The organism is Williamsia sp. 1138 (genome assembly GCF_002095435.2).
In the GTDB taxonomy this organism is placed as follows: Bacteria; Actinomycetota; Actinomycetes; order Mycobacteriales; family Mycobacteriaceae; genus Williamsia.
Genome location: NZ_MJEJ02000051.1, coordinates 113329 through 170999, shown reverse-complemented (window position 1 = coordinate 170999; position 57671 = coordinate 113329). Strand labels below are relative to the sequence as shown.

The window sequence follows — 57671 nt, the reverse complement described above, 5'->3', positions numbered from 1 at the left end:
GGCCGAGGTCGAGGGTGGTTCGCATGCGTGGTTCGCCGGGTACCGCGGTGATCTGGCCTTTGCGACCCTCGTCGTTCTCGGCGGCAGCTCCGACAATGCGGTCGCGGTCACCCACGAGATGCTGGCCGCGCTACCCGAGTGAGCCTGTGGACCGCCTGAGTGCCACTTTTCTGAACTCTGCGGTCAGCTGAGGGAACCGATTACCGAATTGCCACGTCAGATCACTACTCGGGTCGGCGGGGCACTGGAGGGGGGTACCCCGCCGACCCGGGTGTTCGATCAGGGAGCACGATGAACTGTCCGGTGTCGGGATGGATCCAGGTCATCACGGGGTGGTCGTAGATCTCTGAGAGCAATTCGGCGGTCATCACCTTGGTGGTCGGCCCGGAAGCGACCAGCCGGCCGTCCTTCATGACGAGTACCCGGTCGGCGTAGGCGGCGGCGAGCGACAGATCGTGGACGACGATCAGGATGGCTGCACCTGTGCGCTTACGCTCGGCGAGAATCGTCAACAACCGTTCTTGATGGTGGATGTCGAGGGCCGCGGTGGGTTCGTCGAGCATGAGGACCGGTGCCTGCTGGGCGAGTGCCCGTGCGAGTGAGACGCGGGCCTGTTGTCCACCGGACAGTTGACTGAACGGCCGATTCCGCACCTGTTGCAGGTCGCACTGGGTGAGCGCCTGTTCGACGAAATCGGCCGACTGGGCTGCCTCATGGGTCCGGGTCCAGGGAAACCTGCCCATCTCCACCACTTCGTGGACGAGGAAGGGCGTGTCCGCTCGGTTGAGCTGGGTGACCAGGGCGCGGCGTCGAGCAAGCTCGATGGGCGCGATGTCCGAGAGATCGAGGCCGGAGAAGCGGACGGCACCACCGGAGACCGGACGTACCCCCGCTAGTCCTGCGAGCAGGGTCGACTTGCCGCAGCCGTTCGGCCCGACGAGCGCCACGACCTCCCCGCTGTCGACCACGAGATCGACACCTGTGACGATGTCGCGCCCACCGATGGCCACGTGTACGTCGGTCGCGGACAGGGCGGGCCCGGTGGCCGTCACCAGCCGACTCCGCTGTGTCTGCTACTGCGCAGGAGCAGGAAGAACACCGGACCGCCGATGAGCGAGGTGAGCATCCCCAATGGCAGATCGGCATTGTCCATCAACGTCCTGGCGCCGAGATCGGCTGCGCAGACCACAATTGCTCCTCCGATGACACTGGCCGGCAACAGGATCGCGTGCTTGGGCCCCACGATCAGTCGCATCAGATGTGGTACGACCAGACCGACGAACATGACGATGCCGGTGAACGCCACCGCGGCCGCCGTGAGCACTGCAACCAGCAAGATGACGATCCGCCGGACGCTCTCGACGCGAACACCCAGAGCGGCAGCCTGAATCTCGCCGAGCGACAGCAGATCCAGGCGGCGCACCAACAGCATGCTGACCCCGATGGCGCCGGCGGCCAGGGGCAACACCACCCAGACCGGCTTCCACCCGATGCCCTGGAGTGATCCGAGCTGCCAGAACACGATCTGTTCCCGGTCGTTGGTGTCCGCGAGGAACGTCAGGAACGCGATGATCCCCGAGGCGAAGGCGTTGACCGCTATCCCGATCAGTATCAGCATGATCGGTGACGACGACCCGTCCCGCATGGACAAGGTGTAGACCAGCGCGACGGTGATCAGGGCGCTGATGAATGCGGCACCGGCCAGGCCCCAGACGCTCGCCCAGATCCCGCCGGACACGATCGCGATACAGGCGCCCACCGCCGCGCCTGCAGATACCCCGATGACGCCGGGCTCTGCCAGGGGATTGGCCAGCACGCCTTGGAGTAGACAGCCGGCGCAGGCAAGGGTGGCCCCGACGATCAGCCCCATGACGATCCGCGGGAACCGGACCGTCCAGAGCGTCTCCTCGCCGTTGGGCGAGCTCGGCATGGGCCCGATGTCGAGGCCGAGGTGGTGCAACACCGAGCCGAGGACCTCGGCAGGGGCGATGTAGACCTGGCCCACCGCGGCCGACCAGCCGACGAGCACCACCAGCAGCACGAGCATGGCGACGATGATCATGACGTTGCGCGGCAGTGAACGCCGGTCGCCGCCAACGCTGCCCTTGCGGACTGCTTCGCGCACGGAACTCACACGTAGATCGCTTCGGACAACGCGTTCAGAACACGCCCGGTGTCGGGCCCGAAGGTCAGGATCTCGGCCTGGTCCATCTGGACGACACGGTTGTTGCGGCCGGCGTCGGTCTGGGCGAGCCCGGGCAGCTTCAGAACCTGCTCGAGACCGCCCACGGAATCGGCGCCCTGGGTCATCACGAGGATGACAGCCGGGTTGGCGTTGATCATCGCCTCGGTGTTCACCGTGGTGAACGCGGAGGTGAGACCCGCGGCGGTGCCCGCGTCGACACCGCCGAGGGCAGCTATCAATTCGTCGGCCCCGGAGCCCGGACCGGCGAGTAGTTGCAGGCGCGGGCCGCGTAGGTAGAGGAACGCCATCGTGGCCCCGCGGGCGTCGGCCGGGACCTGGTTCTGGGCCGCGTCGATCTGCTGGGTGGTCCGCGCCGCCAGCGCCTCGCCCTCGCGAGGTACCCCGAGTGCGCCCGCCACGGCCTTGATGAGTGGCCCGGTACCCGAGATCGTGCGGTCCTTCGTGAACACGACCACGGTCAGGCCGGCGGCTCGCAGCTGTGCGACGGTCCCCGGCGGGTTCGTGGCCTCGTCGATCAGGACGACGCTGGGATCGGCGGCGAGCACGGCCTCGATGTTGACCGAGTGCCCGTTGTCGGTGATCACCGGGAGATTTTCGGCTTCGGGGATCACCGTCGACCGGTCCCGGGCCACGACGTTGTCGCCGAGACCCAGTGAATACACGATGTTTGCGAGGGTGCTGGAGCGGTCGATGGCGATGATGCGCCCGATGTCGGTGACCGTGACATCTCCACCGATGGACTTCGCGGTGGCGGGAAGCGTCGGGATCGGGTTCTGGGCCACCGGGTCGACGGCGGAACCGGTGAGTCGAGCGGTCTGCGGTCCGGTTCGCAGGGCGCCGTCGGAGGCGGGAGGGCTGGTCGCGGTGTCTTTGATCGGGGCCGTGGAGCATCCCGCGATCACGAATGCGAACGCGGTGAGCAACGTGGCGATGATCCGGGTCCGCCCGCGACCGGGCAACCTGGTGTCGATCATTCATCACTCCATCCCGCCGGCGCTGTGAGTGTCACCTTACTTGTCACCGACCCCGGGGTTCGGATCGTGTGGGTGAGACGGGCGGGATCAGTCCAGCGGAGAACAGATAGGCTGAAGACATGCCTGTTCGTGCCCCACTCGCCCCTGGCGAGATCTCGCCGACACTGCCGGTGCCGGCCACCATCGAGCGACCCGAGTACGTGTGGAAGTCCACTGCCGCCGAAGGTCACGAGCCCTGGGTGCAGACCCCCGAGACAATCGAGAAGATGCGATTGGCGAGCAAGATCGCCGCCAACGCCCTCGCCGAGGCCGGAAAGGCTGTCGCACCGGGAGTGACCACCGATCACCTCGACCGGGTGGCGCACGAGTACATGGTCGATCACGGCGCGTATCCGTCGACGCTGGGTTACAAAGGATTCCCGAAGTCGTGCTGCACGTCTCTCAACGAGGTGATCTGCCACGGTATCCCGGATTCGACGGTGATCGAGGACGGCGACATCGTCAACATCGATGTCACGGCGTACATCAACGGCGTCCATGGGGACACCAACGCAACGTTCCTCGCAGGCGATGTCGCACCTGAGGTTGTCGATCTCGTCGACCGCACGCGGGAGGCGACGAACCGTGCCATCAAGGCAGTGCGCCCCGGCCGTGAGCTCAACGTGATCGGCCGCGTCATCGAGTCGTACGCGAATCGTTTCGGCTACAACGTCGTTCGTGATTTCACCGGCCACGGCATCGGTGAGACCTTCCACAACGGCCTGGTCATCCTGCATTACGACCAACCGAACATCGACACCCTGATCGAACCCGGCATGGTGTTCACCATCGAACCGATGATCAACCTGGGCGCCCTCGACTACGAGATCTGGGACGACGGCTGGACGGTCGCGACCGCCGACCGCAAGTGGACCGCCCAGTTCGAGCACACCCTCGTGGTCACCGAGTCCGGGGCCGAGGTCCTCACCGTGCCGGACGCCTGACTTGTCTCCCCAACCGCGGGGGGCGTTGCTGGTCGCGGGAACGAGCTCTGACGCGGGTAAGAGTCTGATCGTCGCAGGGCTGTGTCGTGCGCTGCATCGTTCCGGGGTCTCGGTGGCCCCGTTCAAGGCGCAGAACATGTCGAACAACTCCGTCGTGACCCTCGACGGCGGCGAGATAGGTCGCGCGCAGGCGATGCAGGCCTCCGCGTGTGGGCTGGCGCCCTCGGTCCGGTTCAACCCGGTCCTCCTCAAGCCCGGCAGCGACCGCCGGTCGCAAGTCGTGGTGCGCGGGCAGGTCGACGGAACGGTCGGTGCGGCCGACTATCACGCCCGCAGGGCGGCACTGGCAAACGTCGTATCCGACGAGTTGGCCTCTCTGCGTGCAGATTTCGATGTGGTGATCTGTGAGGGTGCCGGTTCGCCCGCGGAGATCAACCTGCGGCGCAGCGATATCGCGAACATGGGTTTGGCCGCACTCGGTGACCTGCCGGTGATCGTGGTCGGGGACATCGATCGGGGAGGCGTCCTCGCGCACCTTCTGGGGACCCTGGCCTGTCTGGGGCCGGCGGACCAAGCCCGGATCGCCGGTTTCGTGATCAACAAGTTCCGCGGCGATCGCTCGATCCTCGAACCCGGTCTACGGCAACTGCTCGAGCTGACGGGCCGCCCCACGATCGGCGTCGTGCCCTATGCCGACGGGTTGTGGCTCGACGCCGAGGACTCTCTGGCCAGCGTGGTGGGTACACCGGTGGGAAGGGCCGCGCCCGCGGTCGGTTCGGCACGCTTGTCCGTCGTCGCCATCCGGTTGCCGAGGATCTCGAACTCGACCGACGTCGAGGCCCTGGCATGCGAGCCGGGGGTGGATGTGCGATGGGTCGACGACCCCGCGAGTGTCGCAGCTGCCGATCTCGTCGTGTTGCCGGGAAGCAAGGCGACCGTCTCCGATCTTGCCTGGCTGCGTAGCCGCGGTATCGATGACGTGCTCACCGAACGGGCCCGCCTCGGCCGGCCGATCCTGGGCATCTGCGGCGGTTACCAGATGCTCGGTACCACCATCGTCGACGATGTCGAAGCGCGTGCGGGAACAGTGTCGGGACTGGGAATCCTCACGGTGACAGTGCAGTTCGCCGCCCGCAAGATCCTCCGGCAATCGGTGGGGGTCGCATCGGGACATGCGGTGCGCGGGTATGAAATCCATCACGGTCGCGCGATCGGCGGTGATGACACGCCGTTGCTGCACGACGACGAGCTCGGACCAGAGGGAAGTGTCGCGGGCGCGGTCGCCGGGACCCACTGGCACGGGTTGCTGGCGAACGACGACTTCCGCCGCGACTACCTCCGTGAGGTCGCCCGGTGGGTGGGGTTGGGCGGCTTCGAGGTCGGCCGGGTCAGCTTCGAGGAGGCCCGGATGGCCCAGCTCGACCTCATCGCCGACCTGGTCGAGACCGAACTCGACATGAGGTTCGTCACAGACCTCCTCAGCTCAGGGGTACCCCACGGACTGCCGGTGATCACCACCTCGCTGAGTTGACCCGCCGCCGACGGGTCGACACGTAGGCTGGCCGGGTGAGCATCGAACATCGCACCATCGCCGTCGGTGACCTTGAGTTCGACGTCCGGATCGGGGGCCCCGAGACCGGACCGTCAGTGCTGCTGCTGCACGGATTCCCCAATACCGGAGCCTGTTTCGATTCGGTGGTCGGAAGACTGCACGACTCCGGACTTCGTACGATCGTCCCGGATCAGCGCGGATACTCGCCGGCTGCCCGGCCCGACGAGGTCGACGCATATCAGCTCCGACACCTCGCGTCCGACGCCGTAGGCATCCTGGACGCGCTCGGTATCGGATACACGATGGTCGTGGGGCACGACTTCGGATCGCTCGTCGCCTGGCATCTGGCAGGGCATCACCCGCACCGGGTGACCGGGTTGGTTGCCGTCAGCGTCGGACACCCCTCGTCCATCGCAGCATCACTGGCGAGCAGTGACCAGCGTGGCCGATCGTCCTACATCCTCGACTTCGTGAAGCCAGACGCCGAGGACACGCTGCTTGCCGACGACGCGAAGATCTTGCGAGAGTTGGTCCCCGACGACAGCGTGCTGCCGCTCACGAAGCGTCCGGCGCTGACCGCAGCACTCAACTGGTATCGCGGCAACTTCACCGGCGACATCAAGGCGAACCTCGCCTGTCCTCCGATCGAGGCACCGACGACGGTGCTGTGGGGTGACGGAGACGATGCGCTGGGCCGTGAGCAGGCGGAGGGGAGTAGCCGATTCGTGTACTCCGACTACCGATTCGCGGCATTGGAGGGCGTCGATCACTGGATCCCGCAGAACGCCCCCGCCGCTCTTGCGAGCGAGATCGCGTTGCGGTCAGCGGTGTGGTGATTTACTGACGTCCCTCAGATCTCGAGCCCCAGCAGTGCGTTCTCCAAGACCTCGGGCATACCTGGGTGAATCCAGTACTGACCGCGGGCCATCGTCGCGGCGTCGAGCCCGAAGGACATCGCCTGGATCACCGGTTGGATGATCGAGGGCGCTTGCGGGCCGATGAGGTGGGCGCCGAGGAGACGGCCCGTGCCCTTCTCTGCAATCAGCTTGCATAGGCCGGTCTTGTCCTCCATCGCCCAGCCGTATGCGACGTCGCCGTAGTTCTGCACCTTCACGGTGATGTCGAGGCCGGCGTCCCGCGCCTCGGTCTCGGTCATCCCGACCGAAGCGATCTGCGGATGGGTGAAGACGGCCGCAGGCACGAAGCGGAGATCGAACGGCTGCAGATCGGTGCTGTCCCAGCCCCGTAGCAGATTCGCCTGGACGACCCGGCCCTCGTGATTGGCCACGTGCTTGAGTTGGTACGGCGAGCTGACGTCTCCCAACGTCCATACGCCGCGGGCCGCGGTGCGGCCGTAGGAGTCCCGCTCGATGCGGCCGTCTTCATCCACCTCGAGGCCGATCGATTCGAGGCCGAGCTTGTCGGAGTTCGGTACCCGACCCACCGCGACGAGAAGCGCGTCCGCCTCGAGCACGGTGCCGTCGACGAACGTGATGCGGATCGCCCCATCGACGGTTTCGACAGCGGCCAACGCCGCATTGAAGTGCACATCCCATGCGGCCGAGGCGATCTCGGTGAAGCGTGTCGAGATGGCCGGGTCCTGGCCACGGAGCAGTGCGCCGCTGCGGGCGATGACGGAGACCTTGGACCCGAGCGCTCCGAAGACGTGTGCGAACTCGGCGGCGATATAGCCGCTACCGACGATGACCAGTCGTTCCGGCAGCTCCGGTAGTCGCATGACGTCTTCGTTCGTGTGGTATCTGACCCCACTGTCGGCGATGATGTCCGGGATGACCGGCCTGGAGCCGGAGGCGATGACGACCCGCGCCGCCAGCACCAGGTCGCCTGCGCCGGTCCGCAAACGGTAGCGGCCGTCGGAGTCGACCCCGTCGAAGGTGACGTGACTGGTGTAGACGGTGATGTTGTCGCAATCCTCGACCCGGTAGCGTTTGCCGCCCGCGGAGATCGGATCGATTCGGCCGAAGACCCGGTTCACGATGCCCGGCCAGTCGACCTTGTCGACGGAGCCGGTGACACCCAGCCGCTCGCCTTCGCGAATGGTCTCGGCGACCTCGGCGGCGTAGACGAACATTTTCGTCGGGATGCAACCCACGTTGAGGCAGGTCCCGCCGTAGATGCTCTCTTCGAAGATCGCGACCTTCTGATCGGCGAACCGTTCGTCGGGGATCGAGTTTCCCGTACCCGAGCCGATGATGGCCAGGTCAACCGATGTGGACTCACTCATGGAGGGCTCCTCGTATCCGATCGTCGTTGCTCAGCAACCAGTTGTCGAGCTCGGTGTATGCGGTGTCCCTGGCGCCCTGCCGGGACAGGAAGACGTCGTGGCGGGCGCCGGGGACGGGGACCGCACTGACCCGATTGCCCAGGCAGCCGGTCCATCGGGCGATCTGGCGGGTGTCCAGGACTCCGTCGGCGGTGTCGATGTGTGGGGTCCGGCCGTCGGCAGCCGGACCCTCCAGTGTTGTCGCGTCTGAATGCAGCACCAGGGACGGCACACCGATGTCGAGCCCCCGGTGCAGCGTCGCGTGTCCCCGGCGCACCGCACTCAAGAACCCGAACGTCACCGGATAGCCATGTAGCGGTTTGTAGTTCAGGTCGTACTCCCACTCGCCGTGCACGCTGTTGTGCAGACTCTCACCGTAGGCGCCTGCGATCTTGCGGGGGATCGTCGCCAGGGGCCGCACCCGCGCCACCGAGTTCACCACGGTGGTCCCCGCGCTTCGCAGGATCGGGGCACCTTGCAGGTCGAACCAGGGGGAGTTGAGGACCAGCCCGGTGGGGCCGGCCGCGCCCGGATCACGATGGAGTCGATCGAGCCCACGACGGAGTCGATCGAGCCCACGACGGAGTCGATCGAGCCACAGGGTGGTGATCAGGCCGCCGGTCGAATGCGCGGCGACCAGCAGGGGCCGGCCACCGGTGGCGGCGTTGATCTCTGCGGCCGCCAGGCCCAGTTCCGCGTCGTACATGGCCAGGTCCGTGATGTGGTGCGGCGTCTGTCCGGGGCGTTGCGAGCGCCCGCACTTGCGCAGATCCAGCGCATAGAACGCGTAACCGCGTTGCGCGAAGAACTCCGCGAGTGGTCGCTGGAAGAAATAGTCGGTGAAGCCGTGAACGTAGAGAACGGCGGCGGTGGCCGCGGCTCCCTGCTCGTGCCGGACCAGCGTCGCAGTGATCTGGCCCTCGCCGTCGGGGTCGTTGCCGAGGTCGAACGTCAATGCCGAGAAGTCTGGGCCGAGTACGTCGGGCTGCCAGCGGGAAGAGGCCACGATTTCACACTGTAGGCGCGCGGGCCGCGGCGCCGGAGATGATGCGGGGGTTCGGCCGACCGCATTACAGCCTTCCGTCGCCGATAAGGAACAATGAATGTCATCTGAAGGTTCGCCGAATGAGGAAGTTGAGCTGGAGTGTCTGAGTCTGCAACCCCGCGCGACGGCGGAGTCACCACAACCGACATCGTGCTGGTAGGCGCCGGAATCATGAGTGCCACCCTGGGTGCGCTTCTGCATCGTCTGCAGCCCGACTGGTCGATCACCGTCTTCGAGCGCCTCGATGCCGCCGCCGCTGAGAGCAGCGATCCGTGGAACAACGCCGGAACCGGACACTCGGCGTTGTGTGAATTGAACTACACCCCGCAGACCGCCGACGGGGATGTCGACATCACCAAGGCACTCGCGATCAACGAGCAGTTCCAGGTGTCGCGTCAGTTCTGGGCGAACTCCGTGGAGTCCGGGGTGCTCCGCGATCCGAGCGAGTTCATCAATCCCATCCCGCACGTCAGCTTCGTGCACGGCGAGTCCAACGTCGACTACCTACGCAAGCGGTACGACAACTTGGCAGGCGAAACCCTGTTCAAGGGTATGGAGTACATCACTGATCCTGGCGAGTTCACCAAGCGGCTCCCGCTGATGTCCGCGGGTCGCGACTTCTCCGATCCGGTGGCGCTGAACTGGTTCGACGGTGGCACCGACGTGGACTTCGGTGCCCTCACCCAGCAGCTGATCGGTTACCTCGGGCACTCCGGCGCGACGGTCAATTTCGGGCACGCCGTCACCAACATCACCAAAGAGTCGGACGGCAGCTGGCGGATCAAGGTCAAGAATCTGCGGACAAAGGAAAAGTCCACCGTCAAGGCCGGTTTCGTCTTCGTCGGTGCCGGCGGCGGGGCCCTGCAGTTGCTGCAGAAGTCGGGCATCAAGGAAGCAAAGGGGTTCGGCGGGTTCCCGGTCAGCGGTGCCTTCTTCCGTTGCACCGATCCGGCCCTCATCGATGAGCACGCCGCGAAGGTGTACGGCAAGGCCGCGGTCGGCGCACCCCCGATGTCCGTACCGCACTTGGACACTCGTGTCATCGGCGGCAAACCCGGACTGCTGTTCGGGCCCTATGCCGGCTGGTCACCCAAGTTCCTCAAGGAAGGCAAGAACACCGATCTCATCGCGTCGGTCAAGCCCGGCAACGTCTTGCCGATGCTCTCGATCGCGCCCAAGGAGTTCGGCCTCCTCAAGTATCTGATCAGTGAGTTGGCGGCCGGACCGGCCGACCGGGTCGAAACGCTCTCCGAATTCGTGCCGCGCGCGGATGGCAAGGACTGGGAGATGATCGTCGCCGGTCAGCGTGTCCAGGTGATCCGCAAGAAGGGCCGCGGCGGTGCTCTGGAGTTCGGCACCGCTGTCGTCGCGGCGGAGGACGGCAGCATCGCCGGCCTGCTGGGTGCATCTCCCGGTGCCTCCACGGCGGTGCCCGCGATGCTCGACGTGCTCGAGCGTTGTTTCCCGAAGCATTTCACGGCTTGGAAGCCTGTGCTCGGAGAGATGATCCCGTCGCTCGGTTCGAAGTTGAACGACAATCCCGATCTGTTTGCGCAGGTGTGGGATTGGACATCGAAGGTGCTGGAGCTGCAGGACACCCCGGCTCCGGTCGCGGATGAGGGAGATTCTCATCTGGCGACGCCCACCGCCGTGTGATAGGCACTTGCATATGACCGCAACTGCAAGCCTGCACCGTTATTGGGCCCAGGACATCGACATGTCGACGCTGTACAAGATCTTGCAGCTGCGGGTGGAGGTGTTCGTCGTCGAGCAGTCGTGCCCCTACGCCGAACTCGACGGGCGTGATCTCGACCAGGACACGCGTCATCTGTGGCTCGAGGAAGACGGCGAGATCATCAGCACGCTGCGACTGCTCGAGGAGCACGACGGCGGCAAGTCGTATCGGATCGGCCGACTGTGCACCGAACGCTCACATCGCGGGCAGGGTCACACCACCCGGCTCCTGCAGACCGCGCTGGCCGACGTCGGATCGGACATCTGCCGGATCCACGCGCAGACGTACCTCGTCGAGATGTACGCCAAGCACGGCTTCACGGTGGAAGGTGAGGAGCATCTTCTGGACGGCGTCCCGCACGTCCCCATGATTCGCGGTGGCGCTCATCGCTGACACGCATTTTCCGTTCAGTGCGGTCGTCGGGCAGGAGCAACTCAAACTCGCCCTGATCCTTTCCGCCATCGCGCCGGAGATCGGCGGCGTCCTCGTGCGGGGAGAGAAAGGCACGGCCAAGACGACGGTGGTCCGCGCGCTCGGGCCGCTGTTGCCGGATTCGTCGGCGGCGGTGGTGGAATTGCCCATCGGTGCCACCGAAGACCGCGTGATCGGCTCGCTCGACCTCCAGAAGATCCTGTCCGAAGGTGAGAAGGCGTTCACGCCGGGCCTGTTGGCCGGCGCCGATGGTGGTGTCCTCTACATCGACGAGGTCAATCTGCTCGCTGATCACCTGGTCGACGTGTTGCTCGACGCCGCCGCCACCGGCAGGGTCGTCATCGAACGAGACGGGATGTCGCACACCCAGTCGGCCCGCTTCGTCCTCGTCGGCACGATGAATCCCGAGGAAGGGGAGCTGCGACCGCAACTCCTGGACCGGTTCGGGCTGGCGGTGGACGTCAGCGCGCCCCGGGAGATTGCCACGAGGGTATCTGTCATCGAGCGCCGGCTGGCCTACGAGCACGATCCCGCCGGGTTCGCGGCCGGTTTCGCCGACCAGGACGCGGCGGTGGCCGCCGCCATCGTCCGCGCGCGAGCGGATCTCGACTCCGTCGAGTTGCCGCCGGCACAGCTTCGCAGGATCGCTGCGATCTGCATGGAACTCGAGGTCGACGGTCTGCGCGGCGATCTGGTGGTCGCGAGAACTGCGCGGGCCCATGCAGCATGGCGGGGCGCCGAGCGCGTCGAAGACATCGATGTGCGGCGCGCGGTCGAATTGGCCTTGCCACACCGCCGCCGACGCGACCCTTTCGACGAGCCAGGTCTGACCGAACAGCAGCTCGATGACGCGATGGACAAGGCGGATGAACAGACCGCCCCGAGTGGGCCTCCGGACTCCGACGAGGACTCGGCAGCCGATCAGGAATCGCCGGCAGAACCCAGTCCGTCGGAATCGTCGGCGCAGCAGTCGGATCCGGATCCTGACCCCGATCCCGGCGGTCCCGGTGGGGGAGGAATGTCGCCTCCTGGCCCGGGATTCTCGCCGGCCGCAGGCGGCGCCGCGGTCAAGGCACTCAAGGCGCGCGGCGTCGGTAACGGTGAACCCGGCCGACGGTCGGCGTCACAGAGCATTCGTGGTCAGGCGGTGCGCGGAGTGCGGGAGGGCGGCAACGGGATACACCTGATCGCTACGGTGCTTGCTGCCGCGGACAATCACGTCGAGCGGCGAAACACCAGGCTGCAGGTGTTACCGCAGGACATTCGCGGTGCACTGCGTCGCGGCAAAGAGGGCAATCTGGTCGTGTTCGTCCTCGATCTGTCCGGGTCTATGACAGCCCGCAAGCGACTCGACGCGGTGTCGGGTGCCGTGGTGTCGATGCTCCGGGATTCCTACCAACGCCGTGACCGCGTCGCCGTGGTGACGATGCGGGGAGCGGGCGCCGAGATCACGGTGCCGCCGACGCGTTCGGTCGACGCGGCGGTGCGCCGGTTGACCGGCCTTCGTACCGGTGGTCGTACACCACTCGCCGAAGGTCTGCTGACCGCGCGGGACGTCGTGCGGCGTAACCGCCACAAGGAACCGAATCGTCGCCCGATCGTGGTGGTGCTGACCGACGGCAGAGCGACTGCTGGACCCTCAGCGCTCGCGCGCGCCGGTGCCGCGGCGGACCGCGTGCGGCGCGAGGGCACCTCGGCGATCGTCATAGATTGCGAGCAGGGGATGGTGCGGTTGGGCCTCGCCCGGGTGCTGGCCGGCCAACTCGGTGGAGAATGTGTACAGATCGCAGACCTGACCGCCGGGGGAGTCGCCGGCGTGGTCCGGTCCGCGGCCTGAACGCAGGCATCGGTCTACGGATCCGCGGACGCGGATCGGAGCTCGAACATCAGAAGGGACATGTTGTGCCGCAGGGAGTTCCATCGGTCATCCCCGACGACGGTCTGACCACCAGGGCAAGGCGCAACCAACCTGTCTTCGCCGTGCACACCGGGGACGGCAAGGGTAAGTCGACAGCCGCGTTCGGAATGGCCATGCGGGCATGGAACGCGGGACTCGACATCGGGGTCTTCCAGTTCGTCAAGAGCGCGAAGTGGAAGGTCGGAGAAGAGTCGGCCCTCACCGCTCTCGGTCAACTGCACACCGAGACCGGCCAGGGCGGCCCGGTGCAATGGCACAAGATGGGCGAGGGCTGGTCGTGGATCCGGCATTCGGGCGGCGAGACCGAACACGCTGACCAAGCAGCGCAGGGCTGGGCCGAGATCCGCCGCCGGATCATCGACCAAACGCATCAGTTCTATGTGCTCGACGAGTTCACCTACCCCTTGAACTGGGGCTGGATAGACGTCGACGACGTGGTCGAGGTGCTGCGTGCACGTGAGGGAAAACAGCATGTGGTCATCACCGGCCGTCGTGCGCCCGCGGCGCTGGTCGACGCAGCCGACCTCGTGACCGAGATGGTGAAAACCCGCCACCCGATGGACGCCGGTCGAAAGGGACAGCGAGGAATCGAATGGTGAGCGGCGCGCCCCCGGCAGTGGTCATCGCGGCACCTGCGTCAGGCAGCGGCAAGACGACGGTGACCACCGGTCTGATCGGTGCGCTGGCGCGGTCGGGGCACCGGGTTGCACCGTTCAAGGTCGGGCCCGACTACATCGACCCCGGATATCACGGCCTCGCCGCGGGCAGACCGGGTCGCAACCTCGACCCCGTGCTCGTGGGCGAAGAACTGATCGGTCCGCTCTACCGCTCGGGCAGCGCCGGCTGCGACATCGCCGTCGTGGAGGGCGTGATGGGGCTGTTCGACGGCCGCATCACCGAAGACCACATGCCCGCGGTGGCCCCTGGTTCGACAGCCCAGGTGGCTGCATTGCTCGGCGCTCCCGTGATCCTCGTCGTCGACGCCTCCGGGCACAGTCAGAGTCTGGCCGCGATCCTGCACGGTTTCGTCAGCTTCGACCCCGGTATCGACATCCGAGGGGTGATCCTTAACCGAGTGGGTTCTCCGAGACACGAGTTCGTCCTGCGGCAGGCATGTGCCAGGGCCGGACTCGAGGTGTTCGGAGCGGTTCCGCGGAATGCGAGTATGGCGGTCCCCTCCCGGCACCTCGGGCTCATCCCCGCGGCCGAACGCGGTCCGGAGGCCCTTGCCGCGATCAACGCCATGACCGAATTGATCGGTGGCTCTGTGGATCTGCCCGCGATCATCGCCGCCGCGGACATCGGCGCGGGTCGGAGCGGCCCGGTATGGTCGCCGGCCGTGGAGGTCGGTGCGGACCACGACGAGTACGCCGGTCCTGCGCCGGTGGTAGCGGTTGCCGCCGGTGCCGCGTTCACCTTCGGATACGCCGAGCACACCGAGTTGCTCACCGCGGCAGGTGCCGAGGTCGTGCCTTTCGACCCGCTGTGCGATCTACTGCCCGCCGACTGCGGCGCCGTGGTGATCGGTGGAGGCTTCCCTGAGGAGCACGCCGCAGCGCTTGCGGCCAACCGCCGCCTGCTCACCCAGCTTCGTGCCGCCGCCGGCGCGGGTATCCCGATCCACGCAGAGTGTGCCGGTCTGCTCTACCTCGCGCAGAGTCTCGACGACCACACCATGGCCGGGATCCTGCCGCTGCGTGGCACGTTCGGCACAACGCTGACCCTCGGATATCGCGACGCCGTCGCGCTGACCGATTCGATCCTCTTCGATGCCGGAACCCGGATGCGGGGGCACGAGTTCCACCGAACCACCGTCACCGCCCTCGACGGGTCGACACCGTCGGCGTGGGGCTGGCGCCGGGAGGGAACGGCGCAGACCGAGGGTTGGACGGCCGGTCGCGTCCATGCGTCATATCTGCACACCCATCCCGCTGCTCATCCTGAAGGTGTCGCGCGGCTGGTCCGGGCAGCCAGAAGAGCGGTGGACCGGGTCTCCTCCTGGTGAGCCCGTAGCGCAGCCACCACACGGGACCGGTTGGCAGGCAGCCTCGTTGCGGTGGTGTAGGTCACTTTTTTCGCGAACTGCCTCGTGTTTGTGAACTGGGGCGAGAGTGCCGGCGCAGGGTACCGATGGGCGTGGGTACGGTCTACCCATGTCGAAGGCGCAGTCAGGTCCAATGCAGCCGAACTCCGGCGAGGGGTCGGGGGACCACCACTATCTGGTGGGTCTCGAACTCACCGGTCGCAAGGTGGTCATCGTAGGCGCGGGTTCGGTGGTCCAGCGGCGGCTGCCCACCCTGGCCGACAGCGGCGCGGACATCCACGTGATCGCGCCGGTGGCCACGCCCACGGTCGAGTCGTTCCCACACATCACGCTGCACACCCGGCCCTATCGCGACGGTGATCTGAACGGCGCCTGGTATGCCCTGGCGTGCACCGACGACGCCGAGGTCAATGCCGCCGTGGTGGCCGAGGCGGAATCCCGACGGATCTTCTGCGTCCGAGCCGACGACGCCAGACACGGAACGGCGGTGACCCCCGCGTCACTGAGCCACGACCAACTCCGGATCGGAGTGATCGCCGCCGGCGATCATCGTCGTTCGGCGGCTGTGCGTACTGCGATCGGGCAAGCGCTCAGCGGGGGAGAACTGGGAGCAGCCGGGCTGGAGGCCGCGGCGCGGGAGCCTCATCCCCCCGGGGTCGCATTGATCGGAGGCGGTCCGGGTGACCCCGATCTGATCACCGTGCGTGGCCGCAGGCTGCTCGCCGCTGCCGACGTGGTCGTCGCAGACCGGCTCGCGCCACCTGCGCTGCTGGCCGAGCTCGGACCACATGTCGAGATCATCGATGCCGCCAAGGTGCCCTACGGTCGCGCGATGAAGCAGGAGGCCATCAACGACGTTCTGGTCGAGCGGGCGAAGGCGGGCAAGTTCGTGGTCCGGTTCAAGGGCGGTGACCCCTACGTCTACGGTCGCGGGTTCGAAGAACTCGAAGCCTGCGTGGCGGCGGGGGTCCCGGTGACGGTGGTCCCGGGGATCACCAGCGCCATCGCAGGTCCGTCGGCGGCCGGGATCCCGGTCACCCACCGCGGCATCACCCATGAGGTCGTCGTGGTGTCCGGACACATCCCGCCGGGGCATCCCGACTCCCTGGTGAACTGGCAGGCGCTGGCTCAGATGCGCGGCACCATCGTGCTCATGATGGCTGTCGAACGCCTCGACGTGTTCACCTCGGCGCTGATGGACGGTGGCAGGGCGCGCGACCTCCCGGTGGCGATCATCGAGAACGCGACGCTCGGCAGTCAGCGACTCGTCCGGTCCACTCTGTCGCAGGCGGGGGCCGACGCCCGCACCCAGAACGTGCGGCCGCCGGCGATCGTGGTCATCGGTCCGGTTGCAGGCTTCGACGCAGAGGCAGGGAGCACCGGGACCGCGCGGCCGTGAGCCCCGGGACCAGTGCCTTCGACGTCGTCACGGGCCGCCGGCCCGGCGGTCCGGACGTGCGTGCGTCCGCGACCATGACAAGCCTGATTGTGAAATGGCGGTGGGGCGGCGGTAGCGTCGTTGCCCATGACCCCACTGACGCACATGGCTGCTGAGGTCGGCCAGACCCGCGTCTGGGGACCTCAGATCGTCGTCCTGGGCGGGATGCAGCTGCTGGTCGTCCTCGACGGCACTGTTGCCGCACTCGCCCTGCCGCGCATCCAGAACGCCCTCGGGCTCTCGGACAGCGCGGGTGCCTGGGTGATCACCGCCTACGTACTCGCCTTCGGCGGCCTCATGCTGCTCGGCGGGCGTCTCGGCGACACCTTCGGGCGCAAGCGGATGTTCGTCGCCGGTGTCGCAGCGTTCACCGTGACGTCGTTGATCTGCGGCCTGGCCTGGGATCCGATCAGTCTGATCGTGGGCAGAGCCCTGCAGGGAGCTGCGGCAGCTGTCGCCGCACCCACGGCGATGGCGCTGGTCGCCACGACGTTTGCCCCGGGTAAGCCCCGCAATCAGGCCTTCGCCGTCTATGCCGCGATGACGGGCATCGGTTCGGTCGCGGGGCTCATCGCCGGCGGTGTGCTCACCGAACTCTCGTGGCGCCTGGTGTTCCTCATCAACGTGCCGATCGGCGTCATCGTCGTCGTCGGCGCCGTGTTGTTCCTGAAGGAATCGCAGGGTGAACGCCTACCCTTGGACGTCCGTGGTGCCGTCCTGGCGACTCTCGGCTGCACCCTCGTCGTGCTGGCGGTCAACGAAGGGCCCGGCGGCTGGCTGCGGCCCGTCGTCGTGATCCCGCTCATCGTCGGATTGCTCTCGCTCGCCGCCTTCGTGATGGTCGAGCGGAACGCTGACAACCCGATTTTGCCGTTCTCCCTGTTCAAGAACGGGAGCCGGGTCGCTGCGCTGGTGGCCATCCTGCTCGCCGGCGCGATCATCATGTGTATGGCGGTCTTCATCTCCCTGTATCTGCAGGGCATCTTGAAGTACTCGCCGATCCAGAGCGGTCTGGCCGTCGTCCCATTCGCGTTCGGCCTGGGTACCGCGGCTGCGATCGCCTCCAAACTCGCATTGCGGTACCAGCCGCGGTGGCTGGTTCTCGCGGGCGGCCTGATCGTCGTCGCCGGCTGTGCCTACGCGGCGAGCATCGCGCGAGACGCTCCCGCCTACTTTCCGCACATCCTGTTCCCCGTGATCGTGATCGGCGCGGGTGTGGGGCTGGCGGTGATTCCTCTGACGCTGTCCGTGGTCGCCGGCGTCGGTCCGACCGAGATCGGCCCGCTGACGGCGCTGGCGCAGGTCGCGCAGAACCTCGGTGGCGCCATCGCACTCGTGGCGGTCGGTGCGATGGTGACCAGCAGGACCCTGTCCGAGGGTGGGGTCACCGGTCCGGTGGACCAGATGAACGACCTGGAATTGGACGCCTTGGCGAGCGGCTACGGCCTCGCCTTCATCTGCTGTGCGCTGATAGCGGTCGCCGCCGGAATCGTGGTCCTGTTCATGCGGTTCACTCCGGAGGACGTCGCCGAGGGGCAGGCAGCCCAGGAGACGGCACACACGTCCATCGATCCGGATGAGCTGACCGCCTGACCCCGATGATGGGTCGTTTCGGCGGTGCCGACCTGCTGTTTTCTTCGCCAGAACAACCCACTTCCGGCGATGGTCAGTCGGTCAGGATGATCAGCTCTCGATCGGAGGCGACCTCGGCCCGCTGGCCGCCTGCCGTCGCGACGGCGGCAAGCGAATTCACGTCCCGGATCTGCCGACGTGAGCTGACGAGTGAACGTGTGAGCACACCCTTGTGATGCTTGTTGAAATGGCTCACCACAGTTCGTGACCCCGAAGGCCCCTCGGTCAGCACCGTGACGGTGATGGCGCCGGGTAGGGGTCCGAGCTGCTGGTAGCCGCCGGAGCGGAGGTCGACGACAACGTCGTCGCCGAGGTCCGTCAGAGCTTCGGTGAGCGCCGGTTTCCACACCGACGCGAGCGTGCCCATCCCCGGCAGTTTCGACCCGGAGGACAACCGATAGGCGGGGATCGGATCGGTGGCGCGTACGACCCCGAACAACGCCGAGCCCACGGCCAGTCGCTCGGCCGCCTTGGTCTTCGACGCCCTGCTCAGCGACGGATGGTCGAGGGCGTCGAACAGCACCCCGGTGTAACGCTCGATCGCCGGGCGGGTCGGAGACGACCACAGCTGCGCATTGCGTTCGATCTCCGCGAACTGGGACACCCCCAGACCGAGCGCCTGCCGGCTCGCGGCCGGATCGCCGGCAAGCGTGACGAGAGCGTCCGCCAGCTTGCGGCGGATCGGGGTGAGGGAGGGCAGTGACAACTGGTCGAGGTCGAGGGCGGCGCCACGGCCGCCGGTGGCCTTGGTCTCCGAAGGAGGCAGCACGATCAACACAGTCGCACTTTATCTGGGCGACCACGGTATCGGCTTCTGCGCCCGCCGCCGCGGAGACAGCTGCTCGGGCCCCGTTAAGGTGGCACACGTGATCACACGCATGTCGACCCTGTTCCTGCGCACTCTGCGCGATGACCCCGCGGACGCCGAGGTACCCAGCCACAAGCTGCTGGTCCGGGCGGGATACGTGCGTCGTGTCGCCCCAGGTGTCTACAGCTGGCTGCCACTGGGCCTGAAAGTGCTGCGCCGCGTCGAAGATGTGGTGCGCGAGGAGATGAACAACATCGGCGGCCAGGAGATCTCGCTGCCCGCACTCCTGCCCCGCGAACCTTACGAGGTCACCGGCCGGTGGACGGAGTACGGCGAGGCCCTGTTCCGGCTCAAGGACCGCAAGGGCGCGGACATGTTGCTCGGGCCGACCCACGAAGAGCTGTTCGCGCAGTTGGTCAAGGGTGAGTACTCCTCGTACAAGGATCTCCCGGTGACCCTCTATCAGATCCAGACGAAGTACCGAGACGAGGAGCGGCCCCGGGCAGGCATCTTGCGCGGCCGTGAGTTCATCATGAAGGACTCGTACTCCTTCGATCTCGACATCGATGGCTCCAAGGCGTCCTACGACGCCCACCGCGAGGCGTACCAGGAGATCTTCCGCCGGTTGCAGGTCAAATATGTGATCGTCGCCGCAACGTCCGGTGCCATGGGTGGCAGTGCGTCCGAAGAGTTCCTGGCCGAGAGCGAGGTCGGGGAGGACACCTACGTGCGTAGCCCGGAGTCGGGCTATGCCGCCAACGTCGAGGCCGTCATCACACCCGCACCGCCCGCCCTGCCCATCGAGGGCCTCCCCGCGGCGGCCGTGTACGACACGGGCGACACCCCGACCATCGACACCCTCGTCGCGTGGGCTCAGGAGACCTTTCCGGACCGTGGATTCACCGCCGCCGACACCCTCAAGAACGTGGTGGTCAAGCTGCGCAGTCCAGACGGAAAGGAAGAGCTGCTGGCGATCGGCGTCCCGGGGGACCGAGAGGTCGACTTCAAGCGCCTCGAAGCGGCCGTCGAACCCGCCGCCGTCGAGCTCATCACCGACGCCGACTTCGCTGATAACAGCTTTCTGGTCCGAGGTTACATAGGTCCGAAGGGGTTGCAGAACAACGGTGTTCGCTACCTGGTCGACCCGCGGATCGTCGACGGCACCGCGTGGATCACCGGAGCCGACGCGCCCGGCAAACACGTCGTGGACCTGGTGGCCGGTCGCGACTTCACCCCGGACGGCACCATCGAGGCCGCCGAGGTCCGCGACGGTGATCCGTCGCCCGACGGGATCGGGACCCTGGTGACCGCCCGCGGTATCGAGATCGGCCACATCTTCCAACTGGGCACCAAGTACACCGATGCGTTCGACGTCGGTGTGCTGGGAGAGAACGGCAAACCGGTCCGGCTCATCCAGGGTTCGTACGGTGTGGGCGTGTCGCGGATGGTGGCGGTCATCGCCGAGCAGCATCACGACGAGAAGGGGCTGCGCTGGCCCAAAGAGGTTGCGCCGTTCGACGTCCACCTCGTGATCGCGAACAAGGACGAGGGTGCCTGGAGCGGTGCCCGATCACTGGCCGCCGACCTGGATGCCGCCGGCTTCTCGGTGCTCATCGACGACCGGAAGGCCTCGCCCGGCGTCAAATTCAAGGACGCCGAACTGCTCGGTATGCCGGTGGTGGTCGTGGTCGGCCGAGGTTGGGCGAACGGGACCGTCGAGATCCGCGACCGTTTCACCGGCGAGGCGACCGAGATCGCCTCCGACGCCGCGGTGGCCTCCATCGTCGCGAACCGCTGAAACCTCTTGCAAAACCAGTGATTTCAGGCAAACCCAGGTGTTGTAACACCTGGGTTTGCCTGCTCACGGTGGGTTTGTCGGTCAGACGGAACCGGGCAGGGCGACGGTGACGGGGGAAATACGTAGCACGAGGCGCCAATTGGCTGCCCGGCCCGCGGAGTCGGTCAAACCACCGAGGCCGAGCCTGCGGGCACCGACGTTCTCGGCTTGTTCGATGAGTGCCCGGTAGGCGACTGCGCAGTCTTCTTCGGCGGTCAGTGCCACGGTCAGCGCCGATGCCGGGTCCGTGATCGGGGCGCTGAGGTCGTACCCCGCCGCGGCCGCGGGCACCTCCGAGTGCGCAGCGGTCAGGGCTGCCACCAATTCCTCACGCCGGGAACGGTGTTCGGCTGTGTACTCGGCAATGGTCTGAGATCGCGACGAGGCGGCGTAGGCAGCCACCACCCCGTAGGCGAAGATGGCGGCGTTCTCGGCGGTCAGTGCCACGGTCAACGCGTCGGTGGTCCGGGTCATGCGAGCTGTACCGCCACCGCAGTCGTGACGCCCGCACTGATCGACCCGAGCAGACCCGCCACGTAACCGTCGAGTTCGACCGCGAGGTCACCGGCGGACCTCGCCGATGCCGACAGCTGGGTGCGCAACTGGTCGAGGCTCGGCGGTGCAGGTGTCACCGAACTGGGCGCCACGGAACTCGACGCGGTCCGGGCCCGGCCGGCGTCGAGGCGGGTGATCTCGTCGGTGAGAACACGGGCATGTTCGGTGCGCTCTGCGGCAACGACGCCGAGGGCCGCGGCGCGATCGGGATTGGTGGCGACGGCGGCGCCGGCGGCCACCGCGTCGGCCTGCGCCGCGGAGACCTGGGGGAGCAACCGGTCGGCGAGCTGCTGCTGCGCACTCACGCCCGAGCCGGAACCGCACGCCCCGACCGCCGTGATCGCGATCGCTCCCACCGACACGGCGGCGGCCGAACGCACGAACGAGCGGCGCGAGGGTCGAAACCCACTTTCTGCTGCCTCCACGAGGCCGGTGACCGTCACAGGGACACATAGTGCCAGCAGTCCGCGGCGGGCGTGGGACCCACCGCCCGCGGGCACGGACTGCGAGACCCGTCGGCCTGATGGGCGAGAGCACCCTCGCGGGGGCGTTAAGCTGAGTGCACCTGCGACCGCGGGCGCCGGGAAACGAACACCGGGCGCGCCGGTCCCGCTACACCGACAACTGCACACGGAGGGAACGCCGAATGCCTGGGGCAATCGACCGCGACCGCATCAGCGAGCTACTCGAACCGGTCGTGACCGGCAACGGATTCGACGTCGAGGAGCTGACCGTCACCGCCTCTGGTGAGGAAAATGTGATCACCCTGATGGTCGATCGTGACGGTGGCGCCGGGCTCGACGAACTGGCCGCCTTGAGCCGGTCGCTCTCCTCGGTGCTCGACGGCGAACCCGGCGATGAAGACGCCTCCGGGCACGACGTTGTCTCCGCGCTCCCCACATACACCCTCGAGGTCACCTCTCCCGGGGTCGATCGACCGCTGACCGCTCCGCGGCACTGGCGCCGGGCGGCGGGCCGCAAGGTTGTCATCGACCTGGCCACCGAACCTGCTGAGCGGCTCTCGGGACGGGTCGGGCCGCTGGACGAGACCGAGACCACGCTCACGCTGGTCACCAAGTCCGGTAAGGGACTGCTCACGCAGTCGGTGCCACTCGAGAAGGTGCGCGTCGCCCACGTCCAGGTCGACTTCAGCGAACCCGGTGCAGCCGAATTACAGATGTGCGGCCTCGATGCCGAACAGATCGAGGCAAGACGGAAAGGGAACAAATGAATATCGACATTGCTGCTCTCCGGATGATCGAGGCGGAGAAGGGTATCTCGATCGACACGGTGATCGAGACCATCCAGTCGGCGCTCCTGACGGCGTATCGGCACACCGACGGGTTCGCCCAGCACGCGTACATCGACGTCGACCGCAAATCCGGCTCGGTGCGGGTGATGGCCCAAGAACGCGACGAAGACGGGAACACGATCTCTGAGTGGGACGACACCCCTGAGGGGTTCGGCCGGATCGCCGCCACCACAGCACGACAGGTCATCCTGCAGCGCTTGCGGGATGCCGAGCACGACAAGAACTTCGGCGAGTTCTCGACCCACGAGGGCGAGATCGTCGGCGGTGTCGTCCAGCAGGACGCCAGGGCGAACGCACGCGGCCTGGTTGTCGTGCGCATCGGCAGCGAGGCGACCGGCCAGGAGGGTGTGCTGCCCCCGGCCGAACAGGTACCCGGCGAGAAGTATGTCCACGGCGAACGCATCAAGTGCTACGTGGTAGGCGTGACCCGGGGCCAGCGGGGCCTGCAGATCACCCTCTCGCGCACCCATCCGAACCTCGTTCGCAAACTGTTCTCCCTGGAGGTCCCCGAGATCGAGGACGGCTCCGTCGAGATCGTCGCCGTGGCTCGCGAGGCCGGTCACCGTTCGAAGATCGCCGTCCACACCGGTGTCTCGGGTCTCAATGCCAAGGGTGCCTGCATCGGCCCGATGGGGCAGCGGGTGCGCAATGTGATGCGCGAGCTGGGCGACGAGAAGATCGACATCATCGACTACGACACCGATCCGGCCGTGTTCGTCGGGAACGCACTGTCCCCGTCGAAGGTCGTCTCCGTGACCGTGGTGGACCTGGCGGCGAAAGCTGCCCGCGTGGTCGTGCCCGACTACCAGTTGTCGCTGGCCATCGGGAAGGAAGGGCAGAACGCCCGACTCGCGGCGCGACTGACCGGATGGCGGATCGACATCCGCAGCGACGCCCAGAGCGACGCCGACAGTGCCACCTCGGACGCAGGTGCGAGCTGAGCCGGATGGTCATCGGCGGGTCTCATTGGCATCTGACGTGCTCCGGACGGTAGACTTGTCGATGGTCCACAGTGATCCTTCGCTCCACCGCGAAAAACCTCCGATGCGCACCTGCGTCGGATGTCGTCAGTGCCGCCCGGCCGCCGAACTCGTTCGGCTGGTGGCGGACACGGGCTCACGCCCCCCGGTGGTCGTGATCGACCACCGAAAGACCATGTCAGGGCGTGGCGCTTGGCTCCACCCGGATCCCGAATGCCTGGGAACCGCGGTGCAGCGGAAGGCCTTCGCCAGGGCATTTCGGATCGGCGGGTTGACCGTCGACTCCGAACTACTGAGGCGAGAGATCGAATCGGTAGCCACACAGAGAGGCCGGCACAAGCCGGCCACTGAGGAACAGGTAGCAGAAGACATGAGCACACCGTGAAGTTCTTGCGATGAGCGAGTTTCGGACGTAAACCGAGGTCGTAGCGGGCAATGCCGCTCGACCTCCAAGTGAGGAGAGCAGTGGCAGGCAAGGCCCGCGTGCACGAATTGGCCAAAGAACTAGGTGTGACGAGTAAAGAAGTTCTCGCGCGTCTCAGTGAGCAGGGTGAGTTCGTCAAATCCGCGTCGTCGACCGTAGAGGCCCCCGTGGCCCGGCGACTTCGTCAGTCCTTCCCCGGGAAGGACGCTCCCGCCGCAGACGGCGGGTCCCCGGGTGGTAGCGCCCCCGCAGGGAAACCATCAGCCAAACCGGGCGGTCCTCGTCCGGCAGCAAAGCCCGCGCCGGCCTCGAACGGCAGCGCGCAGACCCCAGGTGCGCCCACTCCAGGCGCACCTACCCCGAATGCGCCGACCCCGGGTGCAAAACCCGGCGCGCCGAAGCCCGCTCCGGCGGCCCCGGCAGCGCCCGCGGCACAGTCGTCGCCTGCTCCGGCAGCACCGGCTCCAGGGCCCGCGGCGCGTCCGTCGGCACCGGCACCGTCAGCGCCGGCCCCGCAGGCACCCGCGCCGGCTGCTCCGCAGGCCCCCGCGGCCTCCGCGGCTCAGGCTCCGGCCAGTCGCCCGGCCCCGGGCGCCGGTCCTGGCCCGAAGCCAGGTCCTCGCAAGCCGAAGGTCGGCAACAATCCTTACTCGACGGCCGCTCCGGTTGAGCGTCCCGCGTCTCGTCCGGCACCCGGTACCGGTGGGCCCCGTCCAGGCGGCGGCGCACGTCCGGCACCCGGTGGCACTGCGGGCGGCGGCAGGCCCGCTCCGGGACAGGGCGGTCCGCGCCCCAGCCCCGGCAGCATGCCTCCTCGCCCGAATCCCGGTGCGATGCCTGCTCGTTCGGCTCGTCCCAGCGGCCCCGGTGGACCCGGCGGCGCACGTGGCGGTCCCGGCGGCGCACGTGGTGGACCCGGCGGAGCCCGTGGTGGACCCGGCGGCGGCGGTGGCGGTGGCTACCGCGGCGGTCCCGGTGGTGGCGGCGGCGCAGGAGCGCCGACCGGTGCACCCGGTGGTCCTCCCGGTGGATTCCGCGGTCGTCCCGGTGGCGGTAACCGTGGTCGCGGCGGCGCCGCGGGTGCGTTCGGTCGTCCTGGCGGAGCGATTCGCCGCGGTCGTAAGTCGAAGCGTGCAAAACGCGCCGAGTACGAGAGCATGCAGGCGCCTGCAGTCGGTGGTGTAAGGCTGCCCCGCGGCAACGGCGAGACCATTCGCCTCGCCCGTGGTGCTTCGTTGTCGGACTTCGCAGACAAGATCGACGCCAACCCGGCCTCGCTGGTCCAGGCGTTGTTCAACCTCGGCGAGATGGTCACAGCGACGGAGTCGGTCAACGACGAGACGTTGGAGCTGCTCGGCGGCGAGATGAACTACGTCGTCCAGGTCGTCAGCCCGGAAGACGAAGATCGCGAGCTGCTCGACTCGTTCGACCTCACCTATGGCGAAGACGCCGGCGGCGAGGAAGATCTCGAACAGCGTCCGCCGGTGGTGACCGTCATGGGTCACGTCGACCACGGTAAGACCCGACTGCTCGACACCATCCGTAACGAGAAGGTCCGCGAGGGTGAAGCCGGTGGCATCACCCAGCACATCGGCGCCTACCAGGTCCTCACCGAACTGGACGGCAACGAGCGACTCGTCACCTTCATCGACACCCCCGGTCACGAGGCGTTCACCGCCATGCGTGCCCGTGGTGCCAAGGCGACGGACATCGCGATCCTCGTGGTCGCGGCCGACGACGGTGTGATGCCGCAGACGGTCGAGGCGATCAACCACGCGCAGGCGGCCGACGTGCCGATTGTGGTGGCGGTCAACAAGATCGACAAGGAAGGCGCAGATCCGCAGAAGATCCGCGCTCAATTGACCGAGTACGGTCTGGTTGCCGAGGACTTCGGCGGTGAGACCATGTTCGTCGACATCTCCGCCAAGCAGGGCACCAACATCGACGCACTGCTCGAAGCGGTGCTGTTGACCGCGGACGCCTCGCTCGATCTGCGCGCCAACCCGGACATGGACGCCCAGGGTGTCGCCATCGAGGCGCACCTCGACCGTGGTCGTGGACCCGTGGCGACCGTGCTCGTCCAGCGCGGAACCCTCAAGGTCGGCGATTCGATCGTGGCGGGCGACGCGTACGGACGTGTGCGCCGCATGGTCGACGAGCACGGCGCAGACGTCACCGCGGCGCTGCCGTCGCGTCCGGTCCAGGTCATCGGTTTCACCTCGGTGCCCGGTGCCGGCGACAACCTGCTGGTCGTCGACGAAGACCGTATCGCCCGGCAGATCGCCGACCGGCGTAATGCGCGCAAGCGCAACGCACTGGCCGCGCGCAGTCGCAAGCGGATCAGCCTGGAAGATCTGGACTCGGCATTGAAGGAGACTTCGCAGCTGAACCTGATCCTCAAGGGTGACAACTCGGGAACCGTGGAGGCCTTGGAAGAGGCTCTGCTCGGCATCGAGATCGACGACGAGGTGCAGTTGCGGGTCATCGATCGTGGTGTCGGTGGAGTCACCGAGACCAACGTCAACCTGGCGTCCGCATCGAACGCGATCATCATCGGGTTCAACGTGCGGGCCGAGGGTAAGGCAACCGAACTCGCCAACCGCGAGGGTGTCGACATCCGGTACTACTCGGTCATCTACCAGGCCATCGACGAGATCCAGAGTGCGCTCAAGGGCATGCTCAAGCCGGTCTACGAAGAGGTCGAGCTGGGCCGGGCGGACATTCGCGCGATCTTCCGCTCGTCCAAGGTCGGTAACATCGCCGGTTGCCTTGTCACCTCGGGCATCATGCGTCGTAACGCGAAGGCTCGGCTGCTCCGCGACAACGTGGTGGTCGCCGAGAACCTCACCATCTCCTCGCTCAAGCGGGAGAAGGACGATGTCACCGAGGTTCGCGACGGTTACGAATGCGGTCTGACGATCACGTACAACGACATCAAGGTCGACGACGTCATCGAGACGTACGAGTTGCGAGAGAAGGCGCGTGACTGACGTCATCGACGGACATCGAGGTCGACGACGTCATCGAGACGTACGAGTTGCGGGAAAAGGCGCGGGACTGACCCCCGTCGGTAGGGCGTGATGTTCGTCGGGTCGTTGGAAATCGATCTGCTACTCGGCGACGTCCGCTCTCTCAAGCAGAAGCGCTCAGTGGTGCGACCCATCGTGGCAGCACTGGCGCGTCTGCGGGTGTCCGTTGCGGAGGTCGACGACCACGATCTGCACCGACGCGCCCGGATCGGGGTCGCGGCCGTCGCGGCCGACGCCAGGCATCTCGGTGAGATCCTCGACGCCAGTGAGGCGTTGGTCGCCGGCCGCCCCGAAATCGAAGTGTTGTCGGTCCGCCGTCGCGTGCGCAGCGGCGACGACGATGATGATTAGATCTGCCGACGCACGAGAAGATTAGAGTTGCGGTAGCAGTCCAGGATCGAGAGTCGAGCCGGTGGGTGGCACGTCTCGAACAAGGGTGAGACGTCTCGACACGGTCGGACGTCTCGAACAAAGAGAGTGAGCTGGAGATGGCAGATCCCGCCCGGGCACAGCGGATGGCAAAGCGGATCTCTTCGATCGTCGCCTCGGCCATCGCCAAGGAGATCAAGGATCCGCGACTCGCCTATGTCACGGTCACCGACGCCAAGGTGACCGGCGACCTGCACGACGCGACGGTGTTCTACACGGTCATGGGCCCGTCGTTGAACGTCGAACCCGACTACGCCTCCGCCGCTGCGGGTCTCGCGAAGGCCACCGGCATCCTGCGGTCCAAGGTGGGAGCCGGCACCGGGGTTCGGTTCACCCCGACGTTGTCGTTCGTCCTCGACAAGGTGCCCGATACCGCTCGCGACATGGAAGAGCTTCTCGAACGTGCGCGGTTGCAGGACGAAGAAGTCGCCCGGCTCGCACGCGACGCCGCGCCGGCCGGTGACCCGGATCCGTATCGAGAACCGCGGGCGGCCGATGAGGCCGAGGACCCCGCAGAGGACACTGGCGAGCGGTGAACACCACAGAGGCCACCGCAGCCCTGGCGTTGCGTTCTGTCGTAGACGTGCTGGCTTCGGCAGATCACGTCACGGTGCTCTGTCACACCCGTCCTGATGCCGACACGATCGGCAGCGGCCTCGCCATCGCGGGGGCGCTGCGAAGCCGTGGAACCGTGGTCGAGATCAGTTTTCCCGGTCCCACCCGGCTGCCGGCGGCGCTGGCCGAACTCCCTGGTGCCGACCTGCTCATCGAGCCCGACGACGTCGTCGGGTACCCCGTCGTTGTCGCCGTCGACTGTGCGAGTATCCACCGGCTCGAGGGCTTGGCCGGGGTGCTCGAATCGGCGACAGAATCCATCGTCGTCGACCATCATGCGTCGAATGCCGGTTTCGGTACCGTCAACCTCGTCGATCCCGGTGCCGACTGCACGGCCGAACTGGCGCTGGCCATCATCGACGCGCTGGACGTGCCGCTCGACGTGGGGGTCGCGACATGCCTGTACGCCGGAGTCGTCACCGACACCGGCTCGTTCAAATGGGCGCAACCGAAATCGCATCGGATCGCGGCCCGGCTCCTCGAACTCGGGGTCGATGGCCGGACGTGGACCCGCCACCTGCTTGACACCCATCGCTTCGCCTGGTTGTCCATGGTGTCCGCTGCACTCGACTCCGCAGTTCTGGTCGAGGAGGCGTTCGGTGGCCGGGGATTGGTGTATGCGGTTGTCGATCACGCGTCCACCCAGGCGCTGGGCTGGGAAGAGAGCGAAAGCGTGGTCGACATAGTCCGGACCACCGCTGAGGCCGAGGTCGCGGTGGTGTTCAAGGAGGCCGGTCCCGGGGATTGGACCGTCTCTATGCGAGCCAAATCCGATGTCGATCTCGTCCCGATCGCGCGCGCCCACGGCGGTGGCGGCCATCGGCTGGCGTGTGGGTACAGCGCCTCCGGCTCTGCCGACGAGGTGGTCGGACAGCTGCTGCGCTCGGTGTGAACGCTTCGCCGAACCCGGCCTCGACAGACGCCGAGGACCGCGACGAATTGAACCCGACCAGCCGCAGGATCTTGCGGTTGTCGCTGTCAGCACTTGTGGTGCTGGTGGCCGAACCACTGTATTTGATGCTCGATCTGGCGGTGGTCGGTCGGCTCGGCGGTCTCGATCTCGCGGCACTCGGCGTCGGAGTGCTGGTGCTGTCGGTGGTGAGCACGCAGCTGACCTTCCTGTCGTACGGGACCACCGCGCGGTCGGCCCAGAAGTTCGGAAGGGGTGACAGGGCGGGGGCTGTCGCCGAGGGTGTCCAGGCGAGCTGGATCGCGCTCGGTGTGGGCGCAGTGATCGTGGTGGTGGTGGGCGCGTGCGCGCCGTGGATCCTCGCCGCGCTCACCGGCGGTGGAGAGGTGGCGACAGAGGCCACCACGTGGTTGCGCATCGCCGTGTGGGGCGTTCCGCTCATCCTGCTCTCGATGGCCGGCAACGGTTGGATGCGTGGAGTCCAGGACACCCGGCGGCCGATCATCTACGTCGTCGTCGGCCTGGGCGTCTCGGCGGTGTTGTGTCCGGTTCTGGTGCACGGCCTGCTCGGTGCACCGACGTTGGGACTCGAAGGCAGCGCGATCTCGAACGTGGTGGGCCAGAGCATCGCGGGAATTCTCTTCGCCGTGAGGGTGTGGCGGGAAAGCGCGCAGTATCCGGCTGCCGGTGGCTCGCGTCCGCAGTGGCCGATCATCCGGGTGCAGCTGGTGCTGGGCCGCGACCTCATCGTGCGCAGCCTCTCATTTCAGATCTGTTTCCTGTCTGCGGCCGCGGTTGCGAGCCGGTTTGGTGTCGCAGCGGTGGCCTCGCACCAGCTGGTGCTGCAGCTCTGGAACTTCGTGGCGCTGCTGCTGGACTCGTTCGCGATCGCGGCCCAGGCTCTGGTCGGCGCCGCGCTGGGTGCAGGTGCCATTCCAGCGGCGTGGCGGGTGACCAGGCGGGTCACGGTGTGGTCGTTGAGTGTCTCGTTCGGGTTGGCTGCGATCTTCGCCGCGGGCAATGTGGTGATCCCGAAGATCTTCACCGGTGACGCCGAGGTGCTGCGGGCGGTCGGTACCCCGTGGTGGTTTTTCGTCGCCATGCTGCCCATCGCCGGCATCGTCTTCGCGCTCGACGGGGTGTTGCTCGGCAGCGCCGACGCGGCGTTCCTACGTACTGCGACCCTCGTCAGCGCCCTTGTCGGATTTCTGCCGATGATCTGGTGCTCTCTCATCTTCGACTGGGGTCTGGCGGGAATCTGGAGCGGGTTGATCCTGTTCATGGTGTTGCGGCTGTTGACGGTCGCCTGGCGGATCCGCAGCGAGAAATGGACGACGGTCGCCAACCCCGTGCGTAATGAGGCTGCGGCGCAAGATCTTTGACACCGAATCGGGAATCGACGCAGGATTCGCCGCTGGTACACAACGGATTTCGTGAGCATAACTAAGGTTATTCATCTCCCTCGGCTTGCGCGGGCAGCCTAGAATCAACGCGTGGCACGCACATGGCCGTTGATCGAGCGCCAGCTGGAATACAAGACGATCCAGGCGGCTCTCGATTCCGAGACGGCTGATCTCGGGGTGGTACTCACCGGTGACCCTGGCGTGGGCAAGACAACCCTGGCCCGGTACGCGACCGGTTCGATGCCGGGGCAGGTCCGATGGGTCGCCGGGACCGAGTCGGCGCGCAGCATCCCGTTGGGCGCGTTTGCGCACCTGGTCGGTCCGACCACCGCCACCGACCCGGTGACGTTCATGTCCGCGGCGCGCGAGTCGCTTCTCTCCGGGGGAGACACGGTGATCGGCGTCGACGACGCGCATCTGCTCGACGAACTCTCCGCCACCCTGCTCCATCAACTGGCCATCGACCGGGCCGTGCGCATCATCGCCACCGTTCGCAGTGGTGAGACCGTGCCCGACGCCGTGACCTCGTTGTGGAAGGATCGACACCTCGTTCGGATCGTGCTGTCGCCCTTCACCAAAACCCAGAGCGTCGAACTCATCGAGTCCGTCCTCGGGGGTCGGCTGGAGGGTTTGAGCGCGGACGTCATCTGGGATGCCTCCGGCGGAAACGCCCTGTACCTGCACCATCTGGTCGAGGGGGCGCTCGAATCCGGTGCGCTGCGCCAGGTGCGCGGGGTATGGCAGCTGCGCGGCCGTGCGGCGGTGACCTCCGAGTTGGCCTCCCTCCTCGAGGGTCGCATCGAGCAACTCGACGATGACGCCCTCTCGGTGCTCAAGCTGCTCACCTTCTGCGAACCGCTCGATCTCGATGTGCTGTGCGAACTCGCCGGGGAGACCGCGGTCGACGATGCCGAGGCTCGCGGCCTCATCCGGGTCGCGAGGGACGGGCAGCATTTCGACGTCCACTACACGCACCCACTGTTCGGGGATGTGATCCGCAGGCGACTCGGAATCGCCTCGGCGAGGCGCCTGCGCGGTCGGTTGGTCACCGCGCTGCTCGCGGACGGTGTGGACACCGCGTCCGAACGTATCCGGCTGGCGGAGCTGTCACTCGACAGTGATCAGAGTCTGGACGTCGAGCTGTTCCTCAAAGCGGCTCATGATGCGATCGCCCTGGCAAACCTGCCTCTGGGCGAGCGCTTCGCGGAGGCGGCGCTCGCCGGTGGTGGGGGACTGGCCGCAGCCGATCTTCTCGCCAGGGCGTTGTTGTGGCAGGGCCGGGCGGAGGACTCCGACGCCGTGCTGACCGCATTCGATCCGGCGGGGCTGGACCAGCTCCAGTTGGTGCAGTGGGGTCTGACCCGCGTCGGCAACCTCTTCTGGTCGATGGGTGACAGCGATCGCGCCGACGAGGTTCTCGAACTCGTGTCCTCGCGTGTGGATCACCCCGCCCTGGAGTTGGTGGTCGAAGGCATGTCGTCTGCGTGTGCGCTGTTCGAAGGCCGACTGGAGGAGGCGCTGCGCCGCGCGCAGGTGGTCCTGGACTCTCCCGGTGCCAGTCCGTGGGCACTGGAGTGGGCGTGCTTCGGGGGCGGCTTGGCGCGTGCCCTCTCGGGTCGGGGCGGTGAAGTCGCCGAACTCGCCGAACGTGGCCAGGCCGTCGAGTCGAAGACCGACGGATTGCTCCGCTTCCCGGCAGGTTTCGGAGAAGTGCTGGGGCTGACGCTGATCGGCGGTTTCGATGTCGCCGAACAACGCGCGGGACGCTATCTTGCGTTCTCCACCGCCGGGCAGTTCCTCGGCTGGGCGCTGGCGAACATCGTGATGGGCACCGTGGACCTCGCCCGTGGAAGGCTGCGCGAGTCCGCCGCCCGATATGAGCAGAGTCTTGCGGCCCTGGACACCACTGCGGGTGCGGCGTGGGGATTTCCGGCCCAGATCGGTCTCGTCCAGTCATACGCCGCGCTCGGTAAGGCCGATGCTGCAGCGAGGGTGCTCGCCGACGCCCGCGGGCGAGCGGGCCGCTACGTGGCCGTCTTCGATCCGCAGTTGGACACCGCGGCGGCCTGGGTCGCCGCCTCCCAGGGCGTCACCGGAGAAGCAATGTCACTGGCTCGCCGTGCGGCGAAAAGCGCTTCAGCAGCAGGCCAATTCGCCGTGGAGGCCGAGGCGCTGCACGCTGCTACCCGTTTCGGGGACGAGACAGCCGCGGGTCGGCTGATCGAACTGGCGGGGCTGATCGACGGCGCCCTCGTGGGTGCGTACGCGCGGCACGCCGCTGCCGTCGCCACCGGCAACGGCTCCGAACTCGACGGCAGTGCGGCCGAGTTCGAGGATCTGGGGGCCATGGCGTCGGCGGCCGATGCTTCGGCCCAGGCCGCAACCGCGCACAGCGGTGCAGGGGAGCGGGCGGCGCTGGCCACCTCTTCTGCACGGGCACACCGGTTGTCGGCTGCCTGTGGGGGTCTTCGCACGCCCGCGATGGTCGCCGCCGCCAATCCGTTGCCGCTGACCGCCAGGGAACGGGAGATCGCCACCCTCGTGGCGGCGGGTCTGTCGAACAAGTCCATCGCGGAGCGCCTCACCGTGTCGGTGCGCACCGTCGAGGGCCACATCTACCGGGCCTGCACCAAGCTTGATCTCACCGACCGAGCGGACCTGGCGACCTTGCTGTCGGGCCGGAGTCGGTGACACCGAGAGGGCGGGGGGGGCCACGCATGAAGAATCTCATCATCTGCTGCGACGGAACGTGGAAGCGCGCCGACGACCAGTACGTCTCGAACATCGAGAAGATTGCCCGTGCCATCGAGACGACGCCGGTCGGCGGCACCATGCAAATCGTCTTCTACACGAGCGGCGTGGGTACGGGAGCCACTGCGGCAGAACGTATCCTGGGCGGCGCATTCGGAATCGGACTGGATTCGGCCATCGTCAGCGCCTACCGGTTCCTCGCTCTCAACTACGAGCCGGGCGACTCGGTGTTCGTCTTCGGATTCAGCCGTGGTGCGTACACCGCGCGGTCGCTGGTGGGCATGACGAAAGCCATCGGATTGCTGACGCCGGACGGGCTCGCCGACAACAAGCTCCGGTCCGCGATCTCGCTCTACCGTGGCCGTCCGCGCCCTGACGAAGAACCGTCAGAGGACTTCCGCAGTGCCAGGAGCGACTTCGCCGCGTCGTGTTACTCCGACGAGGACGTCGAGATCCGTTTCCTCGGTGTCTTCGACACCGTCGGTGCGCTCGGGGTCCCGGGCTTGTCCCGCCAGAAGTACAAGTTCCACGACGTGACCCTCAACCCACGGGTCAAGTGTGCGCGACAGGCGCTTGCCATCGATGAACAACGCCGAACCTTCGCCCCCTGCATCTGGCAACAGGTACGCGGGGAGGACGGCACCCCGGAGAACGCGCTCACCGACGTGAAGCAGGTGTGGTTCGAGGGCGTTCACACCGATGTCGGTGGCGGGTATCAAGAGAGTGCGCTCTCGGATCTCGTGCTCAACTGGATGGTCGCGGAGGCACAGCAGTGCGGATTGGTCGTCGATTCCGGACGGCTCGCCAAGGGACAGAAGACGTCGCCCCTGATCGTGCACGATTCGCTCACCGTGGCGTACCGGTTCATGAATGCGATCAGCCGTGGCCAGCAGAAGTTCAGGCGATTCCCCAAAGCGGTGATCTGGAGGTTCCGTGGTGATCGCCGGTTGCTGGAGTCGGGTGCTGAGGACTGGGGCGTGGCGATCGCCTCAGGCGCCCACCGGCGCTGGACCGAGGCAGCAGACATGGGCGAACCCAGCGCCGTCAACGTGAGCTGGTGGATCCAATGGCTCGGCGAGCACGGACTGGACCCCTCGGTACGTGTGGAGAAGGTCGACTGACCTGGTCTGTGGTGCGGGTGAGTCGGCCGATTTGACCACCCCGGTAGAAATGCAGGAGGGGGCTACCGGAAGGATCTGACGTCATGGCGACATTGTGGGCGGTCAGTGACCTGCACGTCGCGCACCGCGGCAACGAGTCGGTCATCGATCGCATCCACCCGTCGGACGAGGGTGACTGGCTGATCGTCGCCGGTGACGTGAGCGAGCGGACCGACGACATCTCGGACACCCTGCGCCGCCTCAAGGCGCGCTTCGACACCGTGATCTGGACGCCGGGCAACCACGAGCTCTACACCACCGCGAAAGATCCGATGCAGATCTTCGGCGTGGCGCGCTACGACTATCTCGTACAGATGTGCCGCGACCTGGGTGTCGTCACGCCGGAGGACATCTACCCGTTGTTCGATGCCGGCGACGGCTCTGCGCCGGTCCGGGTGGTGCCCATGTTCCTGTTGTACGACTACACCTTTCGGCCGAAGGGGACTGCCAACAAGCTGCAGGCCCTCGCAGTTGCCCGGGAGAACAACGTGGTTGCGACCGACGAGTTCCTGTTGTCGCCCGAGCCGTTCCAGACCCGCGACGCGTGGAGCCGCGCCCGGATCGAGCAGACACGTAAACGGCTGGACCAGCTCGACCCAGCCGAGCCGAAGGTGCTGATCAACCACTGGCCACTGCGCCGGGAACCGACGGACACGCTGATGTATCCCGAGTTCGCCCTGTGGTGTGGCAGCGAACTCACCCACGACTGGCATCAGCGCTACAACGCCTCGTGCTGCGTCTACGGGCACCTGCACATCCCGCGGACCACCTGGTACGACGACATCCGGTTCGAGGAGGTGTCGGTGGGTTACCCGCGCGAATGGAGCCGTCGCGGTCTACCAGACCCGTTGCTCCGCAAGATCGCACCGGACGACGGACTTCGTCCCGAACATCTCCCGGAGCACGGTGCCCGGTTCGAATTGCCGGCCGACTACAAAGAACGCGCCGAGGAGTTCGCCCAGAAATTGGCCAAGAAGCGCGAGGACACCAGAGCCCGCCGCGCGGAGCGGGAACAGAAGCGAGACGGGACGCCATGATCGAGAAGCTGTTGCCCACTGGGGTCGCAGTGGCCGAATCCTTCGGTGAGATGCCTGACGTGGCGCCGCTCGCCGCCGAGGCGGGTCTCATCGCCAGAGCAGTGGACAAGCGCCGCAAGGAGTTCGTCACCACTCGGAATTGTGCGCGAGAGGCCTTGGGGCAGTTGGGTATCGATCCGGTGCCCATCATGCGTGGCGAGAAGGGGGAGCCGCTCTGGCCACGGCAGGTGGTCGGGAGCCTCACCCACTGCGACGGCTACCGCGCCGCCATAGCGGGTTACTCGATGCAGGTGCGTTCGCTGGGAATGGATGCGGAGCCACACGGCCCGTTGCCGGAAGGGGTGCTCGAGCACGTCAGCATCGAACCCGAACGACAGGTCCTTGCGACCCGTGGCGACGACCTGCACTGGGACAGGTTGCTGTTCTGCGCCAAGGAGGCGACCTACAAGGCGTGGTTCCCGCTGACCAAACGCTGGCTGGGATTCGAGGACGCACACATCACCTTCGATCGGACCGACGACAGCGCAGGGACATTCCGCACCGAACTACTCGTCGACGGCAGCACCGTCGACGGCGGAGACCCGCTGCTCGGCTTCGACGGCCGGTGGCTGATCGACTCAGGGCTGGTCATCGCCGTGATCGCTCTATGAGCGCGCCGCGGTCGGGTCTGGACGGGGCGGGCCTGCTGATCATCGACAAGGAGCAGGGTGTCACCAGCCACGACGTCGTCGCCTCATGCCGAAAGCTGCTCAAGACGAGGAAGGTCGGTCATGCCGGCACCCTGGACCCCATGGCGACCGGTGTCCTGGTCCTCGGGGTCGAACGTGCCACCAAGATGCTCGGGTTGTTGTCCCTGACGACAAAGGCTTACACCGCAACCATCCGACTCGGTGCGGACACCGACACCGACGATGCCGAGGGAGTCATCCTCACCCGTACCGACACCGCAGACCTGGACCAGACCCGTGTCGCGACCGAGGTCCAGGCTCTGACCGGGAACATCAGTCAGATCCCCGCGCGGGTCAGTGCGATCAAAGTCGACGGCAAACGGGCCCACGCGCTCGCTCGGGACGGCGCGGAGTTCGAATTGAAGGCCCGTCCGGTCACGGTGTCCCGGTTCGAGGTCCATACGACCACGGTGACGCCATGGGAGGCCGGCGCCGAGGGTGTCTTCACCGATCTGGAGGTCGAGGTGGACTGCTCAGCGGGGACCTACATCCGGTCTCTGGCCCGCGATCTGGGTGCGGCGCTCGGCGTCGGAGGGCATCTGATCGCGTTGCGGCGCACCAGGGTCGGGCCGTTCACGCTGGCCGAGGCCCGGAATCTCAGCGAGCTGGCCGAAGACCCCGCGGTGAGCCTGGGGATCGACGACGCCGCGCAGTTCGCGTTCCCTCATCGCAACATCAGCGCTGACGAAGCGGAGTCGATCAGCCAGGGGCGCTGGCTCGAACCCATCGGGATCGCGGGGACGTACGCCGCCATCGATCCGGACGGTCACACGATCGCTCTGCTGCAGGAGAAGGGCAGGCGGGCGAGTTCGGTGATGGTGGTGCGGCCGGCGACGCTGCGTCAGTGATCGTGACCGGCGCTCAGGCCGGGACCAGCCAGATCGCCTGAGCCGCGATGTCGCCGAGGTCGATCGGGGTTCCGCCGTCGATACAGATCTCGATCGTGCCCGCGAACGGTCGCCGTTCACGGACGACGATGGTGCGGTCGAGCGCGATGCCGACCGAATCGAAGTAGCGCAGCATCTCCGGGTCCGAGTCGGCGATCCGCGCGACGGTGCCGCTGACGCCTGCGTCGAGGTCGGCGAGCACCTTGGCCTGCGGGGAGGGCACGGAACCATCCAGAGCCGGAATGGGATCACCGTGCGGATCACGGGTCGGGTGATCGAGTTTCGCGTCCAGCCGGGACAGGAATCGGTCGGAGACGGCGTGTTCGAGCACCTCCGCCTCGTCGTGCACCTCGTCCCACCCGTATCCGAGTTCCCGGACGAGAAACGTCTCGAGCAGACGGTGCCTGCGAACCATGAGGACAGCAGCCATCCGGCCCGTCTCGGTCAACGTGATGGACCCGTAACGCTCGTGAACGACGAGATCCTGATCGGCGAGCTTACGAATCGCCTCCGAAGCAGTCGACGGTGACACGCCGAGCCTTTCGGCGAGCATCTTGGTGGTGATCTTCTCCGGCTTCCATTCCTGTCCGGTCCAGATCACCTTCAGGTAGTCCTGGGTCACCGAAGAGAGTTCGGCCAACGCCTTCAAGTCGGCGGCGTCGACTGTTACCGAGGAAGCGTCTGATCCCTTCCCGGCGTCCGTGGGAGCGTCTGATGGCGGCACTCTTCGAGCTTAGGGCTCAGGCGTGCACGAGTGGGGATCGGGCGCGCGAGAAAACGCCGGCGACGAAGGACGGGCGCGGCCGGAGTTGATGCTCCGGTGCGGCAGTGTCGCGGCCGCCAGGGTGGGGTCGTAGGCTTAGCGATGTGTTGCGTTGGCGAGGGCTTGACGATATCCCCGCGGACTGGGGCAGATGCGTGGTCACGATCGGCGTTTTCGACGGCGTCCACCGGGGCCACGCCCAACTGATCACGACGGCCACGAAGGCGGCGACCGAGCGCGGCGTCCCCGCCGTCCTGATGACGTTCGATCCACATCCTGCGGAAGTGGTCCGTCCCGGTACCCACCCACCGCAGCTCTCCACCTTGACCCGGAGGGCCGAACTGGCCGAAGAGTTGGGTATCGATGTCTTCTGTGTCATGCCGTTCACCGCGGTGCTGGCGGCACAGAGTCCGAAGGATTTCGCGCACGAGGTGCTCGTGGAGCGACTCCACGCACAAGAAGTGGTGGTCGGCGACAACTTCACCTTCGGTAAGAAGGCCGCCGGAGACGTCGAGGTCCTGAGGACTCTCGGCGAGAAGTTCGGGTTCGGGGTCCAGGCGGTATCGCTGCTGGCCGAGCACGCCGTCACGTTTTCGTCCACCTACATCCGATCCTGCGTCGACGCGGGTGACGTCGCGGCGGCAACCGAGGCGCTGGGTCGTCCGCACCGTGTCGAGGGCGTCGTCGTGCGCGGGGACGGTCGGGGCCGGGAACTCGGATTCCCGACCGCGAACGTCGCGCCGCCGATGTATTCGGCAATCCCGGCCGATGGGGTCTACGCCGCCTGGTTCACCGTGCTGGGACCGGGGCCGGTGGTCGGCCAGGTGGAGCCGGGGGAGAGCTACCGCGCCGCGGTGTCCGTCGGGACGAATCCGACATTCTCGGGGCGGACGAGAACAGTCGAGGCGTTCGTACTCGACACCAAGGCCGACCTCTACGGCCAGCATGTGGCGGTCGATTTCGTCGCGCGTATCCGTGCGCAGGAAAAATACGATTCGGTTCAGGTGCTCATCGATCACATCGCGGCAGATGTCGAGGAGATCCGAAAGTTGTTGCCCTAGAATCTATCTCGTGGCCAGAGCTATCTCTGGCCGAACGATTTGGCCGCATGGGCGGTGCCGCTGTATTGTTGCCCGTTGGTGTGCGCTGCGGTTCGCGGTGGCCTCACCTGGAGAACTGTGGCGGTGGGCAAATATCGCCCGGTTCTCTCACACATACGTACGCGATCATCATCACCAGGAGTTTCTGTGGCACTGACCGTTGAAGAGAAGAAGACCATCCTGGCCGAATACGGCCTGCACGAGACCGACACCGGATCTCCAGAAGCTCAGGTTGCGATGCTGACCAAGCGCATCGTCGATCTCACCGAGCACCTCAAGAAGCACAAGCACGATCACCACAGCCGTCGCGGACTGTTGCTGCTCGTCGGCAAGCGTCGTCGGCTGCTCAAGTACGTGGCCAAGGTGGACGTGCAGCGTTACCGCACGCTGATCGAGCGGCTCGGCCTGCGCCGATAGGTGCAGTCGGGCCCGCCGCGGCGGGCTGAAAAAGTGAAGCATGGCCCGCTGCGGCGGGCTTAAAAAGTGAAGCATGGCCCGCTGCGGCGGGCTTAAAAAGTGAAGATTGACAGCGCCGAGGGTATCGAGTGATACCCTCGGCGTGGCTTTTGTGCAAGGAAGAATGTTCGTCCGTGCGCCCGCTCTGGTGAGCGGTCTTCGGTAGTGGCTCCCGGAACGCAGATCGGCGTCCGGCAGCTTCGATCGATGGCCGTCACCCTCGGCGCCGACTGATCTCCTTCCTCGCTCAGGGCCTACTCGCGTGTGTTTGCCCGCGAGTCACAGACCGTACGCAGGTCGGACCTGTCGTACGACGAGAGGAAACCCCAACACATGACCGACGTCACCACCACCACAGACGCTGTGGAGTACGACGACGAGATCACCGAAGCGACCGCCATCATCGACAACGGCAGCTTCGGAACCCGCACCATCCGCTTCGAGACCGGACGTCTCGCACAGCAGGCCGCAGGTGCGGTCGTCGCTTATCTCGACGAAGAGACCATGCTGCTCTCGGCCACCAGCGCCGGTAAGCACCCGAAAGACCATTTCGACTTCTTCCCACTGACCGTGGACGTCGAAGAGCGGATGTACGCCGCAGGCCGCATCCCCGGATCGTTCTTCCGCCGTGAGGGCCGTCCTTCCACCGACGCGATCCTCACCTGCCGGCTGATCGACCGGCCGCTGCGCCCGTCGTTCGTCGACGGTCTGCGTAACGAGATCCAGGTCGTCGTCACGATCCTGAGCCTCGATCCCAAGGACCTGTACGACGTCGTGGCCATCAACGCCGCCTCGGCATCCACCCAGATCGCCGGGCTCCCGTTCTCCGGCCCGGTCGGTGGCGTCCGCGTCGCACTCATCCCGACCGACGAGAACAAGGCCGGCCAGTGGGTCGCGTTCCCGACCGTTGAGCAGCTCGAAGGCGCCGTCTTCGACATGGTCGTCGCGGGGCGCATCGTCTCCGGCGAAGGCGACACCGCCGACGTCGCGATCATGATGGTCGAGGCCGAGGCCACCGACAACGTGATCGAGCTCATCGCGGGCGGCGCCCAGGCGCCGACCGAGGCGATCGTGGCCGAGGGCCTCGAGGCCGCCAAGCCGTTCATCGCGCGCCTCTGTGAGGCACAGCAGAAGCTCGCCGCCGAGGCCTCGAAGCCGACCGGCGACTTCCCGCTGTTCCCTCCGTACGGCGACGACGTCTTCGCAGCGGTCGAGACCGCGGGGGCAGCCAAGCTCTCCGAGATCTTGACCATCCCGGGCAAGAAAGACCGCGACGACAAGACCGACGAGCTCAAGGCCGAGATCCTCGCACAGCTCGGCGACCAGTTCGAGGGTCGCGAGAAGGAGATCGGCGGGGCGTATCGCTCGCTGACCAAGAAGCTCGTCCGCAAGCGGATCCTCACCGATCACTTCCGGATCGACGGCCGCGGTGTCACCGACATCCGCTCGCTGTCCGCCGAGGTCGCGGTGATCCCGCGTGCCCACGGCAGCTCGCTGTTCGAGCGTGGCGAGACCCAGATCATGGGCGTCACCACCCTCGACATGGTCAAGATGGCCCAGCAGATCGACTCGCTCGGACCCGAGACCAGCAAGCGCTACATGCACCACTACAACTTCCCGCCGTATTCGACCGGCGAGACCGGTCGCGTCGGTTCGCCGAAGCGTCGCGAGATCGGGCACGGCGCACTTGCCGAGCGCGCTCTGATGCCGGTGCTGCCGAGCGTGGAAGAGTTCCCGTACGCCATCCGTCAGGTGTCCGAGGCACTGAGCTCCAACGGCTCGACCTCGATGGGTTCGGTCTGCGCGTCGACGATGTCGCTGCTGAACGCCGGTGTGCCGCTCAAGGCTCCCGTCGCCGGTATCGCCATGGGCCTGGTTTCGGACGAGATCGACGGCCAGACCCGGTACGTCGCACTCACCGACATCCTCGGTGCGGAGGATGCCTTCGGCGACATGGACTTCAAGGTCGCGGGGACCAAGGACTTCGTGACCGCGCTGCAACTCGACACCAAGCTCGACGGAATCCCGTCGCCGGTGCTCGCCTCGGCGCTCTCACAGGCCAAGGATGCCCGGATCACGATCCTCGAGGTCATGGCCGAGGCCATCGACGAGCCCGACGAGATGAGCCCGTACGCGCCGCGCGTGACCACGGTCAAGGTCCCGGTCGACAAGATCGGTGAGGTCATCGGGCCCAAGGGCAAGATGATCAACTCGATCACCGAGCAGACCGGTGCGAACATCTCCATCGAGGACGACGGCACCGTGTTCGTCGGTGCCACCGATGGTCCGTCTGCCCAGGCCGCGATCGACATGATCAACGCCATCGCCAACCCCCAGTTGCCGAAGGTCGGCGAGCGGTTCCTCGGAACCGTGGTCAAGACAACCACTTTCGGTGCGTTTGTCTCGCTGCTCCCCGGTCGCGACGGACTCGTCCACATCTCCAAGCTGGGCAAGGGAAAGCGGATCGGCAAGGTCGAAGACGTGGTCAACGTCGGCGAGAAGCTTCGTGTCGAGATCGCCGACATCGATGATCGCGGCAAGATCAGCCTCGTCCCCGTCGAAGATGATGCGGACGCCGCGGCGCCTGCCGACGTCGACGCCACCGAGGCGAAAGCCTGAGTAACACAGCTGGTCTGACGGCTGCGCAGCGCTCTGCGACGCCGGACACCCACCGGGCAGTACGGAGATCCGTACTGCCCGGTGGGCTGCGCGTGGTCACCGAATACCTCCCGGGCGTGCGATCGGCGTCCGTCGGGTTGTGGGTCGCAGTCGGATCGCGTGACGAGAAGCCTTCGGTGGCCGGTGCCGCGCACTTCCTCGAACATCTGCTGTTCAAGTCGACGCCCACCCGGTCGGCGGCCGGCACAGCGGAACAGATCGACGCGATCGGCGGTGAACTGAACGCGTTCACCGGGAAAGAACAGACCTGCTACTACGCGCACGTGCTCGACGAGCACCTCGCGACTGCCGTCGACATCGTGGGCGACGTGGTGCTGCGCGGGCAATGTCGTTCGGAGGACGTGGACATCGAGCGGGCAGTGGTGCTCGAAGAGATCTCGATGCGCGACGACGACCCGGAAGATCTGCTGGCGGACCTGTTCATGACCGCCATGTACGGCGACCACCCCATCGGCAGGCCCGTGATCGGTTCAGTCGAGTCGGTCACGGCCATGTCCAGGGCCCAGATCCGCTCGTTCCACCAGCGCCGGTACACCCCGGACAAGATGGTGCTCTCGGTCGCGGGGAACGTCGACCATGCATCGGTGCTCGCAGCTGTGCGATCGACCTTCGCCGGACATCTCTCGGGGAAGGTGCCACCTGCGCCGATCCGGGTGGGTGCCAAAGCGATCGGTGGCAGGCCCGCCCTCGAGGTCTCGTACCGGGACACCGAACAGGCGCACCTGCTGCTCGGCGTCCGCGGGCCCGGGCGGGGCAATCCCGACCGGTGGGCGCTGTCGGTACTGAACACCGCCCTGGGCGGGGGATTGAGTTCGCGACTGTTCCAGGAGGTCCGGGAATCCCGCGGACTCGCGTATTCGGTCTACTCCTCGGTGGACTCGTTCGCCGACATCGGGGCCTTCTCGGTGTACGCCGGCTGCTCACCCGACCACCTGTCCGAGGTTGTGACCGTCATCGACGACATCTTGACCCAGGTGGCGGCAGATGGGATCACCGACGAAGAACTCGCGCGGGCCAAAGGGTCACTGCGGGGTGCGATGGTGCTCGGTCTCGAGGATTCGCAGTCCCGGATGCACCGCAACGGACGCGGCGAGATCAACTACGGCAAACAGATGTCCGTCGATCAGACGTTGCGCAAGATCGACCGGGTCACAGTGGCCGACACCCACCGGGTAGCGCGTGAGCTGCTCTCGCGACCTTTCGGGGCAGCGGTCGTCGGACCGTACCGCAGCCGCAGGCAACTACCGAAGTCGCTCACCTCATTGGTGAACTGACGTCTTGATCGCGCTCATGCGGCGATGAACTGGCACCATGAGCCCATGGTGTCGATCGCAGAGTTCCTTGCCGGGTACCCGCCCTTCGATGCGCTCGCCGCAGACGAACTGGTGCGGATCGCTGCAGCGTCTCGGCTGGAAGACCATGCCTCCGGCAGCCAGATCATGGACGGCTTCACCGACCAGGTCGAAGAGCTGGCCGTGGTGGTCGCCGGCCAGGTGGAGTTGTGGAACTCGCCCGATCACAAGCCCGACGGTCCCGACGAGATCCTGGGGCCCGGAGGCGTTTTCGGTTATTCAGCAATGCTGACCGGATCGTCGATAGGCCCACTCGCCATCGCTGCCGGGCCCGTCCAGGCCTGCCGGATCCCGGGCCCGATCGTTCGGCCGGTGTTCTCGTCGCTGGCGGGCGCAGAGTTCTTGGCGCGCAAATTGACCGTCGCGCAACGCACCGATTCGCTGTCGATCAACGATTACGGCACTGTCGACGAACTGATCCGCACTGCGCCGGTCGTCGGCAGCGGCGACATGACGGTACAGCAGGCCGCCCAGAAGATCTCCGAACACCACAGCGGCTACATCGTGATCCCCTGCGAGGACGGGCGTTTCGGGCTGCTCACCGACCGTGACATCAGAGCGCGGGTGGTCGCCGCGGGCGGTGATCTGCAACAGCGGGTTGCGCAGGTGATGACGTTCCCGGCGATCACCGCCGCCACCAGCGCCCCGGCCTCGGATGTGCTTGTCGACATCCTCGAACAGGACCTCACGTGTGTTCCGGTCGTGGATCCGGGCGGGCACCTCAAGGGAGTGGTGCTGCCGGGCGACTTCGTCAACGCGCCTGCCGGTGTGAGTGTCACTCTGCGAGAACAGATCACCCGATCTGATTCGATCGAGACCCTGCAGGAGCGGGGGCGCCGGATGCGCTACCTGGTGGCGGACCTGCTCCGGCGCGGGCGGCCGTCGTTCGAGGTGACGGCGGTGCTGTCCGTCGTCACCGACGCCCTGGTGCGCCGCGCCCTGGAAATGGTGCTGGCCGAGCATCCCGAACTCGATCCGGCCGCGTTGACGTGGCTGTCGCTCGGCAGCAACGCGCGCCGAGAGCCGGTGCTCAGCTCTGACGTCGACAGCGCGGTGTCGTTCGACGAGTCTGTGTCGAGTCCGGAGGAGATGGCCCGTTATCGGGCGGCGTTCGCGGAGGTGGGTGAGGTGCTGCGCGGATGTGGACTTGCCGGTGACACCAACGGCGCCACCGCTGCGATGCCGCTGTTCGCCCGGACCCATGGGCAATGGCGCGAGGCAGCGCAGCAGTGGCTGGTCTCGCCGCTCGACAACAAGGGCATGATCTTGGCGTCGCTACTACTCGACGGCAGACCGATCTGGGGCGACCCGGGCGCGACAGCCGTGTCCGAGGTGTTCGGTGAATTGCGCAAACACCCGGGGACGATGCGGCTGCTACTCGCCGAATCCCTGTCGTATCGGGCGAAGGTCCGCTCGATGCGCGATGTCCTCTCGCGGCGCGGTGGCACGTTCGACATCAAGAGTCACGCACTGATACCCGTCATCAACATCGCCCGGTGGGCTGCGCTGAGTGTGCAGAGCCCGGAATTGGGCACCCGCGCGCGACTGGCCGCCGCCGCGGGCAGTCCGATGCTGACCGACGACAACGCCCACACGCTCATCGAGGTGTTCGAGGTCCTGCAGAAGATCCGCCTCACCTACCAGGTCGCGCAGGTCGACCGGGGCGAGACGGCAACGGATGTACTGACCATGCAACGCCTTTCGCCGCTGGACCGCAGCCTGGTCGGACAAGCCGTCCGGGAGGTCTCTTCAGTTCAGCGGCGAATGGAGAACATGTCGCACTATCTGTCCGTCAAGGAGTGGGCCGAACCGGGCACGTGACCCGGGCCACCCCGATTTTGGTGGGTTGTGGCGACGCCGACCTGGGGAAACGTTCGCCAGAAGCCACCAACTCCGGGATCAGACAGTGAGCGGTGAGCTTCCCAGCGGGATGTCGAGGGCGTCGGAGACGTGAGGGCAGAGGAGTTCACCCTGGTGCGTGCTCAGCCCCTTGGCCAAAGCCGGGTCGCGGCGCAGGGCTTCGACCCAGCCGAGGTCGGCAAGGCGTAACACGTAGGGAAGGGTCGCCCCGGTGAGTGCCATCGTCGAGGTACGCGCCACGGATCCGGGCATGTTCGCGACACAGTAGAAGACCGAGTCGTGGACCATGAAGGTCGGATCGTCATGGGTGGTGGGTCGAGAATCTTCGAAGCAGCCGCCCTGATCGATGGCGATGTCGACGAGAACCGACCCCGGCTTCATCTGTGCCACCAGAGAATTGGATACCAAGACGGGGGCCTTCGCGCCGGGCACCAGCACGGCGCCGATCACCAGGTCGGCCTTCTTGATCGCCTCGTCGAGGTCGAGTGTGGTGCTGTATCGGGTGTGCACGCGTCCGTTGAAACGAGCATCGATGGCGCGGAGTTTGGTGATGTCGAGGTCGAAGACGGTGACGTCGGCGCCCATGCCGACTGCGATGGTCGCGGCATTGACGCCGCTGACGCCGCCACCGATCACGACGACCTCGGCAGGTACGGTGCCGGGCACGCCGCCCATGAGCACGCCGCGGCCACCGGCCGAGCGCATGAGGTGATAGGCGCCGACCTGCGGTGCGAGCCGTCCGGCGACCTCACTCATCGGGGCGAGCAGCGGCAGCGACCCGTCAGCGGCCTGAACTGTCTCGTAGGCGACCGCCGTGGTGCCGGAGCTCAGCAGCGCCTCGGTGCACGCACGGCTGGCGGCCAGGTGCAGGTAGGTGAACAGCGTTTGACCCTCCCGCATGAGCTCGTACTCGGGCGCGATCGGTTCTTTGACCTTCAGCAACAGGTCGGCCTGCTCCCACACCTCGCGGGCGGTACCCAGGATCTGCGCGCCGGCCTCCTTGAAGTCGGTGTCGGCGATCGCCGAGCCGCTTCCGGCCTCATGCTCGATGATCACCTCGTGGCCGCGCCGCGTGAGTTCGGCGACCCCAGCCGGGGTGATGGCAACGCGGTACTCGTTGTTCTTGATCTCGCGTGGGACGCCGACGCGCATGGCTGGACTCTCCTTGATCTGGATGGGATCGGTGTGTTCAACAGCGTGAACAAACGTCGGGAAAGTAGCAACACTTCTGAACATAATTCTTCAACGGAGTAGTATTCTGATCAAATGTTCACAGAAGGGCGCTGCGATGGCACTCGAACCGAATAATATTCGGGCTCGAACGGCGAGTCTCGACGACATCGACAGACGCCTGTTGACCCTGCTCCAGGCTGATGCCCGGGCGTCGAACAGCGCGTTGGCGTCCGAGGTGGGAATCGCCGCATCGACGTGTCATGGCCGGATCCGCCGCCTCATCGAGCTCGGGGTGGTTCGTGGGTTCTTCGCCGACATCGACCCGGCAGCGGTCGGCCGGCCTTTGCGAGCGATGGTGGCGGTGAGTCTGCAATCGGACGCTCGAGGGCAGATCCGGCGCTTCGTCGCCGAGATCGGGCAGAAGGACGATGTGATCGATGTCTTCTTCTTGGCAGGGGCTGACGACTACCTGTTGCATGTCGCCACCGCGGACACCGAGAGCCTGCGTCAGTTTGTCGAGATGCTCAATTCTCGGCCCGAGGTGTCGGGAACCACGACGTCACTGGTGTTCGACCATCTGCGCGGATCGGCGCCGGTCTTCTGAACGGTCGAGTTCCTTGCGTAATCGGGTGAACAATCGACCGCCGTCGACGGCCACCACTGCCGAGGGACGGTCGGCCGCGCCGAACGTCGCGACGAAGGAATCGGTGTCCGGTCCACCGTCGACATAGATGGGGTCCGTGCCGGTGGGCACTGCGCCGCACACCTGGAGCCTGGTGCCGTACTGGTCCGACCAGAAGTACGGGGCGACGGTCTTGGGGGCCGCCAGGCCCAGCAGTCGCCGGGCGGCTCGACGCGAATGGTCGAGCGCGCCCGACCAGTGTTCTTGCCGCAGGTGTAGCCCGGTCTTGGGGTCGTAGACCCGCGCGCAGTCGCCGACCGCGTAGACCCCGCCAACCGCGGTGGCGCAGTCGGCGTCCGTGAGGACCCCGGTGTCCAGGGCGACGCCGGAGGCTTTGAGCCACTCGGTGTTCGGAACAGCTCCGATACCGATGACCACCACGTCTGCGGGCAGCTCGCTGCCATCGGCGAGGGTCACCGATTCGACGCAATCGGACCCGTTGATGGTGTCGATCGCAGCACCGGTGAGCAGGCGAACGCCGTGCGCTGCGTGCCGGCGATGTAGGCGGGCCGCGAGTTCTGGCCCCACTATCGCGGCACCGGGCGCCTCTGACGCTTCCACGATGGTGACCTTCTTGCCCAGAGAGGATGCGCTGGATGCCACCTCGCACCCGATGAATCCGCCGCCGATGACGACGACATGCGTGCCATCACGCAGGGATTCGGCCAACGCCGCGGCGTCGTCGATTGTTCGGAGCGTGTGGACCCCCCTGAGCTCCGTCCCGATCAGAGTGCGTGCGCGGGACCCGGTGGCGGCGATCACGGCCTGCGCTTCGACGACGCGCCCATCGTCGAGCTCTACCGTGTGTCCGGTGTCGGTGTGTCGCAGTCCGGTCGCTCCGACTCCGAGCCGCCAGGTGAAACCGGCGTAATCGTCAGCATCGGTGAGCGTCAACGACTCCGGCGGGTCGGCCTGGTGCAGGATGCCTTTCGACAGTGGGGGACGGTCGTACGGGTAGTGGCCCTCGGCGCCGATCAAGGTGATTGACCCGGTGTGGCCGAGGGTCCTGAGCTCACGTGCGGTGGACAAACCTGCCAGCGAGGCCCCGACGATCGCCACCGAGGCCGTTGATGCCGCGCCGTCACCACTCATGCCGCGTCGGTCGCGCTCAGACGCAGATAGATGTTCCCGTCGTCGTGGACGACGGTCTGGTGGGTGCGGACCGGGAGTTTGGCGGGCGGGCCGGACGGCATCCCGGTTCGTAGGTCGAAACAGGCCTCGTGAAGAGGGCACTCCACGGCGCAATCCTCGACCCACCCGTCGGCGAGGGAGGTGTCCTGGTGGGTGCAGGTGTCGTCGATCGCGAACACCCCGTCGTCCGTGTGGAAGACCGCGATGGGCGCCCGGCCCGGCGGCGTCACCCGCATGACCTCACCCGAGGGGAGTGCGTCGGTGCTCGCGACCAGGTAGTGCGCGATGTCCTGATGGGGGAGGGTTGTCATGGCGGCCTCGTGGAGTCGGGGGGTGTATGGCGACGGCCAGTTGCGTACGTTGCAACAAGAATCGTTATGCGCAACAGATTGGCAGCCATGAGTCGTGTCGTCAAGCTGATCAACGGGTGTTTTGCATTACCCGTGCGCACAGCCTCGACAGGGTGTGTCGGGCGAGCTCGGCGCGGCGAGTCACGGGTCTCGAGGAACGTGTCGTGGACGTCCGATTAGGGTGATCAGCGATGACTGAAGCCGAGAACGAAACCCGCCCCGCGTCGATCCAATCAGTCGACCGGGCGTTGCAGGTCCTGGAGATCCTGGCCAGGGAGGGCCAAGGCGGGGTGTCCGAGATCGCGGACACGTTGGGGGTGCACAAGTCGACCGTGTCGCGTCTGGTCTCGGTCCTCGAGGCCCGGGGGTTCGTGGAGCAGCTCGCCGACCGGGGCAAATACCGGCTCGGCTTCACGCTCGTCCGACTGGCCGGGGCGACCATGGCCACCAGGGACCTGGGCAAGGAGAGCCGGGATGTGTGCGAGCCGCTGGCCGCAGAGGTGGGTGAGACCGTGAACCTGGCGATCCTCGAGGGCGATCGCGCGATCAACATCACCGAGTCCAGCGGCCCGTCGGGTATCGCTCTGCGCACCTGGGTCGGCCAGAGCTCACCGGCCCACGCCACCTCCAGTGGGAAGGCATTGCTGGCAGCCCTGACCGATCGCGAACTCTCGGTCTCGCTCGACGAGACCCTCGAACGCTTCACCGACCGCACAATCGTCGATCGGGGTGCGCTGGTCGAGGAACTGCACCTCATCGCGGCACGGGGGTGGTCCGGTGCGGTGGAGGAACTCGAGGAGGGCCTCAATGCGATCGCGGCTCCGGTGCGTGATCACACCAGCGATGTCGTTGCGGCACTGAGTATCTCAGGCCCCAGCTTTCGGCTGACGCCGGAGACCATGGAATCGCTGGCGCCACGCATCCGCGATGCGGCCTTGGAGGTCAGTCGGCGGATCGGCTTTCCGGGCTGATCGCGGGTCGGCTTGACACCGGGGCACACCCGGGCTCACCATTTGTTGCGTAGAGCACGACGTGTTGCAGATAGCGCAACAACTGGATGGCTCCGTTGTCAGATCGGTTTGGAGACCTCTGGTGGGACAGCCGCGATACCTCATCATCGGCGCCGGCGTGGTCGGGTCATCTCTTGCCGATGAGCTGACCGAACTGGGCTGCACGGATGTGACGGTCCTCGACCGCGGGCCCTTGACGCCGGGAACGACCGTGATGACGGGTGGTTCGAGTTCGCACGCACCCGGCTTGGTGTTCCAGACCAATGCCTCTCGCACGATGTCCGGGTTCGCGCAGTACACCGCGCAGAAGTTCGCGGCGCTCAATCAGCCAGGCACCCTCGCGTTCAACGCCGTGGGTGGCCTCGAAGTCGCGACAACGCCCCAGCGACTGGCCGAGCTCTCCCGCAAGCAGGGATGGGCCAAGGTTGCGGGGATCCCGGCCGAGTTGCTCACTCCCGCCGAGTGTGTGGCCCTGCACCCCCTGCTCGATCGCGGACTCGTGCTCGGTGGTCTGCACACGCCGACCGACGGACTCGCCGGGGCGCCTGCGGCGATCACCGCGCAGATGGATCGTGCAATCAGCCGTGGGGCCGTCTTCGTCGGTGACCAGGTCGTGGTCGAGGTGCTGCAGCGCGGGGATTCGGTGGTAGGTGTGCGAACGGCTGACCGGGTCTTTCATGCCGACGTCGTCATCTCCTGCGCGGGATTCTGGGGGGCGCAACTCGGTGAGCTCGTCAATCTGGTGGTACCTCTGGTGCCGATGGGCCACCAGTACGCGAAAACAACGGCAATAGAAGCGCTTTCGGCTCACCGCGATGCAGGTCGCGGTCATGCGGATGCTGCGCTACCGATCCTTCGGCACCAGGACGCCGACCTCTACTACCGCCAGCACGGTGACCAGATCGGTATCGGCTACTACGGCCACCGGCCGATGCCGGTGGACATGAACCGGCTCTACGCGGCCACCGCCGCCGAGACGATGCCGTCCATGTTGCCGTTCACCTCGGAAGATTTCGATCCGGCCTGGACCGAGACCATGCGGATGCTGCCGGATGTCGCCTCCGCACAGGTGGTCGACGGATTCAACGGCATTTTCTCCTTCACCCCCGACGGAGGCCCGATGATGGGCGAGCACCCCAATCTGGATGGGTTCTGGGTCGCCGAGGCAGTGTGGGTCACGCACTCGGCCGGTGTGGCGAAGGCCATGGCGCACTGGATCACCCAAGGGACTCCCGACATCGACCTGCACGGGTGCGACCTCGGGCGGTTCGCCGACGCTCAGCTGCAACCCGACTACGTCGCAGACACCAGCGCCCAGGGTTTTGTCGAGGTGTACGACATCATCCATCCGCGGGAGCCGCGGTCGGTGCAGCGCGACATCGCCGCCAGTCCCTTTCACGAACGCCAAATGGCCGCCGGCGCGGTCTTCCATGTGGGACGACAGTGGGAACGGCCGGCCTGGTACGAGTCGAATGCGCCACTGGTGGACGCGCATGAGCACTATCCGGTCGACGCGTGGGCCGAACGCCACTGGTCCCCGATCGTGCTCGCCGAGGCAATGGCAACGCGGGAGCGGGCCGGGTTGTACGACATGACCTCACTGATGAGGCTCGAGGTGAAGGGGCCGGATGCGGCCACTTTCCTCAGCGGGTTGCTGACCCGTACCGTCGACCGGCCCGTCGGAACGGTGGTCTACGCACTGCTGCTCGACGCGCGCGGTGGAGTCCGCAGCGACGTCACCGTTGCGCGTCTGGGAGACAATCACTTTCAACTCGGGATCAACGGCCCACTCGACATCGACTGGTTGCGCAGACACTGCCGCGGAGACGACGTGACGATCACCGACATCACCTCCTCGACGTGCTGCATCGGCGTCTGGGGGCCGCGGGCCCGCGACCTGGTGGCGCCGCTCTGCTCGATCGATCTGCGAGACGAGACCCTCGGATACTACAAAGCCGCAAAGGCGAAGATCGCTGGTGTCGATGTGACGATGCTGAGGATCTCCTACGTCGGCGAATTGGGCTGGGAGATCTATGCCGACAACACCGACGGTGCGACATTGTGGGATCGGCTTGCGGAGGCGGGGAAGTCGGTCGGTGCGGTTCTGGCAGGGCGGAGCGCCCTTGATGTACTCAGGCTCGAAAAAGGTTATCGCTCATGGGGGCACGACATGACGACCGAGATGACACCTGACGAGGCCGGTATCGGCTTCGCGGTCGGGAAGAAGCACGAGTTCCTCGGCAAGGAGGCACTGGCACAACGTCCGACCACCTGCGTGCTCCAGACCGTGGTCGCCGTCGATCCGAACGCGATCGTGCTCGGAGGCGAACCCGTCGCCGCCGATGGCGCGGTGATCGGCCATGTCACCTCGGCGGCGTTCTCTCCTCACGTCGGACGCACCATCGCCTATGTAAGGGTCTCGCCCGACGTGGCGGTCGGCGACAAGGTGACGATCGAATACTTCAACCGCCGCTTCGATTTCACCGTCAGCGAACCGGTGCTCGTCGACCCCGCGGGCGATCGGATCAAGGGTTTGACGGGAGCCGTGCGTTGAGCGACACACCATATGACGTCATCGTCCTCGGACTCGGAGGAATGGGCTCTGCGGCGGCGTATCACCTCGCGGCCCGTGGCAGCCGGGTCCTGGGTCTCGAGCGCTTCACCCCCGCGCACGACCACGGTTCGAGTCACGGCGGATCGCGGATCATCAGGCAGTCGTACTTCGAGGACCCCGCCTACGTCCCGTTGCTCCTGCGTTCGTATGAATTGTGGGAAAAGCTCAAGCAGGACAGCGGGATAGATGTCTATTCGATCACCGGCGGGCTTTTCATGGGACCCGAGGAATCCACAACGTTCTCGGGTTCCCGCCGGGCCTCTGAGCAATGGGATCTGGCGCACGAGGTGTTGACCGACCGCGAGGTGCATCGCCGTTTTCCGGCGTTCGACCCGCCGGCAGGACAGATGGCGCTGTACGAGAGCATGGCCGGATTCGCCCGCCCGGAGGCCACGGTGCAGGCGCACATCGGCCTCGCGCAGAAGGCCGGCGCCGACCTCCACTTCGGCGAACCGGTCACATCCTGGTCGGACTCCGGGGACGGTGTCCTGGTGACCACAGAGGCGGGCACGTACCGCGCCGCGCATCTGGTGGTGTGTCCCGGGGCCTGGGCGCCGAAGATACTCTCCGACATCGGCGTCCCCATCCGGATCGAGCGTCAGGTGATGTACTGGATCGACCCCGTTGCGGGATCCGCTCCGATGGAGGGTGGCCCCATCTACATCCACGAGACCGATGAGGTCGAACAGATCTACGGATTCCCGCCCATCGACGGGCCCGGCGGCGGCGCCAAGGTCGCCTTCTTCCGCAAAGGTGAGGATTGCACGCCCGAGACGATCGACCGGACGGTGTACCCACACGAGATCGAGGCGATGGTCGAACGGGTGGGCAGGTTGCTGCCCGGCTTGACCGGGTCGGTACTCGACACCGCGACGTGTATGTACTCGACCACCCCGGACGAGAACTTCGTCATCGCAAGGCATCCCGGACACCGCAATGTGACTGTCGCCTGCGGTTTCTCCGGGCACGGGTTCAAGTTCGTTCCCGTGGTGGGTGAGGTCCTCGCGGATCTTGCCATCGACGGCGGCACCACCCACCCCATCGACCTCTTCGATCCGAACAGGCTGGCCGACGTATGACCATCACCGAAGCCTCAGGGCACCAGCAACACCCGGCACCGCCGGCGGCAGTCCCCGGCGCGCCCGCGTTGCTGGCGACCCTGGGAGGGCAGGCGTACACCGACTCCGGTTACTTTGCCGCAGAGCAGGCGTCCATCTTCGAGCAGATGTGGTTCTGTGCTGTCCTTGCCGCTGATGTGCCGAACACCGGCAGTTTCAAAACGGTGATCGTCGGGCGGGAAAGCGTGATGATCGTCCGGGGTCGCGATGGTCGCTTGCGGGCCTTCCTCAACAGTTGCCGTCATCGTGGGGCGGTTGTCTGCACGGAACCGGAGGGGCAGGTGCGCCGTAATCTGCAATGCTCGTACCACGCATGGACCTACGGGCTCGACGGCAAACTGGTGGCAGCGCCCAACCTCGCCGACCTGGGGGAGATCGACCGCACCGCATACGGTCTGATCCCTGTCGCGACGCAGGAGTGGCTCGGGTATGTGTGGGTGTGCCTGTCCGACTCTCCTCCGTCGTTCGCCGAGTCCGTCCAGGGAGCGGTGACCGAACGGCTCGGCGACGCGGAGTCCATCGAGCGGTACGAGGTCGACCGACTGGTGCTGGGCAGGCGTGAGCGTTATGAGGTGGCGTCGAACTGGAAGCTGATCATCGAGAACTTCATGGAGTGCTACCACTGCGCCACCATCCATCCGGAGCTGACTGAGGTACTGCCCGAGTTCGCCGATGGGCTCGCGGCCCAGTACTACGTCGGCCATGGAGCACTGTTCGGGGACGACGTCGAGGGCTTCACCATCGATGGCTCAACAGGTTTGGGCGTTTTGCCTGAATTGTCGGAATCTCAGGATCGTAGGTACTACGCGATCACCGTTCGCCCCCAGGTGTTCATCAACCTGGTTCCCGACCACGTCATCGTGCACCGGATGTATCCGACGGCCGTCGACAAGACAGTCGTCGAATGCGATTGGCTCTATCACCCAGGGGTTTTGGCGTCGGGGGCGGATCTGGACAAGTCGGTCGAACTGTTTCACCGCGTCAATCTGCAGGACTTCGAGGCGTGCGAGCGAACGCAACCGGGAATGGCTTCGCGCGCCTATCGACGTGGTGGGGTACTCGTGCCCGCCGAACACCACATCGCCGAATTTCACGATTGGGTGCGCACGATGGCCGGACCCGTCGCATAGTTGACCGGTCACCGTGCACTGGCTCGGTGACCGGAAGGACGTGCGGCAATGACCACTACGCAACCCGAGGGCGTGCCCTCACCTCCTCCAGATTCCGCACCCGAAGGCTCCGACGACGGTATGGAGCACTTCGGCTACAAACCAAGCCTGAACCGGAGCATCGGCAAGTTCGCCAGTTTCGCCGCAGGTGTCTCGTATATCTCCATCCTCACCGGCACCTTCCAGCTGTTCTACTTCGGCTTCGGCACGGCCGGTGCGGCGTACCTGTGGTCGTGGCCGATCGTCTTCGTCGGTCAGTTGGCTGTCGCGCTCTGCTTCATGGAGTTGGCGGCGAAGTATCCGATTGCCGGCTCGGTCTACAACTGGGCAAAGATTCTGGGCAGCAAGTTCGTCGGCTGGTTCTCGGGGTGGATGATGCTGACCGCATCCATCGTCACGATTGCCGCGGTGGTGCTCGCACTGGATTCGACCCTGCCGCGGATCTGGTCCGGTTTCCGCGTGATCGGCAGCGACGACCTGTCCGTCACGTCGCCGGAGAACGCGGTCCTCCTCGGGACGATTCTGGTCATCTGCACCACGGTGATCAACGCCTTCGGCGTCAAGTTGATGTCGGTCATCAACAGCACCGGGGTGTTCATCGAACTGATTGCCGCAGTGCTCATCGCGATCATTCTGGCGTTCAACATCGAACGCGGACCCGACGTGTTCTTCTCGACGAACGGGTACGGCGATGGCGTCAGCGGCGGCTACCTGGGGGCATTCCTGATCGCTTCGCTGGCGTCGGGTTATGTGATGTACGGCTTCGACACCGCCAGTTCGCTGGGTGAGGAGACCAATGAACCCAGGAAGACCGCACCCAAGGCGATCCTGCGAGCGATTCTCGCCTCGTTCGTGATCGGCGGCGCGATCCTCGTCTTCGCAATCCTCGCCGCGCCCGACCTGAACGACCCACTGCTGGCCGAGAAGTCCGGTGGCCTGCAGTATCTGGTCGAACAGGTGATGGTCAGCCCGCTCGGCACGATCTTCCTGATCTGCATCGTGATCGCGGTCTTCGTCTGCACCCTGGCGGTTCACACGGCCGCGATCCGGATGAGTTTCGCGATGGCGCGTGACAACGCACTGCCATTCGGTGAGTCGTTGGCGAAGGTCCATCCCAAGTACCAGACGCCCGTCGTGCCGGCGGTGACGATCGGCGTGCTGGCGATCTTGATCCTTGTCATCAACATCAATCAGCCGCAGATCTTCACGGTGCTCACCTCGATCGCGATCATCATGATCTACATCGCCTACCTGTTGGTCACGGGCCCGCTGCTGATCCAGCGGTTCAAGGGAAACTGGCCACCGCCCGATCTCAAGCAGGACGGATTCTTCACGATGGGCAGGTGGGGGCTGGTCGTCAACATCTTCGCCGTGATCTGGGGATTCCTGATGGCCCTGAACCTGGCGTGGCCACGAGAATCTGTCTACGGCGTCGGCTGGTACAACGCCTGGGGCGCCTTCATCTACATCGGGATCATCGCCGGCGTCGGGTTCCTCTGGTACTTCACCGTCGGAAGCCGAAGCATCGGCGTGCTGAAATCACATGCAGCCGAATCCAGGTGATCGCCGTCGGTGACCTGCCAGGAGTGGCGTTCGCGGGCTGACTAGACTCGGCGGGGTGAGCGACCAGATCAAAGTAGGCGTACTCGGTTCCGGCGGCAAGGTCGGGCAGGCCATCGTCGCGGCGGTGGAAGCCGCCGACGACCTCGACTTCAGCGCCGGGGTCGACCAGGGTGATCCGCTGTCGCGGTTCGTCGAATCGAAGACCGCAGTGGTTGTCGATTTCACCCATCCCGACGCGGTCATGGCCAACCTGGAGTTCTTGGTGGAGAACGGCATCCATGCCGTCGTCGGCACCACCGGATTCGACGACGAACGCTTGGATACCGTCCGCGGCTGGCTGGCAGACCATCCCGGTGTCGGAGTCCTCATCGCGCCGAACTTCGCGATCGGTGCGGTGCTGAGCATGAGGTTCGCGCAGCAGGCCGCGAGGTTCTTCGATTCTGTCGAGGTGATCGAGCTCCATCACCCACACAAGGCCGATGCTCCATCGGGTACGGCATATCGCACCGCCCGCCTGATCGGCGAGGCCAGGACGGCTGCGGGCGTCCCCCTCAGTCCCGATGCGACCAGTACCGAACTGGATGGCGCCCGCGGCGCCGAGGTCGACGGGGTCCGGGTTCATTCGGTGCGCCTGGCCGGACTCGTCGCCCACCAGGAGGTCCTGTTCGGAACCCAGGGGGAGACCCTGACCATTCGTCATGACTCGATCGACCGGACATCATTTGTTCCCGGTGTGCTGTTGGGCGTGCGCGCCATCGCGGACCGACCGGGCCTCACGGTCGGTCTCGACGAGCTGATGGACCTGTGAGCGAGTCCTCGACGTGAGCCAGAAACCGAAGGATGCCCGACCGATCGTCATCGGGATCGGCGTGCTCGTGCTGGTACTGGGTTTCTACTTCGTCCTGCTCGGTTCCCGCGCGGTCGATCTGTTGACCAGCGGCGACCCGGTCGGCATCGGCCTGGGGATCGGGGTGCTGATCCTGCCGTTGCTCGGGATCTGGATGGTGGTCGCAACTCTGCGCGCCGGACTGGCTCATCAGCGACTGGCCCGGCGGATGGTCGAGGAGGGTCGAGAGCTCGACGTCTCGGAACTGCCCCGTAGACCATCGGGCCGGATCGAGCGCGATGCCGCCGACGAACTGTTCGCCACGGTCAAAGCAGAGTGGGAAGCCGACCCCGGGAACTGGCGCGCGACCTATCGGATCGCCCGCGCCTACGACTACGCAGGTGATCGCTCTCGCGCCCGCGAGATGATGAAACGCGCTGTGGCGCAGGAGCGGGAAGCCGACTCAGGTGTCTGAGGACGCATCGCTGCCGACGCTGCTCGTCGTGCACCACACCCCGTCGCCGCCGACGCGTGAGCTGCTCGAGAAGGTCTTGGAGGGAGCCGCCGATCCCGAGATCTCGGGAGTCCGGGTCACACCCGTCGCAGCACTGGCCGCGACGGTGCCCGATGTGCTGTCCGCAGATGGCTTCCTGTTCGGCACACCCGCGAACTTCGGTTATATGTCGGGAGCCTTGAAGCACTTCTTCGACACGATCT

Annotated in this window: 51 protein-coding genes (2 of these 51 only partly in view); 39 read left to right on the top strand and 12 right to left on the bottom strand. The window is 66.3% G+C overall.

Annotated elements, in window-relative coordinates:
• A protein-coding gene (locus BH683_RS22945; RefSeq protein WP_084838709.1) for a penicillin-binding transpeptidase domain-containing protein crosses the window boundary here: on the top strand, nucleotides 1-142 show its 3' portion. 1673 nt of this gene lie to the left of the window's left edge; only the last 142 of its 1815 coding nucleotides appear in the window; its start codon lies beyond the left edge, outside the window; it ends in the stop codon at nucleotides 140-142.
• Between the two features lie 82 nt (nucleotides 143-224).
• Here BH683_RS22945 and BH683_RS22940 read toward each other — a convergent pair whose 3' ends face one another.
• The 3 genes from BH683_RS22940 to BH683_RS22930 form a co-directional block, all read right to left on the bottom strand.
• The gene (locus tag BH683_RS22940; protein WP_084838586.1) at nucleotides 225-1055 is read right to left on the bottom strand and encodes a heme ABC transporter ATP-binding protein; all 831 of its coding nucleotides are present in this window, start codon (nucleotides 1053-1055) and stop codon (nucleotides 225-227) included.
• Nucleotides 1049-2062, bottom strand: coding sequence for an iron ABC transporter permease (locus BH683_RS22935; protein ID WP_084838708.1), 1014 nt, complete (start codon nucleotides 2060-2062; stop codon nucleotides 1049-1051). The genes BH683_RS22940 and BH683_RS22935 overlap by 7 nt, the downstream gene beginning before the upstream one ends.
• 68 nt (nucleotides 2063-2130) lie before the next feature.
• Nucleotides 2131-3180 (bottom strand): ABC transporter substrate-binding protein, encoded by a 1050-nt coding sequence (locus BH683_RS22930; protein WP_084838585.1) that lies wholly within the window; start codon nucleotides 3178-3180, stop codon nucleotides 2131-2133.
• Between the two features lie 119 nt (nucleotides 3181-3299).
• Here BH683_RS22930 and map point away from each other — a divergent pair, with 119 nt between their 5' ends.
• From map to BH683_RS22915, 3 genes are read left to right on the top strand one after another with little or no spacing between them, the layout of a single operon-like run.
• Complete coding sequence (map, locus tag BH683_RS22925) at nucleotides 3300-4163, top strand: type I methionyl aminopeptidase (protein WP_084838584.1); 864 nt, start codon at nucleotides 3300-3302, stop codon at nucleotides 4161-4163.
• Nucleotide 4164: 1 nt separating this feature from the next.
• A complete protein-coding gene (locus tag BH683_RS22920; RefSeq protein ID WP_084838583.1) occupies nucleotides 4165-5694 on the top strand; it encodes a cobyric acid synthase in 1530 nt (509 codons plus the stop codon).
• Nucleotides 5695-5750: 56 nt separating this feature from the next.
• Nucleotides 5751-6551, top strand: coding sequence for an alpha/beta hydrolase (locus tag BH683_RS22915; protein WP_084838707.1), 801 nt, complete (start codon nucleotides 5751-5753; stop codon nucleotides 6549-6551).
• Between the two features lie 14 nt (nucleotides 6552-6565).
• On the opposite strand, the gene BH683_RS22910 is transcribed toward BH683_RS22915, so the two are convergent.
• Both BH683_RS22910 and BH683_RS22905 read right to left on the bottom strand, forming a co-directional pair.
• Nucleotides 6566-7960 (bottom strand): mycothione reductase, encoded by a 1395-nt coding sequence (locus BH683_RS22910; protein ID WP_084838582.1) that lies wholly within the window; start codon nucleotides 7958-7960, stop codon nucleotides 6566-6568.
• Nucleotides 7953-9005, bottom strand: a complete 1053-nt coding sequence (locus BH683_RS22905; protein WP_246833531.1) for an alpha/beta hydrolase — start codon at nucleotides 9003-9005, stop codon at nucleotides 7953-7955. Before BH683_RS22905 ends, BH683_RS22910 begins: the two co-directional genes overlap by 8 nt.
• 138 nt (nucleotides 9006-9143) lie before the next feature.
• On the opposite strand from BH683_RS22905, the gene mqo reads away from it, so the two are divergent.
• The 7 genes from mqo to BH683_RS22870 all read left to right on the top strand — a co-directional run bounded on the left by mqo (nucleotide 9144) and on the right by BH683_RS22870 (nucleotide 18204).
• Nucleotides 9144-10700: a malate dehydrogenase (quinone) gene (mqo, locus tag BH683_RS22900; RefSeq protein WP_281492332.1), complete on the top strand. Its 1557-nt coding sequence runs from the start codon at nucleotides 9144-9146 to the stop codon at nucleotides 10698-10700.
• Nucleotides 10701-10713: 13 nt separating this feature from the next.
• Nucleotides 10714-11172: a GNAT family N-acetyltransferase gene (locus BH683_RS22895; protein ID WP_084838581.1), complete on the top strand. Its 459-nt coding sequence runs from the start codon at nucleotides 10714-10716 to the stop codon at nucleotides 11170-11172.
• Nucleotides 11156-13048, top strand: coding sequence for a VWA domain-containing protein (locus BH683_RS22890; protein WP_084838580.1), 1893 nt, complete (start codon nucleotides 11156-11158; stop codon nucleotides 13046-13048). Before BH683_RS22895 ends, BH683_RS22890 begins: the two co-directional genes overlap by 17 nt.
• Nucleotides 13049-13113: 65 nt before the next feature.
• Complete coding sequence (gene cobO, locus BH683_RS22885; protein WP_084838579.1) at nucleotides 13114-13728, top strand: cob(I)yrinic acid a,c-diamide adenosyltransferase; 615 nt, start codon at nucleotides 13114-13116, stop codon at nucleotides 13726-13728.
• Nucleotides 13722-15134 (top strand): cobyrinate a,c-diamide synthase, encoded by a 1413-nt coding sequence (locus tag BH683_RS22880; protein WP_084838578.1) that lies wholly within the window; start codon nucleotides 13722-13724, stop codon nucleotides 15132-15134. The genes cobO and BH683_RS22880 overlap by 7 nt, the downstream gene beginning before the upstream one ends.
• A 148-nt stretch (nucleotides 15135-15282) precedes the next feature.
• The gene (cobA, locus tag BH683_RS22875; protein WP_210405259.1) at nucleotides 15283-16572 is read left to right on the top strand and encodes a uroporphyrinogen-III C-methyltransferase; all 1290 of its coding nucleotides are present in this window, start codon (nucleotides 15283-15285) and stop codon (nucleotides 16570-16572) included.
• A 126-nt stretch (nucleotides 16573-16698) separates the two neighbouring features.
• Nucleotides 16699-18204: an MFS transporter gene (locus tag BH683_RS22870; protein ID WP_246833530.1), complete on the top strand. Its 1506-nt coding sequence runs from the start codon at nucleotides 16699-16701 to the stop codon at nucleotides 18202-18204.
• A gap of 73 nt (nucleotides 18205-18277) precedes the next feature.
• On the opposite strand, the gene yaaA is transcribed toward BH683_RS22870, so the two are convergent.
• Nucleotides 18278-19021 carry a peroxide stress protein YaaA gene (gene yaaA / locus BH683_RS22865; protein WP_084838576.1) on the bottom strand — a complete coding sequence of 248 codons (744 nt, stop codon included), beginning with the start codon at nucleotides 19019-19021 and terminating at the stop codon, nucleotides 18278-18280.
• A gap of 88 nt (nucleotides 19022-19109) precedes the next feature.
• On the opposite strand from yaaA, the gene BH683_RS22860 reads away from it, so the two are divergent.
• Nucleotides 19110-20849 carry a proline--tRNA ligase gene (locus tag BH683_RS22860; RefSeq protein ID WP_210405258.1) on the top strand — a complete coding sequence of 580 codons (1740 nt, stop codon included), beginning with the start codon at nucleotides 19110-19112 and terminating at the stop codon, nucleotides 20847-20849.
• An 81-nt stretch (nucleotides 20850-20930) separates the two neighbouring features.
• On the opposite strand, the gene BH683_RS22855 is transcribed toward BH683_RS22860, so the two are convergent.
• Together BH683_RS22855 and BH683_RS22850 are read right to left on the bottom strand one after the other, a co-directional pair.
• The gene (locus BH683_RS22855) at nucleotides 20931-21362 is read right to left on the bottom strand and encodes a ferritin-like domain-containing protein (RefSeq protein WP_084838575.1); all 432 of its coding nucleotides are present in this window, start codon (nucleotides 21360-21362) and stop codon (nucleotides 20931-20933) included.
• Nucleotides 21359-21886, bottom strand: coding sequence for a hypothetical protein (locus tag BH683_RS22850; protein WP_143696116.1), 528 nt, complete (start codon nucleotides 21884-21886; stop codon nucleotides 21359-21361). Before BH683_RS22850 ends, BH683_RS22855 begins: the two co-directional genes overlap by 4 nt.
• Before the next feature lie 203 nt (nucleotides 21887-22089).
• Here BH683_RS22850 and rimP point away from each other — a divergent pair, with 203 nt between their 5' ends.
• The 13 genes from rimP (at nucleotide 22090) to truB (ending at nucleotide 37069) form a co-directional block, all read left to right on the top strand.
• Nucleotides 22090-22674 (top strand): ribosome maturation factor RimP, encoded by a 585-nt coding sequence (gene rimP / locus BH683_RS22845; protein WP_084838573.1) that lies wholly within the window; start codon nucleotides 22090-22092, stop codon nucleotides 22672-22674.
• A complete protein-coding gene (gene nusA / locus BH683_RS22840; protein ID WP_084838572.1) occupies nucleotides 22671-23696 on the top strand; it encodes a transcription termination factor NusA in 1026 nt (341 codons plus the stop codon). Before rimP ends, nusA begins: the two co-directional genes overlap by 4 nt.
• Before the next feature lie 61 nt (nucleotides 23697-23757).
• On the top strand, nucleotides 23758-24120 hold the full coding sequence (locus BH683_RS22835) for a YlxR family protein (protein ID WP_084838571.1): 363 nt from the start codon (nucleotides 23758-23760) through the stop codon (nucleotides 24118-24120).
• An 80-nt stretch (nucleotides 24121-24200) separates the two neighbouring features.
• Entirely contained in the window at nucleotides 24201-27149 is a 2949-nt protein-coding gene (gene infB, locus BH683_RS22830; protein ID WP_084838570.1) for a translation initiation factor IF-2, read from the top strand.
• 90 nt (nucleotides 27150-27239) lie between these two features.
• Entirely contained in the window at nucleotides 27240-27539 is a 300-nt protein-coding gene (locus tag BH683_RS22825; protein WP_084838569.1) for a DUF503 domain-containing protein, read from the top strand.
• 137 nt (nucleotides 27540-27676) lie between these two features.
• Nucleotides 27677-28153: a 30S ribosome-binding factor RbfA gene (gene rbfA / locus BH683_RS22820; RefSeq protein ID WP_084838568.1), complete on the top strand. Its 477-nt coding sequence runs from the start codon at nucleotides 27677-27679 to the stop codon at nucleotides 28151-28153.
• The gene (locus tag BH683_RS22815; protein WP_084838567.1) at nucleotides 28150-29124 is read left to right on the top strand and encodes a bifunctional oligoribonuclease/PAP phosphatase NrnA; all 975 of its coding nucleotides are present in this window, start codon (nucleotides 28150-28152) and stop codon (nucleotides 29122-29124) included. The genes rbfA and BH683_RS22815 overlap by 4 nt, the downstream gene beginning before the upstream one ends.
• Nucleotides 29125-29171: 47 nt before the next feature.
• Entirely contained in the window at nucleotides 29172-30524 is a 1353-nt protein-coding gene (locus tag BH683_RS22810; RefSeq protein ID WP_281492333.1) for an MATE family efflux transporter, read from the top strand.
• 111 nt (nucleotides 30525-30635) lie between these two features.
• Nucleotides 30636-33236, top strand: coding sequence for a LuxR C-terminal-related transcriptional regulator (locus BH683_RS29080; protein WP_084838565.1), 2601 nt, complete (start codon nucleotides 30636-30638; stop codon nucleotides 33234-33236).
• A gap of 26 nt (nucleotides 33237-33262) precedes the next feature.
• Entirely contained in the window at nucleotides 33263-34417 is a 1155-nt protein-coding gene (locus BH683_RS22800; protein WP_084838564.1) for a DUF2235 domain-containing protein, read from the top strand.
• Nucleotides 34418-34500: 83 nt separating this feature from the next.
• Nucleotides 34501-35493 carry a metallophosphoesterase gene (locus BH683_RS22795; RefSeq protein WP_084838563.1) on the top strand — a complete coding sequence of 331 codons (993 nt, stop codon included), beginning with the start codon at nucleotides 34501-34503 and terminating at the stop codon, nucleotides 35491-35493.
• Nucleotides 35490-36143, top strand: a complete 654-nt coding sequence (locus tag BH683_RS22790) for a 4'-phosphopantetheinyl transferase superfamily protein (RefSeq protein WP_084838562.1) — start codon at nucleotides 35490-35492, stop codon at nucleotides 36141-36143. The genes BH683_RS22795 and BH683_RS22790 overlap by 4 nt, the downstream gene beginning before the upstream one ends.
• The gene (gene truB / locus BH683_RS22785; RefSeq protein WP_084838561.1) at nucleotides 36140-37069 is read left to right on the top strand and encodes a tRNA pseudouridine(55) synthase TruB; all 930 of its coding nucleotides are present in this window, start codon (nucleotides 36140-36142) and stop codon (nucleotides 37067-37069) included. Before BH683_RS22790 ends, truB begins: the two co-directional genes overlap by 4 nt.
• Nucleotides 37070-37082: 13 nt before the next feature.
• On the opposite strand, the gene BH683_RS22780 is transcribed toward truB, so the two are convergent.
• Nucleotides 37083-37748 carry a metal-dependent transcriptional regulator gene (locus BH683_RS22780; RefSeq protein WP_084838702.1) on the bottom strand — a complete coding sequence of 222 codons (666 nt, stop codon included), beginning with the start codon at nucleotides 37746-37748 and terminating at the stop codon, nucleotides 37083-37085.
• 227 nt (nucleotides 37749-37975) lie between these two features.
• Here BH683_RS22780 and BH683_RS22775 point away from each other — a divergent pair, with 227 nt between their 5' ends.
• The 5 genes from BH683_RS22775 (at nucleotide 37976) to BH683_RS22755 (ending at nucleotide 45279) form a co-directional block, all read left to right on the top strand.
• The gene (locus BH683_RS22775) at nucleotides 37976-38932 is read left to right on the top strand and encodes a bifunctional riboflavin kinase/FAD synthetase (protein ID WP_084838560.1); all 957 of its coding nucleotides are present in this window, start codon (nucleotides 37976-37978) and stop codon (nucleotides 38930-38932) included.
• Nucleotides 38933-39118: 186 nt separating this feature from the next.
• Nucleotides 39119-39388: a 30S ribosomal protein S15 gene (rpsO, locus tag BH683_RS22770; RefSeq protein WP_084838559.1), complete on the top strand. Its 270-nt coding sequence runs from the start codon at nucleotides 39119-39121 to the stop codon at nucleotides 39386-39388.
• 372 nt (nucleotides 39389-39760) lie between these two features.
• On the top strand, nucleotides 39761-42046 hold the full coding sequence (locus BH683_RS22765; protein ID WP_084838701.1) for a polyribonucleotide nucleotidyltransferase: 2286 nt from the start codon (nucleotides 39761-39763) through the stop codon (nucleotides 42044-42046).
• A gap of 14 nt (nucleotides 42047-42060) precedes the next feature.
• Entirely contained in the window at nucleotides 42061-43380 is a 1320-nt protein-coding gene (locus BH683_RS22760; protein WP_246833550.1) for a pitrilysin family protein, read from the top strand.
• Nucleotides 43381-43425: 45 nt separating this feature from the next.
• Entirely contained in the window at nucleotides 43426-45279 is a 1854-nt protein-coding gene (locus BH683_RS22755; protein ID WP_246833528.1) for a putative nucleotidyltransferase substrate binding domain-containing protein, read from the top strand.
• Nucleotides 45280-45357: 78 nt separating this feature from the next.
• On the opposite strand, the gene ald is transcribed toward BH683_RS22755, so the two are convergent.
• Nucleotides 45358-46470 (bottom strand): alanine dehydrogenase, encoded by a 1113-nt coding sequence (gene ald / locus BH683_RS22750; RefSeq protein ID WP_084838557.1) that lies wholly within the window; start codon nucleotides 46468-46470, stop codon nucleotides 45358-45360.
• A gap of 136 nt (nucleotides 46471-46606) precedes the next feature.
• Between ald and BH683_RS22745 the strand changes: the two genes are divergently transcribed.
• Nucleotides 46607-47095, top strand: a complete 489-nt coding sequence (locus tag BH683_RS22745) for an Lrp/AsnC family transcriptional regulator (protein WP_084838556.1) — start codon at nucleotides 46607-46609, stop codon at nucleotides 47093-47095.
• Here the strand turns inward: BH683_RS22745 and BH683_RS22740 are convergent.
• Both BH683_RS22740 and BH683_RS22735 read right to left on the bottom strand, forming a co-directional pair.
• The gene (locus tag BH683_RS22740; RefSeq protein WP_084838555.1) at nucleotides 47051-48265 is read right to left on the bottom strand and encodes an FAD-dependent oxidoreductase; all 1215 of its coding nucleotides are present in this window, start codon (nucleotides 48263-48265) and stop codon (nucleotides 47051-47053) included. The genes BH683_RS22745 and BH683_RS22740 overlap by 45 nt on opposite strands.
• Nucleotides 48262-48615 carry a bifunctional 3-phenylpropionate/cinnamic acid dioxygenase ferredoxin subunit gene (locus tag BH683_RS22735; protein ID WP_084838554.1) on the bottom strand — a complete coding sequence of 118 codons (354 nt, stop codon included), beginning with the start codon at nucleotides 48613-48615 and terminating at the stop codon, nucleotides 48262-48264. Before BH683_RS22735 ends, BH683_RS22740 begins: the two co-directional genes overlap by 4 nt.
• A 230-nt stretch (nucleotides 48616-48845) precedes the next feature.
• Between BH683_RS22735 and BH683_RS22730 the strand changes: the two genes are divergently transcribed.
• The 8 genes from BH683_RS22730 to BH683_RS22695 all read left to right on the top strand — a co-directional run.
• On the top strand, nucleotides 48846-49625 hold the full coding sequence (locus BH683_RS22730; RefSeq protein ID WP_084838553.1) for an IclR family transcriptional regulator: 780 nt from the start codon (nucleotides 48846-48848) through the stop codon (nucleotides 49623-49625).
• A gap of 121 nt (nucleotides 49626-49746) precedes the next feature.
• Nucleotides 49747-52218, top strand: coding sequence for an FAD-dependent oxidoreductase (locus BH683_RS22725; protein WP_094647674.1), 2472 nt, complete (start codon nucleotides 49747-49749; stop codon nucleotides 52216-52218).
• Nucleotides 52215-53357, top strand: a complete 1143-nt coding sequence (gene solA, locus BH683_RS22720; RefSeq protein ID WP_084838552.1) for an N-methyl-L-tryptophan oxidase — start codon at nucleotides 52215-52217, stop codon at nucleotides 53355-53357. The genes BH683_RS22725 and solA overlap by 4 nt, the downstream gene beginning before the upstream one ends.
• On the top strand, nucleotides 53354-54526 hold the full coding sequence (locus BH683_RS22715; RefSeq protein ID WP_084838551.1) for an aromatic ring-hydroxylating dioxygenase subunit alpha: 1173 nt from the start codon (nucleotides 53354-53356) through the stop codon (nucleotides 54524-54526). Before solA ends, BH683_RS22715 begins: the two co-directional genes overlap by 4 nt.
• Before the next feature lie 120 nt (nucleotides 54527-54646).
• Nucleotides 54647-56128, top strand: coding sequence for an amino acid permease (locus BH683_RS22710; protein ID WP_246833549.1), 1482 nt, complete (start codon nucleotides 54647-54649; stop codon nucleotides 56126-56128).
• Between the two features lie 55 nt (nucleotides 56129-56183).
• A complete protein-coding gene (dapB, locus tag BH683_RS22705) occupies nucleotides 56184-56936 on the top strand; it encodes a 4-hydroxy-tetrahydrodipicolinate reductase (protein ID WP_084838549.1) in 753 nt (250 codons plus the stop codon).
• A 13-nt stretch (nucleotides 56937-56949) separates the two neighbouring features.
• The gene (locus BH683_RS22700; protein ID WP_084838548.1) at nucleotides 56950-57429 is read left to right on the top strand and encodes a hypothetical protein; all 480 of its coding nucleotides are present in this window, start codon (nucleotides 56950-56952) and stop codon (nucleotides 57427-57429) included.
• A gap of 10 nt (nucleotides 57430-57439) precedes the next feature.
• Nucleotides 57440-57671: the 5' portion of an NAD(P)H-dependent oxidoreductase gene (locus tag BH683_RS22695; protein WP_084838698.1), read on the top strand. Its footprint extends 215 nt past the window's final position; the window shows 232 of its 447 coding nt (coding positions 1-232); its start codon is at nucleotides 57440-57442; the stop codon falls past the right edge of the window.

Excerpts from the sequence above, each read along its gene's own strand:
- rbfA (WP_084838568.1), top strand. The coding sequence starts at position 27,677 with ATGGCAGATCCCGCCCGGGCACAGCGGATGGCAAAGCGGATCTCTTCG.
- BH683_RS22795 (WP_084838563.1), top strand. The coding sequence starts at position 34,501 with ATGGCGACATTGTGGGCGGTCAGTGACCTGCACGTCGCGCACCGCGGC.
- truB (WP_084838561.1), top strand. The coding sequence starts at position 36,140 with ATGAGCGCGCCGCGGTCGGGTCTGGACGGGGCGGGCCTGCTGATCATC.
- BH683_RS22740 (WP_084838555.1), bottom strand. The coding sequence starts at position 48,265 with ATGAGTGGTGACGGCGCGGCATCAACGGCCTCGGTGGCGATCGTCGGG.
- BH683_RS22880 (WP_084838578.1), top strand. The coding sequence starts at position 13,722 with ATGGTGAGCGGCGCGCCCCCGGCAGTGGTCATCGCGGCACCTGCGTCA.
- BH683_RS22870 (WP_246833530.1), top strand. The coding sequence starts at position 16,699 with ATGACCCCACTGACGCACATGGCTGCTGAGGTCGGCCAGACCCGCGTC.
- rimP (WP_084838573.1), top strand. The coding sequence starts at position 22,090 with ATGCCTGGGGCAATCGACCGCGACCGCATCAGCGAGCTACTCGAACCG.
- BH683_RS22935 (WP_084838708.1), bottom strand. The coding sequence starts at position 2,062 with ATGATCATCGTCGCCATGCTCGTGCTGCTGGTGGTGCTCGTCGGCTGG.
- BH683_RS22825 (WP_084838569.1), top strand. The coding sequence starts at position 27,240 with ATGTTCGTCGGGTCGTTGGAAATCGATCTGCTACTCGGCGACGTCCGC.
- map (WP_084838584.1), top strand. The coding sequence starts at position 3,300 with ATGCCTGTTCGTGCCCCACTCGCCCCTGGCGAGATCTCGCCGACACTG.
- BH683_RS22930 (WP_084838585.1), bottom strand. The coding sequence starts at position 3,180 with ATGATCGACACCAGGTTGCCCGGTCGCGGGCGGACCCGGATCATCGCC.
- BH683_RS22710 (WP_246833549.1), top strand. The coding sequence starts at position 54,647 with ATGGAGCACTTCGGCTACAAACCAAGCCTGAACCGGAGCATCGGCAAG.
- BH683_RS22895 (WP_084838581.1), top strand. The coding sequence starts at position 10,714 with ATGACCGCAACTGCAAGCCTGCACCGTTATTGGGCCCAGGACATCGAC.
- BH683_RS22765 (WP_084838701.1), top strand. The coding sequence starts at position 39,761 with ATGACCGACGTCACCACCACCACAGACGCTGTGGAGTACGACGACGAG.
- BH683_RS22715 (WP_084838551.1), top strand. The coding sequence starts at position 53,354 with ATGACCATCACCGAAGCCTCAGGGCACCAGCAACACCCGGCACCGCCG.
- nusA (WP_084838572.1), top strand. The coding sequence starts at position 22,671 with ATGAATATCGACATTGCTGCTCTCCGGATGATCGAGGCGGAGAAGGGT.
- cobA (WP_210405259.1), top strand. The coding sequence starts at position 15,283 with ATGTCGAAGGCGCAGTCAGGTCCAATGCAGCCGAACTCCGGCGAGGGG.
- BH683_RS22835 (WP_084838571.1), top strand. The coding sequence starts at position 23,758 with ATGGTCCACAGTGATCCTTCGCTCCACCGCGAAAAACCTCCGATGCGC.
- BH683_RS22800 (WP_084838564.1), top strand. The coding sequence starts at position 33,263 with ATGAAGAATCTCATCATCTGCTGCGACGGAACGTGGAAGCGCGCCGAC.
- BH683_RS22855 (WP_084838575.1), bottom strand. The coding sequence starts at position 21,362 with ATGACCCGGACCACCGACGCGTTGACCGTGGCACTGACCGCCGAGAAC.
- ald (WP_084838557.1), bottom strand. The coding sequence starts at position 46,470 with ATGCGCGTCGGCGTCCCACGCGAGATCAAGAACAACGAGTACCGCGTT.
- BH683_RS22910 (WP_084838582.1), bottom strand. The coding sequence starts at position 7,960 with ATGAGTGAGTCCACATCGGTTGACCTGGCCATCATCGGCTCGGGTACG.
- BH683_RS22745 (WP_084838556.1), top strand. The coding sequence starts at position 46,607 with ATGGCACTCGAACCGAATAATATTCGGGCTCGAACGGCGAGTCTCGAC.
- BH683_RS22730 (WP_084838553.1), top strand. The coding sequence starts at position 48,846 with ATGACTGAAGCCGAGAACGAAACCCGCCCCGCGTCGATCCAATCAGTC.
- BH683_RS22790 (WP_084838562.1), top strand. The coding sequence starts at position 35,490 with ATGATCGAGAAGCTGTTGCCCACTGGGGTCGCAGTGGCCGAATCCTTC.
- BH683_RS22735 (WP_084838554.1), bottom strand. The coding sequence starts at position 48,615 with ATGACAACCCTCCCCCATCAGGACATCGCGCACTACCTGGTCGCGAGC.
- BH683_RS22755 (WP_246833528.1), top strand. The coding sequence starts at position 43,426 with ATGGTGTCGATCGCAGAGTTCCTTGCCGGGTACCCGCCCTTCGATGCG.